At 70.4% G+C, this 55,881-nt stretch carries 55 protein-coding genes and 2 pseudogenes (1 of these 57 only partly in view); 25 read left to right on the top strand and 32 right to left on the bottom strand.

Annotated features, from left to right (window positions below):
• On the bottom strand, window positions 1-479 hold the 5' portion of the coding sequence (locus ACTJI8_RS17940) for a LysR family transcriptional regulator (protein WP_440734797.1). It extends 415 nt beyond the left edge of the window; 479 of the gene's 894 nt are visible here — the first part of the coding sequence; the start codon lies at window positions 477-479; its stop codon lies beyond the left edge, outside the window.
• 78 nt (window positions 480-557) lie between these two features.
• Between ACTJI8_RS17940 and ACTJI8_RS17935 the strand changes: the two genes are divergently transcribed.
• The gene (locus ACTJI8_RS17935) at window positions 558-2,144 is read left to right on the top strand and encodes an aminotransferase class I/II-fold pyridoxal phosphate-dependent enzyme (protein ID WP_440734796.1); all 1,587 of its coding nucleotides are present in this window, start codon (window positions 558-560) and stop codon (window positions 2,142-2,144) included.
• Between the two features lie 12 nt (window positions 2,145-2,156).
• On the opposite strand, the gene ACTJI8_RS17930 is transcribed toward ACTJI8_RS17935, so the two are convergent.
• The 9 genes from ACTJI8_RS17930 to ACTJI8_RS17890 form a co-directional block, all read right to left on the bottom strand.
• Window positions 2,157-2,855: an NADPH-dependent F420 reductase gene (locus ACTJI8_RS17930; RefSeq protein WP_440734795.1), complete on the bottom strand. Its 699-nt coding sequence runs from the start codon at window positions 2,853-2,855 to the stop codon at window positions 2,157-2,159.
• A gap of 45 nt (window positions 2,856-2,900) precedes the next feature.
• Window positions 2,901-3,782 (bottom strand): PaaX family transcriptional regulator C-terminal domain-containing protein, encoded by an 882-nt coding sequence (locus ACTJI8_RS17925; protein WP_440734794.1) that lies wholly within the window; start codon window positions 3,780-3,782, stop codon window positions 2,901-2,903.
• A gap of 117 nt (window positions 3,783-3,899) precedes the next feature.
• The gene (locus ACTJI8_RS17920) at window positions 3,900-4,106 is read right to left on the bottom strand and encodes a three-helix bundle dimerization domain-containing protein (protein ID WP_440734793.1); all 207 of its coding nucleotides are present in this window, start codon (window positions 4,104-4,106) and stop codon (window positions 3,900-3,902) included.
• Window positions 4,107-4,178: 72 nt separating this feature from the next.
• Window positions 4,179-4,706, bottom strand: coding sequence for a hypothetical protein (locus ACTJI8_RS17915; protein ID WP_440734792.1), 528 nt, complete (start codon window positions 4,704-4,706; stop codon window positions 4,179-4,181).
• Between the two features lie 122 nt (window positions 4,707-4,828).
• Window positions 4,829-5,029 (bottom strand): SDR family oxidoreductase, encoded by a 201-nt coding sequence (locus ACTJI8_RS17910; RefSeq protein ID WP_440734791.1) that lies wholly within the window; start codon window positions 5,027-5,029, stop codon window positions 4,829-4,831.
• 186 nt (window positions 5,030-5,215) lie between these two features.
• On the bottom strand, window positions 5,216-6,136 hold the full coding sequence (locus ACTJI8_RS17905; RefSeq protein WP_440734790.1) for a S1C family serine protease: 921 nt from the start codon (window positions 6,134-6,136) through the stop codon (window positions 5,216-5,218).
• A gap of 96 nt (window positions 6,137-6,232) precedes the next feature.
• Entirely contained in the window at window positions 6,233-6,490 is a 258-nt protein-coding gene (locus ACTJI8_RS17900) for a DUF6510 family protein (RefSeq protein WP_440734789.1), read from the bottom strand.
• Window positions 6,490-7,254, bottom strand: coding sequence for a ferredoxin reductase (locus ACTJI8_RS17895; RefSeq protein ID WP_440734788.1), 765 nt, complete (start codon window positions 7,252-7,254; stop codon window positions 6,490-6,492). Before ACTJI8_RS17895 ends, ACTJI8_RS17900 begins: the two co-directional genes overlap by 1 nt.
• Window positions 7,251-7,841 carry a sulfite oxidase-like oxidoreductase gene (locus tag ACTJI8_RS17890; RefSeq protein WP_440734787.1) on the bottom strand — a complete coding sequence of 197 codons (591 nt, stop codon included), beginning with the start codon at window positions 7,839-7,841 and terminating at the stop codon, window positions 7,251-7,253. Before ACTJI8_RS17890 ends, ACTJI8_RS17895 begins: the two co-directional genes overlap by 4 nt.
• Window positions 7,842-7,938: 97 nt before the next feature.
• Here ACTJI8_RS17890 and ACTJI8_RS17885 point away from each other — a divergent pair.
• Both ACTJI8_RS17885 and ACTJI8_RS17880 read left to right on the top strand, forming a co-directional pair.
• Window positions 7,939-8,568 (top strand): annotated as a pseudogene (locus tag ACTJI8_RS17885) (MFS transporter); the annotation flags it as partial.
• Window positions 8,478-9,560 (top strand): MFS transporter, encoded by a 1,083-nt coding sequence (locus ACTJI8_RS17880; protein ID WP_440734786.1) that lies wholly within the window; start codon window positions 8,478-8,480, stop codon window positions 9,558-9,560. The pseudogene ACTJI8_RS17885 and the gene ACTJI8_RS17880, both read left to right, overlap by 91 nt.
• A gap of 22 nt (window positions 9,561-9,582) precedes the next feature.
• Here the strand turns inward: ACTJI8_RS17880 and ACTJI8_RS17875 are convergent, their stop codons facing one another.
• The gene (locus ACTJI8_RS17875; protein WP_440734785.1) at window positions 9,583-10,506 is read right to left on the bottom strand and encodes a DUF5996 family protein; all 924 of its coding nucleotides are present in this window, start codon (window positions 10,504-10,506) and stop codon (window positions 9,583-9,585) included.
• 170 nt (window positions 10,507-10,676) lie between these two features.
• Between ACTJI8_RS17875 and ACTJI8_RS17870 the strand changes: the two genes are divergently transcribed.
• From ACTJI8_RS17870 to ACTJI8_RS17860, 3 genes are read left to right on the top strand one after another with little or no spacing between them, the layout of a single operon-like run.
• Window positions 10,677-11,246, top strand: a complete 570-nt coding sequence (locus ACTJI8_RS17870) for a dihydrofolate reductase family protein (protein WP_440734784.1) — start codon at window positions 10,677-10,679, stop codon at window positions 11,244-11,246.
• A 12-nt stretch (window positions 11,247-11,258) separates the two neighbouring features.
• Entirely contained in the window at window positions 11,259-11,615 is a 357-nt protein-coding gene (locus ACTJI8_RS17865) for a YciI family protein (RefSeq protein ID WP_440734783.1), read from the top strand.
• Window positions 11,616-12,890: an RNA polymerase sigma factor gene (locus ACTJI8_RS17860; protein WP_440734782.1), complete on the top strand. Its 1,275-nt coding sequence runs from the start codon at window positions 11,616-11,618 to the stop codon at window positions 12,888-12,890.
• A 3-nt stretch (window positions 12,891-12,893) separates the two neighbouring features.
• Here the strand turns inward: ACTJI8_RS17860 and nirD are convergent, their stop codons facing one another.
• Window positions 12,894-13,283 carry a nitrite reductase small subunit NirD gene (gene nirD / locus ACTJI8_RS17855; protein ID WP_440734781.1) on the bottom strand — a complete coding sequence of 130 codons (390 nt, stop codon included), beginning with the start codon at window positions 13,281-13,283 and terminating at the stop codon, window positions 12,894-12,896.
• Between the two features lie 182 nt (window positions 13,284-13,465).
• Between nirD and nirB the strand changes: the two genes are divergently transcribed.
• From nirB to ACTJI8_RS17840, 3 genes are read left to right on the top strand one after another with little or no spacing between them, the layout of a single operon-like run.
• Entirely contained in the window at window positions 13,466-16,060 is a 2,595-nt protein-coding gene (nirB, locus tag ACTJI8_RS17850) for a nitrite reductase large subunit NirB (RefSeq protein WP_440734780.1), read from the top strand.
• A complete protein-coding gene (cobA, locus tag ACTJI8_RS17845) occupies window positions 16,057-16,842 on the top strand; it encodes a uroporphyrinogen-III C-methyltransferase (RefSeq protein ID WP_440734779.1) in 786 nt (261 codons plus the stop codon). The genes nirB and cobA overlap by 4 nt, the downstream gene beginning before the upstream one ends.
• Complete coding sequence (locus ACTJI8_RS17840) at window positions 16,839-17,969, top strand: uroporphyrinogen-III synthase (protein WP_440734778.1); 1,131 nt, start codon at window positions 16,839-16,841, stop codon at window positions 17,967-17,969. The genes cobA and ACTJI8_RS17840 overlap by 4 nt, the downstream gene beginning before the upstream one ends.
• Window positions 17,970-18,051: 82 nt before the next feature.
• Here the strand turns inward: ACTJI8_RS17840 and ACTJI8_RS17835 are convergent, their stop codons facing one another.
• The 7 genes from ACTJI8_RS17835 to ACTJI8_RS17805 form a co-directional block, all read right to left on the bottom strand.
• Window positions 18,052-19,623, bottom strand: coding sequence for an FAD-dependent oxidoreductase (locus ACTJI8_RS17835; RefSeq protein WP_440734777.1), 1,572 nt, complete (start codon window positions 19,621-19,623; stop codon window positions 18,052-18,054).
• Window positions 19,620-21,836, bottom strand: a complete 2,217-nt coding sequence (locus ACTJI8_RS17830) for a molybdopterin oxidoreductase family protein (protein WP_440734776.1) — start codon at window positions 21,834-21,836, stop codon at window positions 19,620-19,622. Before ACTJI8_RS17830 ends, ACTJI8_RS17835 begins: the two co-directional genes overlap by 4 nt.
• A gap of 10 nt (window positions 21,837-21,846) precedes the next feature.
• The gene (locus ACTJI8_RS17825; RefSeq protein ID WP_440734775.1) at window positions 21,847-23,253 is read right to left on the bottom strand and encodes an MFS transporter; all 1,407 of its coding nucleotides are present in this window, start codon (window positions 23,251-23,253) and stop codon (window positions 21,847-21,849) included.
• 222 nt (window positions 23,254-23,475) lie between these two features.
• Complete coding sequence (locus ACTJI8_RS17820) at window positions 23,476-24,294, bottom strand: ornithine carbamoyltransferase (protein WP_440734774.1); 819 nt, start codon at window positions 24,292-24,294, stop codon at window positions 23,476-23,478.
• 217 nt (window positions 24,295-24,511) lie between these two features.
• Window positions 24,512-24,871 (bottom strand): hypothetical protein, encoded by a 360-nt coding sequence (locus ACTJI8_RS17815; RefSeq protein WP_440734773.1) that lies wholly within the window; start codon window positions 24,869-24,871, stop codon window positions 24,512-24,514.
• 2 nt (window positions 24,872-24,873) lie between these two features.
• Window positions 24,874-25,092, bottom strand: coding sequence for a hypothetical protein (locus ACTJI8_RS17810; protein ID WP_440734772.1), 219 nt, complete (start codon window positions 25,090-25,092; stop codon window positions 24,874-24,876).
• 213 nt (window positions 25,093-25,305) lie between these two features.
• The gene (locus tag ACTJI8_RS17805; protein WP_440734771.1) at window positions 25,306-26,619 is read right to left on the bottom strand and encodes an Nramp family divalent metal transporter; all 1,314 of its coding nucleotides are present in this window, start codon (window positions 26,617-26,619) and stop codon (window positions 25,306-25,308) included.
• Between the two features lie 321 nt (window positions 26,620-26,940).
• On the opposite strand from ACTJI8_RS17805, the gene ACTJI8_RS17800 reads away from it, so the two are divergent.
• On the top strand, window positions 26,941-28,512 hold the full coding sequence (locus ACTJI8_RS17800) for a Na+/H+ antiporter (protein ID WP_440734770.1): 1,572 nt from the start codon (window positions 26,941-26,943) through the stop codon (window positions 28,510-28,512).
• Window positions 28,513-28,562: 50 nt separating this feature from the next.
• On the opposite strand, the gene ACTJI8_RS17795 is transcribed toward ACTJI8_RS17800, so the two are convergent.
• The 5 genes from ACTJI8_RS17795 to ACTJI8_RS17775 all read right to left on the bottom strand — a co-directional run bounded on the left by ACTJI8_RS17795 (window position 28,563) and on the right by ACTJI8_RS17775 (window position 32,787).
• Window positions 28,563-29,495 carry a PfkB family carbohydrate kinase gene (locus ACTJI8_RS17795; RefSeq protein ID WP_440734769.1) on the bottom strand — a complete coding sequence of 311 codons (933 nt, stop codon included), beginning with the start codon at window positions 29,493-29,495 and terminating at the stop codon, window positions 28,563-28,565.
• The gene (locus ACTJI8_RS17790) at window positions 29,492-29,791 is read right to left on the bottom strand and encodes a putative quinol monooxygenase (RefSeq protein WP_233312118.1); all 300 of its coding nucleotides are present in this window, start codon (window positions 29,789-29,791) and stop codon (window positions 29,492-29,494) included. The genes ACTJI8_RS17795 and ACTJI8_RS17790 overlap by 4 nt, the downstream gene beginning before the upstream one ends.
• Window positions 29,788-30,570, bottom strand: a complete 783-nt coding sequence (locus ACTJI8_RS17785; RefSeq protein WP_233312119.1) for an ATP-binding cassette domain-containing protein — start codon at window positions 30,568-30,570, stop codon at window positions 29,788-29,790. The genes ACTJI8_RS17790 and ACTJI8_RS17785 overlap by 4 nt, the downstream gene beginning before the upstream one ends.
• The gene (locus ACTJI8_RS17780) at window positions 30,567-31,616 is read right to left on the bottom strand and encodes an ABC transporter permease (RefSeq protein ID WP_440734768.1); all 1,050 of its coding nucleotides are present in this window, start codon (window positions 31,614-31,616) and stop codon (window positions 30,567-30,569) included. The genes ACTJI8_RS17785 and ACTJI8_RS17780 overlap by 4 nt, the downstream gene beginning before the upstream one ends.
• Window positions 31,617-31,683: 67 nt before the next feature.
• Window positions 31,684-32,787, bottom strand: coding sequence for a substrate-binding domain-containing protein (locus tag ACTJI8_RS17775; protein WP_440734767.1), 1,104 nt, complete (start codon window positions 32,785-32,787; stop codon window positions 31,684-31,686).
• A 113-nt stretch (window positions 32,788-32,900) separates the two neighbouring features.
• Here ACTJI8_RS17775 and ACTJI8_RS17770 point away from each other — a divergent pair, with 113 nt between their 5' ends.
• From ACTJI8_RS17770 to ACTJI8_RS17755, 4 genes are all read left to right on the top strand, one after another.
• On the top strand, window positions 32,901-33,944 hold the full coding sequence (locus tag ACTJI8_RS17770; protein ID WP_440734766.1) for a LacI family DNA-binding transcriptional regulator: 1,044 nt from the start codon (window positions 32,901-32,903) through the stop codon (window positions 33,942-33,944).
• Between the two features lie 247 nt (window positions 33,945-34,191).
• A complete protein-coding gene (locus tag ACTJI8_RS17765; protein WP_440734765.1) occupies window positions 34,192-37,608 on the top strand; it encodes a GH32 C-terminal domain-containing protein in 3,417 nt (1,138 codons plus the stop codon).
• Between the two features lie 35 nt (window positions 37,609-37,643).
• Window positions 37,644-38,099 carry a hypothetical protein gene (locus ACTJI8_RS17760; protein ID WP_440734764.1) on the top strand — a complete coding sequence of 152 codons (456 nt, stop codon included), beginning with the start codon at window positions 37,644-37,646 and terminating at the stop codon, window positions 38,097-38,099.
• Window positions 38,100-38,101: 2 nt separating this feature from the next.
• Window positions 38,102-38,509, top strand: a complete 408-nt coding sequence (locus tag ACTJI8_RS17755) for a hypothetical protein (RefSeq protein ID WP_440734763.1) — start codon at window positions 38,102-38,104, stop codon at window positions 38,507-38,509.
• Between the two features lie 54 nt (window positions 38,510-38,563).
• Here the strand turns inward: ACTJI8_RS17755 and ACTJI8_RS17750 are convergent, their stop codons facing one another.
• The 4 genes from ACTJI8_RS17750 to ACTJI8_RS17735 form a co-directional block, all read right to left on the bottom strand.
• A complete protein-coding gene (locus ACTJI8_RS17750) occupies window positions 38,564-39,190 on the bottom strand; it encodes a nucleoside/nucleotide kinase family protein (RefSeq protein WP_440734762.1) in 627 nt (208 codons plus the stop codon).
• Window positions 39,191-39,324: 134 nt separating this feature from the next.
• Window positions 39,325-39,699 carry a YybH family protein gene (locus tag ACTJI8_RS17745; protein WP_440734761.1) on the bottom strand — a complete coding sequence of 125 codons (375 nt, stop codon included), beginning with the start codon at window positions 39,697-39,699 and terminating at the stop codon, window positions 39,325-39,327.
• 103 nt (window positions 39,700-39,802) lie between these two features.
• Complete coding sequence (locus ACTJI8_RS17740; RefSeq protein WP_440734760.1) at window positions 39,803-40,354, bottom strand: RNA polymerase sigma factor; 552 nt, start codon at window positions 40,352-40,354, stop codon at window positions 39,803-39,805.
• 156 nt (window positions 40,355-40,510) lie between these two features.
• A complete protein-coding gene (locus ACTJI8_RS17735) occupies window positions 40,511-42,514 on the bottom strand; it encodes a bifunctional lysylphosphatidylglycerol flippase/synthetase MprF (protein ID WP_440734759.1) in 2,004 nt (667 codons plus the stop codon).
• Window positions 42,515-42,667: 153 nt separating this feature from the next.
• Between ACTJI8_RS17735 and ACTJI8_RS17730 the strand changes: the two genes are divergently transcribed.
• From ACTJI8_RS17730 to ACTJI8_RS17710, 5 genes are all read left to right on the top strand, one after another.
• Window positions 42,668-43,330 carry a response regulator gene (locus ACTJI8_RS17730; protein WP_440734758.1) on the top strand — a complete coding sequence of 221 codons (663 nt, stop codon included), beginning with the start codon at window positions 42,668-42,670 and terminating at the stop codon, window positions 43,328-43,330.
• The gene (locus tag ACTJI8_RS17725) at window positions 43,327-44,442 is read left to right on the top strand and encodes a sensor histidine kinase (protein ID WP_440734757.1); all 1,116 of its coding nucleotides are present in this window, start codon (window positions 43,327-43,329) and stop codon (window positions 44,440-44,442) included. The genes ACTJI8_RS17730 and ACTJI8_RS17725 overlap by 4 nt, the downstream gene beginning before the upstream one ends.
• Window positions 44,443-44,571: 129 nt before the next feature.
• Window positions 44,572-45,072, top strand: a complete 501-nt coding sequence (locus ACTJI8_RS17720) for a DUF2076 family protein (protein WP_440734756.1) — start codon at window positions 44,572-44,574, stop codon at window positions 45,070-45,072.
• Window positions 45,073-45,083: 11 nt separating this feature from the next.
• Window positions 45,084-45,641: a GNAT family N-acetyltransferase gene (locus ACTJI8_RS17715; RefSeq protein WP_440734755.1), complete on the top strand. Its 558-nt coding sequence runs from the start codon at window positions 45,084-45,086 to the stop codon at window positions 45,639-45,641.
• Between the two features lie 127 nt (window positions 45,642-45,768).
• A complete protein-coding gene (locus tag ACTJI8_RS17710; RefSeq protein ID WP_440734754.1) occupies window positions 45,769-46,998 on the top strand; it encodes a cation:proton antiporter domain-containing protein in 1,230 nt (409 codons plus the stop codon).
• A 48-nt stretch (window positions 46,999-47,046) separates the two neighbouring features.
• Here ACTJI8_RS17710 and ACTJI8_RS17705 read toward each other — a convergent pair whose 3' ends face one another.
• Window positions 47,047-48,405, bottom strand: coding sequence for a hypothetical protein (locus tag ACTJI8_RS17705; protein ID WP_440734753.1), 1,359 nt, complete (start codon window positions 48,403-48,405; stop codon window positions 47,047-47,049).
• A 186-nt stretch (window positions 48,406-48,591) separates the two neighbouring features.
• Here ACTJI8_RS17705 and ACTJI8_RS17700 point away from each other — a divergent pair, with 186 nt between their 5' ends.
• The 3 genes and pseudogenes from ACTJI8_RS17700 to ACTJI8_RS17690 form a co-directional block, all read left to right on the top strand.
• Window positions 48,592-49,944 carry an alpha/beta hydrolase gene (locus ACTJI8_RS17700; protein WP_440734752.1) on the top strand — a complete coding sequence of 451 codons (1,353 nt, stop codon included), beginning with the start codon at window positions 48,592-48,594 and terminating at the stop codon, window positions 49,942-49,944.
• Between the two features lie 122 nt (window positions 49,945-50,066).
• Window positions 50,067-50,639 carry a dihydrofolate reductase family protein gene (locus ACTJI8_RS17695; protein ID WP_440734751.1) on the top strand — a complete coding sequence of 191 codons (573 nt, stop codon included), beginning with the start codon at window positions 50,067-50,069 and terminating at the stop codon, window positions 50,637-50,639.
• A 229-nt stretch (window positions 50,640-50,868) separates the two neighbouring features.
• Window positions 50,869-51,138 (top strand): annotated as a pseudogene (locus ACTJI8_RS17690) (dihydrofolate reductase family protein); the annotation flags it as partial.
• A 77-nt stretch (window positions 51,139-51,215) separates the two neighbouring features.
• Here ACTJI8_RS17690 and ACTJI8_RS17685 read toward each other — a convergent pair.
• From ACTJI8_RS17685 to ACTJI8_RS17675, 3 genes are all read right to left on the bottom strand, one after another.
• The gene (locus ACTJI8_RS17685) at window positions 51,216-52,418 is read right to left on the bottom strand and encodes a DUF418 domain-containing protein (RefSeq protein ID WP_440734750.1); all 1,203 of its coding nucleotides are present in this window, start codon (window positions 52,416-52,418) and stop codon (window positions 51,216-51,218) included.
• A 120-nt stretch (window positions 52,419-52,538) separates the two neighbouring features.
• Complete coding sequence (locus ACTJI8_RS17680; RefSeq protein WP_440734749.1) at window positions 52,539-53,579, bottom strand: NADP-dependent oxidoreductase; 1,041 nt, start codon at window positions 53,577-53,579, stop codon at window positions 52,539-52,541.
• 43 nt (window positions 53,580-53,622) lie between these two features.
• A complete protein-coding gene (locus tag ACTJI8_RS17675; RefSeq protein ID WP_440734748.1) occupies window positions 53,623-54,009 on the bottom strand; it encodes a DUF1304 domain-containing protein in 387 nt (128 codons plus the stop codon).
• A gap of 82 nt (window positions 54,010-54,091) precedes the next feature.
• On the opposite strand from ACTJI8_RS17675, the gene ACTJI8_RS17670 reads away from it, so the two are divergent.
• The 3 genes from ACTJI8_RS17670 (at window position 54,092) to ACTJI8_RS17660 (ending at window position 55,719) form a co-directional block, all read left to right on the top strand.
• Complete coding sequence (locus tag ACTJI8_RS17670) at window positions 54,092-54,694, top strand: TetR/AcrR family transcriptional regulator (RefSeq protein ID WP_440734747.1); 603 nt, start codon at window positions 54,092-54,094, stop codon at window positions 54,692-54,694.
• Between the two features lie 115 nt (window positions 54,695-54,809).
• Window positions 54,810-55,010: a hypothetical protein gene (locus ACTJI8_RS17665; protein ID WP_440734746.1), complete on the top strand. Its 201-nt coding sequence runs from the start codon at window positions 54,810-54,812 to the stop codon at window positions 55,008-55,010.
• A gap of 109 nt (window positions 55,011-55,119) precedes the next feature.
• Entirely contained in the window at window positions 55,120-55,719 is a 600-nt protein-coding gene (locus ACTJI8_RS17660; protein ID WP_440734745.1) for a hypothetical protein, read from the top strand.
• Window positions 55,720-55,881 lie beyond the last annotated feature (162 nt).

Here is a 55,881-nt window from a genome sequence, read left to right as displayed (position 1 = left end):
CGGAAGCCCGGCGGCAGGATCGTGGGCCGGCCTGGGGCGTCGTACACGATCGCGGCATCGAGGCGGAGTCCGACGACGTCCGCCATCAGCGGGTCGAGCTCGGCCTCGCTCACGTCCGGGTCGAAGCCGGCCTCCTGCAGTGCTCGCACGACCTGCGGCAGCAGCCTCGCTCCTGCGGAGGGGAACACGCCGATCGCGATGCGGCGGCGGTCTGACTCGACCAGCGCCCTGAGCTCGTCGACGGCGCGTTCGGAGCGGTCCAGGATCGCGATCGCGTGCGGCATCATCGCCTCTCCCACCGCCGTCAGCCGGGTGCCGCCGGATCCGCTCGTCACGACCGCGGCGCCGAGTACGCGCTCCAGGCCGCGGAGGTGGTGGGTCACGGTGGGCTGGCTCCACTGCAGAGCGTCCGCCGCACGCAGCACGGATCCATGCTCGGCCACGGCCTCCAGCGCCTTGAGCTGCCTCAGATCGAGCATCCGCGCTCCATAGTGAGTATTGAGGAATGAAGATATGTCGTCATTCCTCATCGTATCCCTCGCCGTCAGAATCGATCCGTGACGACATCCACGCCCTACGCCGACGCCATCCGCCGATTCGCCGCACGCGACCTGCAGCGCCTCAACGTCCCCGGGCACAGCGCCGACCCCACCGCCGCCCCGCTGCTGGCGGAGTTCTTCGGCGAGGACGTGCTGCGCTACGACGTGGAGCCGCTGCTGGACGGCATCGACAAGGGACCCGTGAACCCGCTCGCCCAGGCGCGCGAGGCCGCCGCCCGTGCGTGGGGCGCGCGGCGCACCTGGTTCCTCACCAACGGCGCCTCCGAGGCGAACCGGATGGCGGCGCTCGCGCTGGCCGCGTTCCGCGCCCCGGACGAGATCGTCGTCGCGCAGCGCAGCGCGCACTCCAGCTTCTTCGACGGCATCCTCCTCGGCGGCCTCGACCCCCGCTTCGTGCAGCCGACGATCGATGAGCACCATGGCATCAATCACGGCGTGACGCCCGCCGCGATGCGCGAGGCGCTCACGGGCGTGGACGCGAAGGCCGCCTACATCATCAGTCCGAGCTACTTCGGCGCGGTCGCCGACGTCGAGGGCATCGCCGAGGTCTGCCACGAGGCCGGCGTGCCGCTGGTCGTGGACGCCGCATGGGCCGCGCACTTCGGCTTCCACCCCGACCTTCCCGCGAACCCGATCGCGCTCGGCGCCGACCTCGTCGTCTCGTCGACGCACAAGATGGGCGGCAGCCTCACCCAGTCCGCCATGCTCCACCTCGCGGACGGCCCCTACGCGGACGAGCTCGAGCCGCTGATCGATCGCGCCTTCATGTTCACGCAGTCCACGAGCGCCAGCTCCCTGCTGCTCGCCTCCCTCGACCTCGCCCGGGCGACGCTCGAGGACGGGCACGACCGCATCGCCGCATCGCTCACCGCCGCGGCTGAGCTGCGCGACGCCGTGCGCGCGACGGGACGCTTCCCGATCGTGAGCGACGGTTTCGGCGACTTCCCTGACATCGTCGACCACGATCCGCTGCGGGTGTCGATCGATGTGGGCGCGGCCGGCCTGGACGGCCACGCCGTGCGCGAGGAGCTCCTGCGCACCGCGGGGATCATGACGGAGATCTCGACCGGATCCTGCATCGTCGCGTTCGTCGGCCCCGGCACGACGCCCGACGCCGCCCGGTTCGTGGCGGCGCTCGAGGCGCTGCAGCCGGTCGGCGACCTCGCCGCCCGCGGGGAGCTCGGCTCGATCGCATTGCCCAAGACCGGCCCCGCCGTGATGCGCCCGCGGGATGCCGCCTTCGCGCACACCGAGATCGTCCCGGCGGCGGACGCCGTGGGCCGGGTCTCGGCCGACGCGCTGGCCGCCTATCCGCCCGGGATCCCCAACGTCCTGCCCGGTGAGATCCTCACTGCCGAGACGATCGCGTTCCTGCGCGGGATCGCGGCGATGCCCGGCGGCTACGTCCGCGGTGCCGCGGACGCCCTCGTCGACGGCGTGCGCGTCGTGGTCGAGGCCGGCGCGCCGCAGGTCGCGGTTCGACCGCAGGCCGCGCGTGCCTGCATCGTTGATCCGCACCTCAGCACCGGCGCGCGGCGTGCGGCGAAGCCCTCGCCCAGGAAAGAACTCGTCGCCGCATCCTGAGCCGGTTCCGGATCAGGAGCCAGGGCCCGCGGCGCGGGCTCGCGCCACGACGATGCCGCGCTGCGAGGTCCAGAAGCGCTGCAGCATCGCGCGCAACTCGGCAGCGTCGACGTCGGCGCCGAAGGCCTCCGCGCCGGGCTCCAGCATGATGCCGGCGGCCAGGCCACCGGCGACCACCGGGTCGAACCCGAGGTCGTAGACCAGCTGGGACACCTGCGCGACGTCCTCCGGGCCATCCCCGGCGACGGCGATCGCCTTGCGTCCGGGCACGCCGGCCGGGCGGGCCTCGTCCTCGAGGTCCTGGTAGCCCATGTGGTTGAACGCCTTCACGACCCGGGATCCGGTCAGGAAGCGCTGCACGACCTCGCTCGTGGATGTGCGCGGATCGTCCAGATCGCCACGGAGCCCGTCGCCCCACCAGTAGTTCATGGCGTCGATCACGAGCTTCCCCCGCAGCGGCTCGACCGGCAGCGCCGTGTGCCGTGAGAGCGGCAGAGCGAGCAGCACGGCATCAGCCTCGCGCGCCAGCTCGGCCACATCGACCGCCGTCGCACCGAGCGCCCGGACTGCGCGCGCGATCCGGCCCGGATCCGACGAACCCGCCACCAGCACGCGGTATCCGGCGGACGCGGCCAGCCGCGCGAGCACGCCGCCGACCCGACCGGCACCGATGATGCCGAGCGTCTGGATCGGGGATGCCGCGTCCGTCACGGCTCTCCTATGCCGAGGGAAGCGGCCCGAGGCGTCGGACTGCGCTCACGCCGTCGTCCACGCCGGCGGAGCGAAGACGCAGTCGCCGGTCTCGTCCCACTGCGAGACCTCCGCCTGCAGGTAGGGCTGGATCCGCGGCGCGATCGTCGCGTTCATCGCACGCAGCGCCGGCGCGAAGCCGTCTCCCGGCCAATCCTGCGGCAGCAGCTCGCCGGGCAGCCGCGGGTCGTCCATACGGAGCACGATGATCCGGGCGTACATGCGATGCCAGATGTCGAGCAGCGCCCAGGGGTCGTGCTCGACCGTGCCGTTGACGACGAGATCGTGGCTCTGTGCCACCTCGGAGATCGCGGCCCGATAGCGGTCCGCGATCCCGTCGAGATCCCAGGCCTTGGCCGTCATCCGCACCGCCTCCTGCTCGCTCCCCGGTACGAGGCGGATGTACGAGTACCAGCTGTCCTCGGGCGCGCGGCCGACGCCCTCCGCGATCGGCTGCCAGCGGTCCTCCGGATGGATCAGGACGCCAGGGCGAAGCAACCCGAAGCCCGCGTGCTCCGCCAGCCGGCGGAAGCGATCACGGAACTCGGGATGCACTCCGGCGATGTCGAAGACCACCCCGTGGAAAGCCCCGGTCCAGTGCGGCACGGGGGTCGTGCCCTCCAGCTCCCGATACCTGACGAGCGCTGCAGGCGACAGACGGTGTGCGACGACCGGACCTTCGCCACCGCGGTCATCGATCAGCCAGCCCAGGCGCTGCATCCGCGAGATGGTGCCTCGCGCGTCGGAGTCGGTGAGCCCGAGGCTCTTCAGCACCTCGATGAGCACGGGATCCGGGATCACGGCGGCGGAGAGAGCACCGAAGACGAAGCCGACGGTGGTCGAATGGGGCGCATGCCGGGTTCGAGCGTCCGCTTCGCGTAGGTGCATGGCTCATCCCAACGCTCGAGAGGATCGTGTCCCCGAGGATGCCACGAATCACCCGAAAGGGCCACCGGCCCGCCAGGACCTCACCGGTGACGATCCTGCTCCCCCGGATCTGCTGCCTCAGCGGATCGGACGCTCGATCCGCGCGCGAGCCTCGCGCTCGACGAGGACGGGCACGAAGTCGCGCACCCTCGCCTGCTCGAACGAGCGCTGCGCGTCTCGGACCGCACCGTCGATGTCGATCTCCGCAGTCTGCGGGAACCTCGCCTGGAGACGTTCGATGACGTCGGCGATCGCCTTGTCCTCGTCGGACGATTCTCGGGTCATGGCGCCATCGTCGGCCTCGGTCCGAACCGATGTCAAGCAGGACCGGGGATGCACAGCGAGTTGGCGGCAGCGTCAGCGTCGCAGCGCGGCGGGGCGCGGCAGTCCGAGGTCCTCGACGAGATCGCCGAGGGCCCGGTCGAGCTCGGCACCGGCCTGCGTGATCTTGTTGACGCCGAAGCCGGCGAGCCGGGCGCTGGGCACCTCGAAGCTCACGGTCGTCCCCGGCGCCGTCGAGGTGTGCGCTTCGATGCGCAGCGGAGCGTAGAGCATCGTGCCGGGGTCGTGCCGGAACAGCCGCGCGGTGATCCCGTGATGCGCGATCAGCCACACCACGCTGCGGGCACCGCTGCCGGCGTGCTCCATGAGCGCATCGGGACGCGAGGTCCAGACCCGGACGAACCCGCTGGGCGCCTCCCACTGCAGCCCCCGCACGAACCCCGCCCAGTCGCCGCCGCGCACCTCGGCCAGTGCCTGCTCCTCCGGCAGCGCGGGGACCGCAGCCTCGAACGCCCCGACCAGGGCATCGAACTGCGCGTTCGTCTCGAGCCGGATCCGCCGTCCCGCATGTTCGAAGACGGTCTCGTCCGCGTCATAGCTCACGAGACCATCCTCGTGCCTGTTGAGCCTGCCCGCCTCGAGCGCGGGTCTTCTGCCAGCTGTGCGATGGCAGAGGTCATCGCCCCGATGTCCGGACGCGATGACCACAGCGCGACGGTCAGCGGCTACAGCTCAGCGGACAGCCCGCCGTCGATGACGACGTCGGCTCCCGTGATGTTGCCGGCGACGAGATCGCTCGCGAGGAACGCGACGAGAGCCGCGACCTCTTCGGGCGTGGTGAAGCGCCCTGTCGCCATCGTCGCCTCCGCGCCCGCCACGACCTGCGCGCGGTCGACGCCCGCCGCGGCGGACACGGTCGCCGCCACGCCCCGTCGCCGATCCGACCGAGCTGCAGCCGGTCTACCCCTGGTCGATCGCGTGGCGGGACGAGCCGCTCACGCCCGAGGTGCAGGGCTTCCTCGACGTCGCCGAAGAGCAGCGCGACGTCCGGGGCTGGCTGCATCCCGAGGCCGTAGGTCCGCTCTGGCGGACCGGGGTCGAGTAAGTCGTCCTCACCCCAGCCGCAGCTCCTCCGGCTCCAGGACGAGGTCGATCAGCGCGCCGTTGCGCAGCACTGTCATCTCCATCCGCCGTCCGATCGCCGCCTCCACCATGACCCGCTGCAGCCCCGTCGGGTCGAACACGGGCGTGCCGTCGATCGACAGCACGATGTCGCCGGGGCGGGCGCCCGCGAGGCCGGCAGGGCTCCCCGGAACCGTCGACATGACCTGCATCCCGGTCGCGGATCCGACCTTCGCGGCGGCCTCCGGGGTGAGCGGAGTCTTCGCCCCGGCCACGCCGAGCCAGGCGCGGCGCACCCGACCGACGGCGGCGAGGGTGTCGATGATCTCCAGCGTGGTGGCGTTGATCGGCACGGCGAGTCCGAGCCCGACGCCCGCGACGGCGGTGTTCACGCCGACGAGCCTGCCGGCACTGTCGGCCAGCGCTCCCCCGCTGTTGCCCGGGTTCAGCGCCGCGTCCGTCTGGATCACCTCGTCGATCACGCGGCCCGACGCGGTCGGCAGCGAGCGGCCGAGCGCCGACACGATGCCCGCGGTGACGCTGCCCGCGAGCCCTCGGGGGTTGCCGAGGGCGACGACGAGCTGCCCCACGCGCAGTCGCGCGGCGTCGCCGAGCGGAACCGGATCCGGCGTCCGCCCGCGGGCGCGCAGCACCGCCAGATCGCTCAGCACATCGGATCCGACCACCTCGGCCTCGACCGAGGTGCCGTCGCCGAATGCGAGGCCCACCTCTCGTGCCCCGGCGACCACATGTGCGCTCGTGAGCAGAAGCCCCTCGCGGATCACCGTGGCGCTGCCCGCGCCCGCGCCACCGGCCGTGCGCACGCTGACGGCCGCGACCGCGGGGAGCACGGTCTCGGCGACGCGCACCACGATCGTCGAGTACGCGTCGAGCGCTTCACCGTCGTCCATGGTCAGCAGTCTGCGTCCGCCGCGGACCGCCTCGGCGGACGTTCGCCGAGGGCTGACGGCGGACGACGCGGGTTCCGTCCCGGGCGGGCCCGCCGGTCAGGGCGCCGGGATCTCGATCGCACCCGTGCCTGTGAAGTTCACGAAGGTGCGGTCCCCGGTCTGCACGATCGTGAGCAGCACCTGACCGCAGGCGGGGCACCGGGCGACGGTTCCCGCGGCGCTGCGGAACACCATCGTCGTCGCGATCTCACCGACGTTGCCGCACCCGTTGCATCGCGCCCGCGCCGTGGTCGCGTCGAAGGCCAGCAGGTCCGACAGCGCTCCCGCCAGCAGATTCCCGTCGAAGTACTGCATCAGGTACCTCCGTAGCGCTCGGTGCGGATCGCACGCGGATCGTGCCCCAGGTCGACGAGCCACGTCGCGACCTGTTCGACGAAGCCCGTGGCCCCGCACACGTAGACGAGGGGCTCGCTCTCGGGGCCGAACGTCGCCGCCGCCACGCGCTCCCGGGTGATGCGTCCGACCGGTTCGTCGGCGCCCGCGGGCGCGCGTCGTGTGTAGACGTAATCCGCGACGAACGGGACGGGCCCCTTCGCCGCTGCTTCGAGCTCCTCGGCGAAGAAGACGTCATCGGGCGTGCGCACCGAGTACAGCAGGCGGAACGGCGTGGCGTCGGCGGCATCGATGTGCGCCTGCGCGATCGCGTAGAGCGGCACCACGCCGGATCCGCCGGCGATGAGCTGCACCGGACGGCCGGATCCGCCGTCGACGGGGGCATGCCAGACGAAGTAGGCGCCGAGCGGCCCGTGCACCTCCAGCCGATCCCCCGCCCTCAGCTCGTCGATGAGGAACGGGGACACCTCGCCGTCGGGAACGCGGGCGACGGCGAGGACCACCTGTGATCTGTCGCCGGAGGAGGCGATCGAGTACGACCGCGTCGCCGTGTACCCGTCGGGCGCCGTGAGGCGCACGTCGAGGTGCTGGCCCGGTAGGTTCCCCGGCCAGCCCGCCACGTCGAGGACGATGCGCGCGGCCGTCGGAGTCTCTCGTCGGACCTCGACCACCTCGGCCACGTGCCAGGCCGTGCGCGGGAGCACGCGCTCCGTCAGGTCGCTCACCAGTACCGCTCCTCCTTCCACGGATCCCCGTGGAGGTGGTACCCGTTCTGCTCCCAGAAGCCCGGCTCGTCATCGGGCAGGAGCTCGAGCCCGCGGATCCATTTCGCGCTCTTCCAGAAGTACAGGTGCGGCACGAGCAGCCGGGCGGGACCGCCGTGCTCCGGGTCGAGGGGCTCGCCCTCGAACTCGAAGGCGACCCAGGCTTTGCCGTCCCGGAGATCCTCGAGGGGAACGTTCGTGGTGTAGCCGCCGTAGCTGTGCGCCATCGCGTACTCGTCCTCGGTGTCGACGTCGGCGAGCAGCGTGTCGATCGAGACGCCGCGCCAGCGGGTGCCGAGCTTCGACCAGTGCGTCACGCAGTGGATGTCGACGTCGATGTCCTCGATCTCGAGCTGCTGGAACTCATCCCAGTTCCACCGCCGCTCGCCCGCCGCGCTGCGGATCGTGAACTCCCATTCGTCCGTGGAGACCTGCGGCGTGGGGCCTGCGGAGAGCACCGGGAAGTCGTGCACCAGGGTCTGCCCGGGCGGGAGCCGGTCGTCCTGATCCCGGCGCCGGCCGGTGAAGCCTCGGGTGATGAACGACATCGCGAACCCCTCTCCAGGGACGGCGCCTACGTGAACAGGCTCAGCCTGTCACCCGCACGCGGCCTGCGCCAGTGCGGTCCCGGTCCAGAATGGTGCCATGAATGCGCAGAGCGTCGACACGACGGCGGCAGGTGCCACGGCGGGCGGGTCGGCGTGGGCGCCGTTGCGACACCCGATGTTCCGCGCGCTCTGGCTGGCGCAGACCGGATCCAACCTCGGCGGATGGATGCAGACGGTCGCCGCGCAGTGGTTCCTCATCCAGGCCGGTTCCGGATCCGCGATCGTCGCCTGGGTGCAGGCGGCGAGCCTGCTGCCCGTGCTGTTCCTCTCGCTGTTCGCGGGCGTGCTCGCCGACCGGTTCGACCGGCGGGGCTGGCTGCTCGCGATGAACATCGTGTCGGCCGCCCTCGCCGTCGTGCTCACGGTGCTCTCCGGGATCGGCGTGCTCGGCGCCCCCTCGCTGCTGCTCATGACCTTCCTGCTCGGCTCCTCCGCCGCGCTCAGCGCTCCGGCCTGGCAGGCGATCCAGCCCGATCTCGTGCCCTGGGAGGAGATCCCCGCGGCCGCCGCACTCGGCGGGATCACGGTCAACGCCGCGCGGGCAGTCGGGCCTGCGATTGCCGGAATCCTCGTCGCGTGGACCGGCCCGACGTTCGTGTTCGCACTCAACGCCGTGTCGTTCCTCGGCGTCGTGATCGCCCTGGTGCGCTGGCCGCGCCCGGAGCGGACCGCGCGGACCTGGACGGAGCCGTTCGGCGACTCGCTCGTGGCCGGGCTCCGCTACTCGCCTCCGGTCCGATCGTGCGCCGGCTGCTGTTGCGCAGCCTGTTGTTCGCGCTCCCCGCGAGCGCCCTGTGGTCGCTGCTCCCCTCCGCGGCAGGCGGCCTTCTCGGCCTCGGAGCGACCGGCTACGGACTGCTTCTGGGGATGCTCGGCGTCGGATCCATCCTCGGCGCCGTGCTCATGCCGTTCCTCACCCGGCATCTGTCCTCCTCGGCCACGCTCGGCCTCTCGGCCGCCGTGTTCGCGGTAGGCACGGTGAGCGTCGCCTGGTGGCCGCTGCCCGTGGTCGTTCCGGTGCTGCTGATCACCGGCATCGCGTGGACCGCGACCCTCACCACGCTGAACGCGGCCATGCAGCTCAGCGCCGCCCCGTGGGTGCGCGCCCGCGCGATCTCGGCCTACCTGCTCGTGCTGCTCGGCGGACAGGGCCTGGGCGCCTTCCTGTGGGGTGCGGTGAGCGCGATGGCCGGCGTGGCGGTCACGCTGGCCGTGGCGGCGGGGCTGCTGCTGCTCGTCGCGGCGAGCGTGCTGGTGCTGCCGCTGCGCCCCGAGACCGGGCGTCTGGACCGGTCGATCCAGCCGTACTGCGCGCCCGAGCCTCGGCTCGTGTTCGACCCCGAGCCCGACGACGGCCCGGTCACCGTGACGATCGCCTACCGCGTCGCGCCCGAGCGCGAGCAGGCATTCCTCGCCGCGATGAGGCCCTTGCGCGACAGCCGCCGCAGAACGGGGGCGGCGGGCTGGATGCTGGAGCGCGCCGGGGAGGAGACGGGATCCTTCCAGGAGGTGTTCCGCGTGCGCTCGTGGGGCGAGTACACGGCCTCGCGCACCGCACGCTGGACGGGGAGCGACGCCGCCGTCCTCGACCGCGTGCTGGAGACGGCGGAGGTCGGATCGGAGTCGCACGCCTTCGCGGTGCGGCTGCCGCGGCGCTGAGGGCTGGGCCGCCCGAGGCCGCCTAGCGCGATGCCCGATCGGCGGGGATCGCGGGCGCCTGCGGCGCCGGCGGCCAGTCCGCGAGGTTTGCCGCAGCAGCCGATGTGGCCTGCAGGAACGCGCCCACGAGCGCGTCCGGATCCGGCGCCTGGCGCACCGTCTCATAGGGCAGCAGGAACTCGCCCAGGGCCGCGTCGAAGGACGCGCCCTCCGGCATCTCCGCGGCCGCGTACCCGTCCGGCGCCGGGTACGCATAGGCGTAGAACGCGCCCTCCGCGCCGCCGCCCGGCCAGAACCCCGCGCTGCTGAGTTCGTCGGAGTAGCCCTCCACCATCACGCTGTCCGGACAGTTGGGCGCGCCGCCGGGATGCACCGGCGCCGGCCGTCCCGAGAAGCGCGTCACGGCGAGATCCATCGCACCCCAGAAGTAGTGCACGGGACTGACCTTGCCGCGGAACTCGGACCGGGATCGCCGCAGCACGCGATCCGCCTGCACCAGCTGCTGCCAGAACAGCCGAGCGTGCTCGGCGACGTACGTCGCGTGCACGGTGTCATCGGGGAACGGGATGGCGTCGGCCACCTCGTTCGGCACCGGGTGGATGCGCACATCCACGTCGAGCCGGGACAGCAGTGCCATCACATCGGCGTAGAAGCGCGCGACCGAGCCGCCGAGGACGAGCGTGTCGCCCCGTCCGTCGCTGGTGCGCGCGACGAGGACGTGGTCGACGAAATCGAAGGAGAGCTCCAGGATCCGATCGCCGACCGGGATCGCGCCGGTCGTCAGTCCGCGCGAATCGACGAACAGCGTCACGTGCCACCAGTGGTTCACCGGAGCGGCGAGCACCATCTTGACCTTGCCGACGATCTGCGTGTACATGTGCAGCGTGTCCCGCGTCGGCGTCCAGTCGTCGACGGCGAGAGCGGGCCAGCCGGGGTTCGTGAGCACGACGTCCTCCTCGATCGGGGACACTCTACCGAGCCCGCCGCCGTGGTCTCGGATCACCGGATCCGGACCAGTCCACGCGAATCCTCTCCCCCGTGTCCGGATCCGCTCACCTCGTTCGACGGAACAGATGAAGGGGCCGAAAAGCGGCCCCGCACCGGAAGGAAACGCACATGCGAAAGATCGTGGCTTTCGACCACATGACGCTCGACGGATACGTGTCATCGGGCAAGGGGATGGGGTTCGAATGGACGAACCGCGCGTACGACGAGGAGCTGTCCGCCTACGCGCAGCACATCCAGGAGGACATCGACCTCCCCGTCTACGGGCGCGAGACGTATCTCGGGATGTCCGGGTACTGGAGCACGCAGCCCACCGCTGACAGCACCCCCACCGAGCGCGCGCACGCGGAGTGGGTCAACGCGGTCGACAAGATCGTGGTGTCGACGACCCTCGGATCCGCCGACTGGAACAACACGCGACTCGTCCGCGGGAACCTCGCCGAGGAGTTCGGGCGGCTGAAGGAGCAGCAGGGCGGCACGATCGCGATTTACGCGAGCCCGAAGCTCGTGCACTCCTTCCTCGACCTCGGTCTGATCGACGAGTTCCGCATCGTCGTGCATCCCGTGGTCATCGGCGGCGGCACGCCGCTGTTCCCGGCCGGCACCGACCTCGCGCTGACCCTCGAGGAGTCCCGCTCCTTCGCGGCCGGTGCGACCTACCTGCGCTACGGCGTCGCCTGAGAGGATCGGACCATGCGATACCTGCTGCTGATCCGGCCCGACATCGAGGATCTTCCCGCCGACTGGAGTCCCGACCCCCGGCTCGAGGAGGAGATGGGCCACCTACTCGAGGAGATGACGAAGGCCGGCGTGCTGCTGGACACGGCAGGGCTCCGCCCGCCCGAGGAGGGCGCCGTGCTCCGGCTCGCCGCGGGCGACGTGACCGTCGTCGACGGACCGTTCACCGAGTCGAAGGAGATGGTGGGCGGTTACTGCCTGCTGCAGACCCGCACGCGCGACGAGGCCGTCGAATGGGGCACGCGGTTCCTGCGGATCCACGGCCCGGAGTGGACGATGGCGCTCGAACTGCGCGAGCTCGACGGCGAATAGGTGACCACTGCCCCGCTCATCGACCGCGCGGTGCAGCGCGCGGTCGATGCGGCGTGGCGGATCGAGTGGCCGCAGCTGGTCGCCGTGCTGACCCGGCTCGTCGGCGACATCACGCTGGCCGAGGATCTGGCCCAGGACGCGCACCTGGCCGCTCTGGAGCAGTGGCCCCGGGACGGCGTCCCGAACAACCCGGGCGCGTGGCTGACCGTCGCGGCGAAGCGCCGGGCGATCGACCGGATCCGCCGAGACACGACCCTGGCCCGCAAGCTGCCACTGCTGGAGGGCGAGCTCCTCGTCGACGCCTCCTCGGCACCGGATCCGGCATCGGTCGTGGACGGCGAGATCTCCGACGACCTGCTGCGGATGCTCTTCACCGCCTGCCATCCGGTGCTCTCGCGCACCTCGCAGGTCGCACTGACGCTGCGCATGGTGGGCGGCCTCACGACCGAGGAGATCGCACGGGCCTACGTGACCGCGACCCCGACGATCGTGCGCCGCATCTCACGCGCGAAGAAGACCATCCGCGACGAGCGGATCCCCTACGAGGTGCCGTCCGGCGCTGAGCTCGCCGAGCGGCTCGATGCCGTACTCGAGGTGATCTACCTCGTCTTCAATGAGGGCTACGCTGCGACGGCCGGAGACGACTGGATGCGGATCGACCTCTGCACGGAGGCGCTGCGCCTCGCCCGGATCCTGACCGCGCTGATGCCCGCCGAGCCGGAGGCGCACGGGCTCGCGGCGCTGCTCGAGCTGCAGGCCTCCCGGCTGCGCTCCCGGCACGACGTCGCGGGGCGCCTCGTGCTGCTGCGCGACCAGGACCGCACCCGGTGGGACCGGCTGCTGATCCGTCGCGGCTACGCGGCCCTCGCCCGCTCGCACACCCTCGCCCGGGATCGCGGGCGGGCTCCCGGCCGCTACGCGCTGCAGGCCGCGATCGCCGCCGCGCACGCGATGGCCGCGACGCAGGCCGACACGGACTGGCGCCGGATCGCGGGCCTCTACGCCGTGCTCGCCGCGCGGTTCCCCTCGCCGATCGTCGAGCTCAACCGCGCCGTGGCGGTCGCCGAACTGCACGGCCCGGCCGCGGGACTCGAGCTGGTCGACGCGGTCGTCGCCGCGGGCGCCCTCGACGACTACCACCTGCTGCACGCCGTGCGCGGCGATCTCCTGGAGCGCCTCGGGCGCACGACCGCGGCGCGGGCGGAGTTCCGGCGGGCGGCGGACCTCACCGCGAACGCCGCCGAGCGGGCGATGCTGCTCGGCCGGGCGGACTGAGGCTCAGTCGTCGAGTTCGATCTCGATGAAGCCGCCGACGATGCGCGTGCGGAACGTCCGCAGCAGCAGGGCCGGATCCGAAAAGCACTCCCCTGTGCCGAGGTCGTAGACCTCCTTGTGCAGGGGCGACGCGACCGTGGGACGATCACCGCGGGATCCGACGATTCCGCGCGCCATCACCGGGGCGCCGTCAGCCGCGGGATCGGCGTGCGAGACGGCGTAGACCTCGCGCGGCGAGAGCAGGAACACGGCGATCTGCCTCATCCGGATGAGGACGGCCTCGCCCCAGGACGGCTCGAGGTCGTCGACGCGGCATGCGCGCTCCCACACGGTGCGCGCCGGGGCGGTGTGCGAGGAGACGACACGGGACCTGGTCTGCGTGATGGTGGTCATGCCACGACGGTAGGTCGCGCGTGTTTCAGCTGCGGTCGCGGCATGTGTCGGCCGTGTGAAAGTCCCCTCACAACCCTCCGCTCGTCGTGTGCGGGCGCTGTCATGTTACGGATACATTGCCGAAACGGTCGGGAAATCGCGCGCTCGTACGCTCGGGAACCACCGAACCGGAGGGGGCACGCATGACGTCCCGCAACACGCTCATCGTCGGAGGCGGCCCCGCCGCCCACCGGCTCGTGGAGGCCCTGCTGTCGCGCTTCGCCGATGAGCCGGCCGCCGCGCACCGCATCACCGTCGTCGCGGAAGAGCCGTATCTTCCGTACGACCGGGTGCAGCTGAGCAAGCGGCTCGCGGACGGATCCGTCGATCTCACGCTGGATCCGGCGTCGTGCTGGGAGCACGCCGCGGTCTCCCTGCGGGTCGGCGAACGGGCGCAGGCGATCGACCGCGCCGCGAAGACCGTGACGACGTCGACCGGCGACGTGCTCGGCTACGACGATCTCGTGCTGGCGACTGGATCCTCCGCCCCTGTGCCCGAGATCCCCGGTGCTGCGGCCGCCCGCGTGTACCGCACGATCGACGACGTGGACGCCCTCGTCGCCGAGGTCGCGGCACTCCGCGACGAGCTGGGCCGTTCTCCGCGCGTCGCCGTGGCCGGAGGCGGTCTTCTCGGACTGGAAGCTGCAGGAGGCGTCGCCGCACTCGGTGCCGACGCCGTGATCATCCACTCCGGCGGGTGGCTGATGTCGGCCCAGCTCGACGAGGGCGCGGGCCAGGCCCTGGGGCGGCTGATCGCGGCCCGCGGGGTCGACCTGCACCTCGGCACCCGGCCGCAGAAGATCGTGCTCGGCGCTGGCGGCCGCCCCGTCGAGGTGCTCTGCACCGACGGCCGCACCGTTCCGGCCGACATCGTCGTGTTCGCCATCGGCATCCGAGCGCGCGACGAACTCGCCACGGCGGCGGGGATCGAGACCGTGCCGCGCGGCGGCGTGATCGTGGACGAGGCCTGCCGCAGCGCTGATCCGTCGATCTGGGCCATCGGCGAGGTCGCCGCGATCGACGGCCGCACGATCGGCCTGGTCGCGCCGGCCAACGCCATGGCCGAGACTGTCGCCGACCGGCTGCTCGGCGGCGATGCGGCTTTCACCACGATCGACGACGCCACCAAGCTCAAGCTGTCGGGCGTCGACGTGGCGAGCTTCGGCGACGCGTTCGCCCGCGATCCCGGCGCCCTCGAGATCGTGTATGCGGATCCCGCGCGCGGGCTGTACCAGAAGCTCGTCGTGAGCGACGACGCCCGCACGCTGCTCGGCGGCGTCTTCGTCGGCGACGCCACGCCCTACCTCGGTCTGCGACCGCTGCTCGGTCGCACCCTCGACGCCGAGCCGGCCGCGTACCTCTCCGCCGCCGGTGCCGAGCCGCCCACGAGCGGCGCGCTGCCAGACGACGCGCTGGTGTGCTCCTGCAACAACGTCGCCGCGGGGACGGTGCGCGCCGCGGTCGGCGACGGTTGCCACGACCTCGGAGAGCTGAAGACCTGCACCCGCGCGGGCACGCAGTGCGGATCCTGCGTGCCGCTGGTGAAGAAGCTGCTCGAAGCGGAGCTCACCGCCGCCGGCGCCACGGTCTCGCACGCGCTGTGCGAGCACTTCGACCTGTCCCGGCAGGAGCTGTTCGAGTCCGTCCGTGTTCTGGGGCTGACGAGCTGGGACGAGACGATCACCCGCCTCGGTCGCGGGCGCGGCTGCGACATCTGCAAGCCCGCGGTCGGATCGATCCTCGCCACCCAGCACGGCCAATATCTGCTTGACGGCGGTCGCGGCCCGCTGCAGGACACGAACGACCGCGCCCTCGCCAACATGCAGAAGGACGGCACGTACTCGGTCGTGCCGCGCATCCCCGGCGGCGAGATCACCCCCGAGAAACTCGGCGTGATCGCCCGCGTCGCGCAGGACTTCGGCCTGTACACGAAGATCACCGGCGGACAGCGGATCGACCTCTTCGGCGCACGGCTGGACCAGCTGCCGGACATCTGGCGCCGGCTGGTGGACGCCGGCTTCGAGTCGGGGCAGGCGTACGGCAAGGCGCTGCGGAACGTGAAGAGCTGTGTCGGATCCACCTGGTGCCGGTACGGCGTGCAGGACTCGGTGGGGATGGCGATCGCCCTGGAGCTGCGCTACCGCGGCCTGCGCAGCCCGCACAAGCTCAAGTTCGGCGTCTCCGGCTGTGCCCGCGAATGCGCCGAGGCGCGCGGCAAGGACGTGGGCGTGATCGCGACCGATCTGGGCTGGAACCTGTACGTCGGCGGCAACGGCGGATTCCAGCCCGCCCATGCGCAGCTGCTCGCGTCGGACCTGGACGATGAGACGCTGGTGCGCTACATCGACCGATACCTCATGTACTACATCCGCACCGCCGACCGGCTGCAGCGCACGGCGCGCTGGATGGAGGATCTGGACGGAGGCCTCGACCACGTCCGCGACGTGGTGGTGAACGACTCGCTGGGCCTCGCCGCCGAGCTGGAGGCCGCGGTCGCCCTGCACGTCGACACCTACGCGGACGAATGGGCGGCTACCCTCGACGACCCCGAGCGGCTGCGCCGGTTCCGCTCCTTCGTGAACGAGCCGGGCGTCGCGGATCCGTCCATCGCACGCGTCGCCGAGCGCGGGCAGCTCCGCCCCGCGACCGCCGAGGAGCGCGCGGCCGGCATCGTGCCGATCGCCGGCACGAGCATCCCCCTGCGCGCCGACACGGTGCCCGCCGAGGAGCTGTCGTGACGGCCGCTGTCGGATCGGTCACTCTCGTCGGCGGCGGCCCGGGCGACCCGGACCTGCTCACGGTCGGCGCAGTCCGTGCGCTGCGGGACGCCGACGTGGTGCTGTACGACCGCCTCGCGCCTTACGCGCTGCTCGCGGAGTTGGCGCCGCAGGCGGAGTTGGTCGATGTCGGGAAGCGCCCCGGCCATCATGCGATCCCGCAGGAGGAGATCGAACGCCTCCTGCTCGACCACGCGCTCGCGGGTGCCAAGGTCGTGCGTTTCAAGGGCGGAGATCCGTTCGTGTTCGGCCGCGGCGGCGAGGAGGCGGCCGCCTGCCGCGCGGCCGGTGTGCCGGTGCGCGTCATCCCCGGGGTGACGAGCGCGATCGCGGTGCCCGCGTCCGCCGGCATTCCGGTCACGCATCGCGGGGTCGCCCGGCTGTTCACCGTGATCTCCGGGCACGCACCGCTCACAGAGTCGGAGGCCGAGCATCTTGCCGGCCTCGGCGGTACCATCGTCGTGCTCATGGGTGTCTCGAATCTGCCGTCGATCAGTGCCGGGCTGGTGCGCCACGGCATGGATCCCGGCACCCCCGTCGCGATCATCGAGCGCGGTTTCACCCCCGGCCAGCGCACGACCGTCTCGGACCTCGCGGGCATCCGCGACGCTGCGGAGGATGCGGGGGTCCGCTCCCCCGCCGTGATCGTCGTGGGCGACGTCGTCCGACTCGCCGGACACGGTGATCGGGAGGCCGTCGCGCTGCTCAGTGACGCCGTCGCACTCGCGGGGGACGCCCCATGACGCCCTTCGAGCGCATCGATCCGGTGACCGGGTTCGGTCCGGATCAGCTCGCCGGCTTCCGGATCGGCGTGACCAGCGATCGCCGCTCCGCCGATCTCATCGACGCGTTCGAGCGCCGCGGCGCGTTCGTGCTGCACGCCCCGACGGTGCGGATGCGGCACGCGGACGACGACGGGCCGGTCATCGCCGACACCCGCGACATCCTCGCCGCACGCCCCGATCTCCTGCTCGCCACGACCAGCTACGGCATGCGGCGCTGGTTCGAGGTCGCCGATGCGGCGGGGCTCGGCGCCGCGCTGCAGGACGCGCTGTCCGCGGCGACGATCCTGGTGCGCGGTCCGAAGGCGCGGGGCGCGGTGCGCGCCGCGGGGCTCGACGACGAGGGCATGAGCGACGAGGAGACGACGGCGTCTCTCGTGGACAGAGTCGTCGCCGAGTTCGGAGCGGGAACCACGGTCGCCGTGCAGCTGCACGGTCAGACCGATCATGCGCAGCTCGCACGGCTCGCGCAGGCGGGGATGCGCGTACTCACGGTCGCGCCCTACACCTGGTCGAACGTCGAAGACGAGGACGAACGGACCACCCGCCTCGTCGACGCCGTCGCGGCCCGGCAGCTGGACTGCGTCACCTTCACGAGCGCCCCCGCGGTGGACGGCCTGTTCATCGCGGCCCTGGCCCGCGGTCGCCACGACGAGGTCGTCGACGCGCTGCGGCAGGACGTGGTGGCCGCGAGCGTGGGCCCGGTGACCTCCGCGCCTCTGATCGCCGCGGGCATCCGGGTACTGCAGCCGGATCGCTTCCGGATGGGCGCACTCATCCGGCTGGTCTGCGAGCACCTCGAGGACCGGGCGACCCTGCGCGTGCGCACCCGGCACGGCGAGGTGCAGCTGCGCGGCAGCGTCGCCGTCGTCGACGGCACGCCGGTGCGCCTCACCCCCACCTCCGTGACGCTGTTCCGCGCGCTGGTCGCCGCCCGCGGCGCGGTGGTCTCGCGCCGGGCGCTCTCCGGATCCGTGGACGGCGACGAGCACACCATGGAGGTCTCGCTCAGCCGATTGCGGCAGAGCCTCGCGACCCCCGGCCTCGTCGCCACGGTCGTGAAGCGCGGATACCGCCTCGACGTCTGAGCCCCCAGTCGCTGAGCCTGTCGAAGCGCCCCAATCTCGTCCGGGCCCTTCGACGAGCTCAGGGACCGGATCGCCCCGGCTCTCACACCGCCGGCACCGCCGCCAGCAGCGCGGCGATCCGTCCCTTGCAGCCCCCGCACCCGGTGCCGGCGCGCGTGCAGCGGCCGACCTCCTCGACGGTGCCGCACCCGTCGGCCACCGCGTCGGCGATGCGGCCCGCCGTCACGCCGTTGCACCAGCACACGGTCGCGTCGGGCCCGAGCGGGTCGTCGGCGGTCACGGCCGAGCCGGCGTCGGCCGCGTCGAGCCGCAGCAGCGCCGCCGGATCCGCGACGAGGCCCGCCCCTCGCTCGTAGCGCAGGGTGAGCTCAGCGCCGGCCTGGGGCAGGCCGACCGAGACGAACCCCGCGAGCACGCCGTCGCGGACGACGGTCTTCAGATACGCGCCCCGCGCGGCGTCCACCCACACGCTGACCTCGGCGTCGGCGTCCCACGGCTCGGCCGCATACGACCCGCCCGACACCACGTCGATCCCGGTCGCCTTGAGCATGAGCGCCGTCGGGCGCTCGTGCCGCGCGACGGTCGCCTGCGCGCCGGCCGCGAATCCGGTCGACTCGGCGTGCAGCCGGCTCGCGACGGCGGCGGCCTGCCGCCATCCGGGTCCGATCAGACCGCTCGGCGCCCCCGGCACGCGCCCCGTGGCGTCGGCCTCGTCTGGATCCGCGATCTGCGCGCAGTCGCCGATCGCGAACACGTCCGGATCCGTCCAACTGCGCAGATCCGCGTCGACCAGCACGCCCGTCGAACAGGCAAGGCCGGCGGCGAGCGCGAGCTCGACCCGTGGAGCGACACCGCAGGACAGCACGAGAAGATCCCCGCGCAGATAGGTGCCGTCGGCGCACACGATGCCATCGAACACCGGCCCCGCCGGGGAGTCCCTGAGCTCGACGGTCTCGGCGCGCGCATGCGCCGCCATCCGCAAGCCCGCCGCGCGGGCGGCACGCGCGAGCATCCGCCCGCCGGTCTCGTCGAGGTTGCGCGCCATGGGGGCCGTGCCGTGGTGCACCACAGTGACCCGCGCCCCGTGCTCGGCGGCGAGCAGCGCGAACTCCATGCCGAGCACGCCGGCGCCGAGCACGACGACCGCTCCACCCCCGGCGACCACCGGCGCGACCGCCTCGGCGTCGGCCACGTCGCGCAGCGCGAGCACGCCCGCGGGCAGCGCCCGGCGTCCGCCGTCCCGGCCGGGCACCGGCGCAGCGCCGCGCTCGTGCCTGGTGTGCTCCAGGCCGGCCAGGGTCGGCACGTTGGCACGCGCGCCCGTGGCGAGCACGAGCCGGTCCCAGGCGAGCTCGTCGCCCGCCGAAGTCCGCACCCGGCGTGCAGCACGGTCGATGGCGATCGCGGTCTCGTCGAGCCTGATCCGCACCCCGGCCGTGCGCGCCGCCGCGGTGTCCGCGATTTCGAGGCGCTCCCGTGAGGTGGCGCCCACCGCGTACTCGGCCAGCAGCACGCGGTTGTACGCGTCCTCGGCCTCCGCACCCAGCACGGTGAGCGACACCCGCCCCGCCGTCACCGCGGGCAGCAGCTCCTCGACGAAGCGGGCGCCGACCGGTCCGTAGCCGATCAGCACGATCCGCATCGGGCCGCTCATGCCGGCACCTGTTCGGCGTTCACGGATGCGACTCCGTTCTCCCCGACCGCGGGGGTGACGACGACCATCGTGCGCTTGAACTCCGGCATGCCCGAGATCGGATCCGTGACCGCGGCGGTCAGCCGGTTCGCGCATTCCGCATCCGCGAAGTGGAACGGCAGGAACACCGTGTCGAGCCGGATCCGCTCGGTCAGCAGAGCGTCCGCCATGACGCGTCCTCGGCGATTTCGGACCACGATCGGATCCCCGCCCGTGATTCCGAGCCGGGCGGCCGTCGCGGGGTGCAGCTCGGCGCGGGCGCGCGGGTGAGCATCGCTCAGCTCGGCGATCCGCCGGGTCTGTGCCCCGGACTGATAGTGCTCGAGCAGGCGCCCGGTGATGAGTGTGAGCAGCGCGGAACCGGACCGCTCGCCTGCCGCCCCGCCGTCGAGCGGCTCCTCGTCGGGCGCCTCCGGATCGCGCTCCTGCGGCTGCACCGGCACGAGCCGCGCCCGGCCGTCCGGGTGGGCGAACCGCTCGGCGAACAGCCGCGGCGTGCCGTCCGAGCCGGCGGGATACGGCCAGTGCGCGGCGACGCCTGCGGCGAGCTGTGCGTCGAGGAGCGCGTGGCTGAGCCCCGAGTAGTCCGCGATCCCGCCGGCGGAGGCGCGGGCGAGCTCCGCGAACACGATCGCCGGCTCCGTCGGCCACTCCGACGGAGCCTCCAGCCGGGCGGCGAGATCGGCGAGGATCTCCAGCTCGCTGCGCACCCCGGGCGGAGGGGTCAGGGCGCGACGACGGCGGATGACCCGTCCCTCGAGCGTCGTGAGGGTGCCTTCCTCCTCGGCCCACTGCGTCACCGGGAGGACGACATCGGCGAGCGCGGCGGTCTCCGAGAGCACGAAGTCGCACACGACGAGCAGGTCGAGCGCACGGAGGCCCGCGGCGATCGCTCCCGCGTCGGGGGCGGAGATCATCGGGTTCGCGCCGTGCACGAGCAGGGCGCGCACGCCGCCGGGTTCGCCGAGCATCCCCAGCAGCTGCACGGCCGGAACGCCCGGCCCGGGCAGACTGTCCGGATCCACGCCCCAGACCGCGGCCACAGCCGCCCGGTCCGCGGGATCGGCGATCTTGCGGTACCCCGGCAGCTGGTCGCTCTTCTGCCCGTGCTCGCGGCCGCCCTGGCCGTTGCCCTGGCCGGTGAGTGTGCCGTATCCCGAGTCCGATCGGCCGGGCAGCCCGAGCACGAGCGCGAGGTTGATCGCCGCCGTAGCCGTGTCGGTGCCGTCGACGTGCTGCTCGATGCCCCGCCCGGTGAGGATGTACGTGCCGCGGCCGCGTGCGAGCCGGTGCGCGGTCGCGCGCAGCACCGCGACCGGGATCCCCGTCGTCGCCTGCACCCGCTCGGGCCACCATCGTGCGACGCTGCGGCGCAGCGCGTCGAGACCGGTCGTGCGCTGCTCCAGATAGGCGCGGTCGGCGAGCCCGTCCGCCAGCACGAGGTGGATGAGGCCGAGCAGCAGCGCGAGGTCGGTGCCGGGCGCGGGCTGCAGGTGCGAGCCCGCACCGTCCGCGGTGAGCTCGGCGGTCTGCGAGCGGCGCGGATCCACGACGATCAGGCCACCGGCGGCGCGGGCGCCCGCGAGGTGCGAGAGCAGGGGTGGCATGGTCGCGGCGACGTTCGAGCCGAGCAGCAGGATCGTGTCGGCGTCGTCGAGGTCGGAGACGGGAAAGGGCAGGCCGCGGTCGATCCCGAACGCCCGGTTGCCCGCCGCCGCGGCGGACGACATGCAGAACCGGCCGTTGTAGTCGATGCGCGAGGTGCCCAGCGCCACCCGGGCGAACTTGCCGAGCAGGTACGCCTTCTCGTTCGTGAGCCCGCCGCCCCCGAACACTGCCACTGCGTCGGGTCCGTCAGCCGCGCGGATCGCGCGCAACGACGACGCGATCCGCGCCAGCGCCTCGTCCCAGCTCGCCGGGCGCAGAACACCGGCATCGCGGATCAGCGGTGTGGTGAGCCGCTCTGGGGACGCGAGCAGGGCGGCTGAGGTCCACCCCTTCTTGCACAGCCCGCCTCGGTTGGTCGGGAACGTGCGCCCCTCCACCCGCACCGGGGCTGAACCGGCCGGATCCGGGGTGAGCGTCATGGCGCACTGCAGCGCGCAGTACGGGCAGTGCGTGTCCGCCGCGGCAGAAGAGGCGGGAGCCGTCGGGGGCGGGGATCCGGTTGCCATCGCGGCCGACTCAGATCCGCGCCCCGCGGCGGCGTCCGCGCAGCAGCACGGCGGTCGTGATCCCGCACAGCACGACGTAGGCGACCACGAACCAGCCGAGGCCGGCCGCGTATCCTCCGGTCGCCGCCTTGGACAGCCCGAGCGCCTGCGGGATGAGGAAGCCGCCGTAGGCGCCGATCGCGGAGACGATCCCCAGCGCAGCGGCCGCGGCGCGCTGAGTGGCGACGTCGCCCGATGAGGAGTGCCCGTCAGCCCCGGACCGCAGCGCGAACAGCGTCGGGATCATCCGGTACGTCGCGCCGTTGCCCGCGCCGCTCGCGACGAACAGCAGCAGGAAGAAGCCGAGGAACAGCCAGAAGGAGTGCAGCGGCAGCGTGAGCACCACGGCGAGGGCGCCGAGCGCCATGACTGCGAAGGCGGCGATCGTCACGGCGCTGCCGCCGAACCGGTCGGCCAGCCGTCCGCCGAAGGGACGTGCGAGCGACCCGACCAGCGCCCCGACGAACGCGAGCGACAGCATCGCGCCTCCGACGGGGAAGGCGGTGAACGCGGGGAACTGATCGGCGATGAGCTTGGGGAACACGGCAGAGAAGCCGATGAACGATCCGAACGTGCCGATGTACAGCAGCGCCATGAGCCACAGTTCGGGATAGCGCAGCGCGGCCAGAGACGCCGAGATGTCGGCACGGGCGCTCGTGAGGTTGTCCATCCGGCGCCAGGCGCCGAAGGCCGCGATCAGGATGAGCGGCACCCAGATGAGACCCGCGAGCGGCAGATGCAAGGTCGCGCCGGCTCCCAGTGTGATCACGATCGGCACGACGAACTGGGCGACGGCGGCACCGAGGTTCCCGCCGGCGGCGTTGAGCCCGAGGGCCCAGCCCTTCTGCCGCTGCGGGTAGAAGGAGGTGATGTTCGCCATCGAGCTCGCGAAGTTGCCTCCGCCGAGGCCGGCGAGCGCCGCGACGGTGAGCATCACCGGGAACGGGGTACCGGGGTTCGACACGCACAGCGCGAGCCCGAGCGCGGGGACCAGCAGCAGCAGCGCCGACACCACCGTCCAGTTGCGTCCACCGAAGCGCGGCACCATGAACGTGTACGGGAAGCGCAGGGTCGCTCCGACCAGGCTCGGGATCGAGATCAGCCAGAACGTCTCGGAGACGGTGAAGTGGAATCCTGCCGCCGGCAGCGCCACGACCACGATCGACCAGAGCTGCCAGACGACGAAGCCGAGGAACTCGGCGAAGATCGACCAGCGCAGGTTGCGCCGCGCGATCGCAGAGCCCGCGGTGCGCCACTGATCGTGGTCCTCGGCGTTCCATCCGGAGATCCAGCGTCCCGGCAGGAAGCCGAGCGCGGAGCCGGTCGCGGGCCTCTCCGCGGTGGGCGTGGTGGTGCTGTTCGTGGCGATGCCGGTCATGCGGACCTCCCAGGAGTGCGTGTGCGATCACGCTAGGAAGTCCGTGTTTCCGGCTGTCGTGTGCGCCGTAACGTCTGCGTGTCGAACTCCTCTCCGCAGCAACCAGGCTCTGTGAGATGTCGCGATGCGCTCCCGGTGCCGCCCCGGGGATGAACGTCGCGAGCGGGGTGGAGTAGGACGAGACGGCAGACCAGTCAGGCGGGTGATCCGGAAGCGGCCGGCTCACGTCTCGAGCGCCCGGGACATCACCGCCTGCTGCACCGTCGTGAGATGGCGTTTGAACCTGTATCCGACGAAGGATGGATGATCAACGGCGTCCTCGGAGACTTCGCGTCCTCGGATGAAAGGCGGACAAGGAGCGAACCGGACATTGTCCGGCGCAGTATCCAGAAGCTCCCCCGTCACGCGATAGGGTGCGAGCGCATCCGCATCGCGACGGGGCCCGTCCGTGATTACGACGTCTGCTCCGCGCATGGCGTCGCGAAGATCCTCGTTCCAAGGCATCCCCGGCACCCGAAGCTCTGCGGGACAGCTCTGCTCGATATCGATGCCGAAAGCGACTCCTGCCTCCCACCACGCACGGGCAATATTCCCGTCAGCGCCTACGAACAGGAACTTGAGCCCGAACGGATCAGCGTCCTGAGCCAGCGCATAAAGGTCTGAGAGCACCTCGCACGGATGGTTCACGTTCGTCATCGCATTGATCACCGGGAGCGTCTCCGCCCCTGCCAGACCGCGCAGCACTTCGATATCAGGGTGACGCACGACGAGGAGATCCACCCACGAGGCGAGGTAGCCGACGACATCGATCGGGTCCTCGTCCTTATCGAGTGTCTCCGGCGGGAACACAATCGGCTGCAGTCCCATCTCGGCGGCACCACGCTCGAAGGAAACGCGCGTTCGCAAGCTTGATGCGGGAAAGAAGAGGGCGGCAGCTCCATCCATGATGGGGCCTCTCCCGCCTTCGAAGGACTTGGCGCGTGCGAATATGTCGCTCAGGTCGTGCCGGCTGAGGCCTGACAAGGAAAGTAGATGTCGCACTCATCTAGTATCCAGAAGATCCACGGACGGGCGGGCCCCACGGAGGAACACACCCAGATGCCGGCCGGAGCCCGACGTAGCGCCACTCGCCAATGCTGCCGGCCGACAGAGTGAGCTCGCGAGCTCCTCCCGTCACAGGGAGTGTGTGCCCCTCAGGATTCGGATTTCCCGAAGGGCTTACACCTCCGTTGCGGTCGTCTCGCGCGGGCGACGACGTTCAGCTGCGTTTCGCTGTCATCACACCGACGATGAATCCGATGACGGCCGCGCCTGCGGCCACCAGCAGAACAGTGCGCGTCGGATGGTGCTTCACGTGGGCGACCGCATCACCGCCCATCCCCGCCACGAAGTCCGCGGCCTGTCTGGCTCCCGCGATGACCTCCTCGCGTCGGGCGTCAATCGCATCCGTGACCGCACCTGCCACCGCGCCCACCGCATGCGACGCCGTGTCGGATGCCTTGGAGATCACATCCGACGCCGCGCCCGCAGCCTTGTCCACGCGTTCCTCGACGGCACCGGCAGCCGCGTCGCTGATCCTGCGCACGCGATCCTCCGGCTCGCTCCCTGTCTCGGCCATGCTCATCTCCTGACCTTCTTGGCTTGCTTCACGGCAGCCTGTGCGGCCGCTTCTGCGCGTTTGAGGGCCTCTTTGCGCGCCTTCTTCACCTTGGGGTCGTTCCATACGGCATCGAGGCTCGCTCGAATGTCTCGGTACCGGCCCCGACCCGCCTTCGCACCATAGAAGTAGGCCACCATCGCGACAACCCCGACGCCGAACCAGAAGAAGTACTTTCGCATTTTGCTCTCTCTTCCCTCACCACGTCCGCAGTCCCGTCGATCTCCGCACAGAGTGCGTGGTCGCCGGGCATGCCTGCACGATCACGCTGCATCGGCCAGAAAGCCAGATCATTGACAGATGCCGCTCGCGCTCGCTATAGGCCACGAATACTCCGTGGCGATCATGCGACGTCGCCTCGCCCGCGGTTCACGGGTTTGCGCCGAGAGTTGCACTCACCTACCGGCGACGGTGTACCAGATGCCATAAGCGCCGGCGACGCACATGAGCACGGTGGTGGCCCATCCCAGCGTTGCTGCCAGTTTCCCGTTTCGGTGTCTACCCATGATGGTGCGGTCGCGGGAGATCAGCATCATGATGATCAGGAACGGACCGGCGGCGATGCCGTTGACGATCGCACTGAGCACGAGCAGCCCGATCGGGTCGGTGGAGACGACGGCGAGGATGGTGCCGCCGATCATGCCGATGCCGAGCAGAACATAGAAGAGCGGCGCCCGGCGTGGGTTCTTGTCCAGACCCCAGTTCTTGTTCAGCAGAGCCGAGAGGCCCGCAGCTCCCGCGGCTGCGAGGACAGGTACGGCGAGCATGCCGGATCCGATGAACCCGAGGGCGAAGAGGATGCTCGCGAAATCGCCTGCAATGGGCTCAAGGGCCTTGGCCGCTTCCGCAGCACTGGAGACCGTCTTGTGGTGCGCACCCAGGGTCGCTGCGGATGACGCGATGATCGCGAACATGATGAGGACGCTGAAGGCCATACCGGTGAAGACATCGATTCGTCCGTTGCGCAACCGGCGGTGCGCCTCGCGTGCGGGACGTTCGTCGAGAGCGGGCGCATCGTCTCCACCTCGTTTCTCTTCGCGCATCTCCTCGACTCGCTGCGCCGACTGCCAGAAGAACATGTACGGGGACACGGTCGTCCCGAGCACGCCGACGGCGAGACCCAGGTAAGCCGGCGAAAGCTGGAATTGGAAGCCTGCGAGGCCGGCCGCGACGCTGCCCCAGTTCACATGTGTCGCGAAGAGGACGCCGAGGTAGACGAGCAGCACAAGGCACAACCACTTGAAGATCCTGCCGATCAGCTCGAACGAGCCGAGCATGACCGTCACGAGGATCGCGACGCCGGCGACGATGCTCCAGATCCATGCAGGTCCAGCGTGCAGAAGCTGCATGCCCTGCCCGATCGCGTTGAGGTCTGCGGCGAGGTTCAGACAGTTCGCCGCGATCAGCGCAACGATCAGAACACCGATCGATGCACCGATGCCCCGGCGGAACTTGCGGCGAATCAACGCGCCGAGGCTGTCGCCAGTCGCGAGGGCCATGCGATCGCAGATCTCCTGCACCGCCATCATGAGCGGCAGCGAGAGCGGAACGGTCCATAGCAGCCCGTTCCCGAACGTGGCCCCCGCCTGCGAATACGTGGCGACGCCTGAGGGGTCATCGTCCGCGGCGCCTGTGACGAGACCGGGACCCAGCACGCGCAGGAAGCGCATAACCGGATTGCTCTTCGGTTTCTCCTCTTCGCCGCTCATGGGACTCCTCGCTGTCACGGCGCCGCGGCCGCGCAGCGGCGCGGCCCTGTGTCTGTCGAGTTCGCAGGCTATGCGCTCCGTCACAGGCGCGAAACGGGGTTGCAAGGCGCCCGAGAGATGGACTACGCGTCCTGTCACGGTGCGGATCCGATCCCCTCACCGGAAGACCTCGGAGGACGACGCGAAACCGCTCCCGCCCCTGCCCGCAACGGGCTGGAAACACGGGGGTGCGACCCTGGGCATGGCGAAGCTCCTCGAGTCGGCGTCGCGATGGCGGGATCCTGTTTCGCCGCATCGTCCCGTCTCCCGAGAGGACTGCTCATGGATCCGCTCATCACCTTCGTCCTGGTCGGCTCCCTCGTGGTGGCGGCGTCCTGGGCCGCGCCGCGGCTTCGCGTTCCCGCGCCGCTGCTCCAGCTGCTCCTCGGGCTGCTCGTCGGGTTCATCCCGGCGGTGCGCGACATCCATCTCCCGTCCGATGCGGTACTGGTGCTGTTCCTGCCGGCGCTGCTGTTCTGGGAGGCGCTGATGACGCCGCTGCGCGAAGTCCGCCGCGATCTGCGGGTCATCCTGCTGCTGAGCACGCTGCTGGTGGTCGCGACGACGTTCGGAGCGGCGGGCATCGGCGTCGCCTTCGGCTGGGGATGGCTGCCCGCGCTCGTCCTCGGCGCCGCGCTCGCGCCCACCGACGCCACCGCCGTGGGAGCCCTCGCCCGCGCGCTCCCGCACCGCAACATCGTCCAGCTGCGGGCCGAGAGCCTGGTCAACGACGGCACCGCGCTGGTCATCTACACGATCATGATCGGGATGGCCGCGAGCGGCGCACCCTACTCCGCAGGGGAGATCGCGACCCTCGTCGGTGTGGCGTACGGCGGCGGGGCCGTCGTCGGCCTCCTCGGCGGTCTTCTGGGGACCGTCGTGCTCCGGCGCCTGCACGATCCGCTCCTGCACAACGCGGCCCTCGTGCTGGTGCCGTTCGCCGCGTTCCTCGCCGCCGAGCAGATCCACGCCTCCGGTGTCATCGCCGTGGTCGTCGCGGGGCTGTATCTGAGTCGCACCGGTCCGCGCGCCGGCACCCCGCAGTCCCGGCAGCAGCGGGACGGTTTCTGGACGCTGGCGACCACGACGCTGAACGGCGCGCTGTTCGTCCTGATCGGGATCGAAGCGCAGTCGGCGATGCGCGCGGTCCCCCTGCAGAGCATCCCGATGCTGGTCCTGCTGTGCGTGCTGATCTGGGTCGCGATCCTGCTGATCCGCTTCGCGTTCCAGATGATCACAACCTGGGGGATCCGGCTCGTGGACCGCAGCCCCGCCCAGCGCAGGAAGCGGATGACGCATCGCGCCAGGGTCGTGTCGACCGTCGCGGGGTTCCGCGGTGCGATCTCCCTGGCCGTCGCACTCGCCGTGCCTGCCGCGATGCCCGGTCGCGCCGAGATCATCTTCGTCGCGACTGGGGTCGTGGTCCTCACGATCCTCGCGCAGGGCATGCTCCTGCCGGCCGTGATCCGCTGGGCGCGCCTCGAGCCCGACACGATGGTGTCCGCCGAGTTCACCCGCGCGCACCGCACCGCGCTGCGCTCGGCGATCGAGGCGACGCCTTCCCTCGCCGAGGGGATCGAAGCGCCCGATCACGTGCGCGAACGAGTCGTCAACGAGTACCGGGAACGGCTCGAGCGGATCGACGCCTCACCGGAACCCGGACGCAGCACCCGGCGCGACCTGGACCACGACTACGCCGCGCTGAGCCTCGCCCTCGTCGACCACACCCGGGACGTCGTGATCCGCCTCCGCAACGACGGCGCGATCAGCGACGCCACACTCCACCGGCTGCAGACCCGGCTCGACCGCGACGCGCTGCACTTCACGCCGGCGTCGGCAGATCGGCACGACTGACCGCCTGGTGTCCTCCGCGACGCACCGGATCGGCGCGCCGCGGAGGAGGATCAGGCAGCCGTCAGCGCGCTCGCGAGTTCCACGGCGGTCGGCGGCATCGCGCCGGCTCGGGCCACGGTGAGACTCGAGGAGGAGGAGGCGATGCGGCCGATCTCGGCGAGCTGTTGGACCGTCAGCGTGCCCGAAAGGGCGGCGTCGATGCCGACGCGCTCGACGATCGCGGCGATCAGGCCGGACATATACGAGTCCCCGGCGCCGATCGTGTCCACGGCGTTCGTCGCCCGCACGGGCACCCCGACCCGGTGGGTCGCGGTGTGCAGCTCGCTCCCGGCGGCGCCGTGGGTGACTGCGACGAGCCGCGCGCCGGCCGCCAGCAGCCGCCGAGCCGCGGTCCCGGCCTCACCCGGGTACAGCCATTCGGCGTCCTCGTCGCTGAGCTTGACCACGGCGGCGCGCGCGGCGTAGCGCTCCACGAGCGCCCGACTCTCGGCCTGCGGCGGCATGAGTGCGGGACGCACGTTGGGGTCGAACGTCACCAGCACGCCTTCGTCCAGCGACTCCACAAGGGCGAGCACGCCCTCCGCTCCGGGCGCGCGGAGGGCGCCGATCGACCCGACGTGCACCACGGACGCGTCGCCGACGGTCGGCGGGTGTCGCAGGGTCCAGTCGATGTCGAAGTCGTACACGGCGGATCCGTCGGCCTGGATCCGCGCCCGCGCGGTCGCCGTGCGCCGGGCACCGCCGGCTGTGCGGACCACGGCGACCCCGGCGTCGGCGAGATGCGCCGTGATCGCCGCGCCGTCCGCGTCGTCGCCGTACTCGGTCGCGAACACCGTCGGGATGCCGAGCCTGCCGAGACCGAAAGCGACGTTGAGCGGACTTCCGCCGACGTGGCGAAGAGGCCCGGATCCGTCCCCGCGATCCACGATGTCTATCAGCGCCTCGCCGATCACGAGCGCGGGCGAGCGCGGGCTCTCACTCATGCGGGGATCGTCTCCAGCCAGGTGAGGGCCGAGCCGCCGCCGACGACGAGTGGGGCGAGCGCCTCGTTGAACGCCGCGCAGTACGCCGCAGTGACATGCGCCTGGAAAGACGCCTCGTCCACGTACTCCTCGTACACGAAGAAGCGGTCGCGGTCCTCCCGCAGTCGGTGCGCGTCGAAGCGCAGGTTACCCGGCTCGGCCGCCACGCTCCGACGGTACCCGGCGACGAGGGTCGCGACCGCGTCCCCTGCTCCGGGCACCGCCTGGAACTCGGCGTAGAGATGTGTCGAGGTCACAGCGTCTGCGCACCCGTCATGATGGCCACGGCTTCGCCCATGGTGTGCGACTGCGGCGTGATGGTGCCGGCGCGCTTGCCGAGGCGCTGGATGTGGATCCGGTCCGCGACCTCGAACACGTGCGGCATGTTGTGGCTGATCAGGATCACCGGCACGCCGGTGTCGCGCAGGCGCTTGATGAGCTCGAGCACCTGGTTGCCCTCGCGCACGCCCAGCGCCGCGGTCGGCTCGTCGAGGACCACGACCTTGGACCCGAAGGCCGCGGCGCGCGCCACGGCGACGGCCTGACGCTGACCGCCGGAGAGGTTCTCGATCGGCACCGTCACGTCCTGCAGCGTGGAGATTCCCAGTCGCGTGAGCTCGTCACGGGCGTTCTTGCGCATCGCCTTGGTGTCGAGCATGCGCAGCGTGGATCCGAGGAAGCCCGGGCGGCGCAGCTCCCGGCCGAGATACATGTTGCTGGCGACGTCGAGTGCCGGCGAGACAGCGAGCGACTGGTACACCGTCTCGATCCCCGAGTCGCGGGCGTCCTGCGGGCGGCGGAAGTGCACCGGCTTGCCGTCGAGCAGGAGCTCGCCGCCGTCCGGGATCTCCGCGCCGGTCAGGCACTTGATGAGTGTGGTCTTGCCGGCGCCGTTGTCACCGATGATGGCGAGCACCTCACCGGCGTACAGGTCGAGGCTGACGCCGTCGAGGCCGACGACATGACCATACGTCTTGACGAGCCGCTTCGCCGACAGCACCGGCGTGCGGGTTTCCGTGGTGGCTGCGGCGTTCACTTGCGCACCTTCCGAATCCACTGATCGATGGAGACCGCGACGATCACGAGGATGCCGACGGCGAGGGTCTGGTAGAGCACATCGAGACCGGCGAGGGCGAGACCGTTGCGGAACACGCCGACGATGAGCGCCCCAAGCAGGGTGCCCCACACGTTGCCGCGACCGCCGAACAGGCTGGTCCCGCCGATGACGACGGCGGTGATGGCGTTCAGGTTGGCGTCGACGGCGGCGTTCGGGCTGGACCCGAAGTCGCGGCCGATCTGGATCCAGGCGGCGAGCGCCACGATCGCTCCCGCGACCACGTACACGCTCAGCAGCACGCGGTTCACCCGGATGCCGCTGAGTCGGGCGGCCTCGGGGTCGTCGCCGACCGCGTAGACGTGGCGCCCCCAGGCGGTGCGGCCAAGTGCGAAGGCGACGACGACGTAGAGCAGGATCATCATGAGCACGCCGTAGGTAACATCGACGCCGAGGTGGAAGGTGGACCCGGTCCACGTGATGATGTCGGGCAGCTTGTTGCCCTGCACGGTCGCGCCGTTCGAGAGCAGCAGCGTGATTGCGGTGAAGATGCTCAGCGTGCCGAGCGTGACGATGAACGGCGGCAGGTTGAGGCGGGTGACCAGGAAGCCGTTGACGACGCCGGTGAGCACACCGGCGATCAGACCGATGACGAGGGCCAGGATCCCGGGCAGTCCCAGTCCTGCGGCGGCGTTGCCGATCACGACCGAGCTGAGCACCATGGCCGCGCCGACCGAGAGGTCGATGCCTGCGGTGAGGATGACGAGCGTCTGCGCGACGCCGAGGGTGCCGATGACGGCGACCTGCTGGGTGACCAGGGACAGGTTGTTCGGGGCCAGGAACCGCGGGTTGATCACACCGAAGATGATGATCGTCACGACGAGCACGATGGCGGGGCTGATGGCCGGGTAGCGATAGAGGATCGCGCGGATCCGCTGCACCGGCGTCTGGCGGGCGAGGAACTCGTCGGCGAGATGCAGCGCCGAGGTCGGCGGCCCCGCCTCGGGCGTGGTGGTGGTGTCTGACATGGTGGCTTTCCCGTTCGGAGAGGAGGTGGGGAGAGGGCGCCGGCGACTCCGCCGGCGCCCCGGGAGATCACTTGCCCCAGCAGGTGCTGCCGGCGTCGGCGGAGGTCAGGCTCTCCAGACCGGTCTGGGCCTGGTCGGTGACGAGCTTCTGACCGGTGCTGAAGAAGTCCAGGCCGTCCGTGGTCTTCGGCTTCTCGCCGCCACGGGCGATCTTCGCGATGGCCTCCATGCCGAGCGAGGCCATCTTGGACGGGTACTGCTGCGCCGTCGCGCCGATGATGCCGTCCTTCACGTAGCCGACGCCGGTGCAGCCGCCGTCGATCGACACGATCGTGACGTCCTTCTCCTTGCCCGCGGCCTTGAGCGCCTGGTACGCGCCGTAGGCGGCCGGCTCGTTGATCGTGTAGACGACGTTGATGTCGGGGTTCTTGGAGAGCAGGGTCTCCATCGCGGAGCGACCGCCGTCCTCGGCACCCTGGGTGGCCTGGTGACCGACGATCGTGTACTCGCCGCCCTTGCCGCCGGTGTAGGAGCCGCTCTTGGCCTCGGATCCGTTCTTGCTCTTGTCCGGCACCTCGATGCCGAGCCCCTTCAGGAAGCCCTGGTCGCGGTTGGTGTCGACCGAGACGATCTGATCGCTGAACAGGTCGAGCATCGCGATGGTGGCCTTCTTGCCGTCGAGCTTCGCGGCGGTCCACTTGCCGATCAGCTCGCCGGCCGCGAAGTTGTCGGTCGCGAACGTGATGTCGACGGAATCGGCCGGGTCCGGAACCGTGTCGAGGGCGATCACGTACAGGCCCGCCTTGCGCGCCTTCGCGATCTCGTTGTTGACCGCGGAGCCGTTCGGCGTGATCAGGATCCCCTTGTCGCCACGGGAGATCGCATTCTCGATCGCCTGGATCTGGCTGTCGGTGTCGCCGTCCTTCTTGCCCGCCGCGAGGGTGAGCTTGACGTTGGCCTTCTTCGCGTCGGCCTGAGCGGCGTCCTCCATCGAGACGAAGTACGGGTTCGTCGTGGTCTTGACGATCAGGGTCACGCCGACCTCGTCATTCGGACCGGCGGTCGCACCGGCCCCGCCGGTCGACGAGCACGCGCTGAGGGAGAGAGCGGCGATGGTGGCGAACGAGGCTGCGACGGCGAGCTTCGCGCAGCGGGTCATGTGGATTGGCATCTTTGCTGTCCTAACAGGATTCGGGGCGACACCCCTGACAACGGTGTCAGAGGTATGTTTAATGCATCGGTTCGCGCAGCGCAACCGAAACGTCAAGGAAACACAACGGGTATATGACATCGTTATCAGCGCCGAAACCACCACGGGTCACCATCCGCGAGGTGGCGCGGCACGCGGGAGTCGGCATCAAGACCGTCTCCCGGGTGGTCAACGACGAGCCCAACGTCGCACCCGCCACCGCCACCCGTGTCCGTGCATCGATCGAGGCACTGCACTGGGAGCCGGACGCGCACGCAGCGAACCTACGCCGCACCACGACGCGGACGCGCTCGGTCGGACTGCTGCTCGGCAGCGTGTCCAACCCGTTCGCGGCGACCATGCACCGCGCGATCGAAGACGTCGCGGCGCACCGCGATGTCGCCGTGTTCGCCTCCAGCCTCGACGACGATCCGGAGCGCGAGGTCGCCGCCGTCGAGGCGTTCGTGCGGCGCAAGGTCGACGGCCTGATCCTCACCTGCGTCGCCGAGAGCCAGGACTACCTCGCCGAGCTCGTCCCCCCGGAGATGCCGGTGGTCTTCGTCGACCGAGAGCCGAGCGGGTACGCCGCCGACAGCGTCCACTCGGACAACCTCGCGGGGGCCGGCGTGGCCGCGCGGCATCTGCTCAGCTTCGGACATCGCCGCCTGGCTCTGCTCATCGATCGCCGTTCCATCTGGACGGCCCGGGAGCGAGAGCGCGGGTTCCTCGCCGCGCTGGCCGACTTCGGCGTGCCGGCCGACTCGGCGACGATCGTTGCCGACCTGTCCGATCAGGATGCCGCCGAGCGCGCAGTGATGACGCTGCTGGGCGCTCCCGATGCGCCGACCGCGATCGTCAGCGGCCAGAACCTGATCACGATCGGCGCCGTGCACGCGCTGCGCAAGCTCGGGCGGCATCGCGACGTGGCCCTGGTCGGCTTCGATGATGTCGAGCTCGCCGATCTGCTCGAGCCGGGCCTGACCGTGGTCGCGCAGCGCCCGCGGGAGATGGGGCGCGCTGCCGCGGAACGCCTGTTCACCTCCCTCGACGCCGGCCAGCGTCTGGCCGCCGAACGCATCGTCATCCCGGTGGATCTGATCCCACGGGGCTCCGGCGAGATCCGGCCGCCGCGGGCCTGAGCAGGCAGCGGCGCGAACGCCGGGACGTCGGAGGACTGACGAGCCGACCACGTCGCTCGCGCCCAGCGCCGAGCCCTGCCCGACAACGGTGTCGCGAATGAAGGCGAGAGGAGTCGCTTCGCGAGGAACACTTGCGCAATCGCACGGTTCTCACTATTGTCGGCGCGGGTGACATCGTTGTCAGCCACTTCACAGGAAGGCAACTCTCATCGTGAGAAGGCAAAGAAGCCGCAGGTCCTCCACGCTCATGACGGGCATCGCAGCGTGTGCGCTGCTGCTCAGCACCTCGGTCGCCGTGTCCGCTCAGGCTGCCGACGCTCCGCCGCCGGCGTCGCAGCAGTATCGGCCGCTGGTGCACTACACGCCGACGACCAACTGGATGAACGATCCCAACGGTCTCGTCTATGTCGACGGCACCTATCACCTCTTCTATCAGCACAACCCGTCCGGCACACGCTGGGGCAACATGAGCTGGGGCCACGCCACGTCCGATGACCTGGTGCACTGGGTCGAGCAGCCGCTGGCCATCCCGCAGACCCTCAACGATCAGGGCCAGTCCGTCGAGGACATCTTCTCCGGATCCGTCGTCGCCGACGTGGACAACACCTCCGGATTCGGCGCCCCCGGTGGGCCGACCCCGCTCGTGGCGATCTACACCTCGGCGTACACGGACAAGAATCCGACCTATGCGGGAATCCAGGCGCAGTCCCTGGCCTACAGCCTCGATCACGGGCAGACCTGGACCAAGTACGGCGGGAACCCGGTGCTGAATCGGAACTCGGCGAACTTCCGCGACCCCAAGGTGTCCTGGTACGACGGGCCCGCGGGCAAGTACTGGGTGATGGTCGCCGTCGAGGCCACCGATCACAAAGTGGTGATCTCCAAGAGCACCGACCTCAAGACCTGGACGCATCTGTCGGACTTCGGGCCCGCGAACGCCGTCGGCGGCCAGTGGGAATGCCCGGATCTGTTCCCGCTTCCGGTCGACGGCGACCCCACCCGCACCAAATGGGTCATGGTCGTCAACCTGAACCCCGGAGGCCCCAACCAGGGCAGCGCGGGACAGTACTTCGTGGGCGACTTCGACGGCACGACATTCACCAGCGAGACGACGGACGGCCCCGGCGCCCTACCCGCGGGGACGACCTTCGCCGATTTCGAGAACGGCAGCTATGACGGCTGGACCGTGAACAACGAACCCGGTAACCGGTTCAACGGCCCGTGGGGATCCGCCCCCGCCACCGGCGCGCTGGACGGACAGAGCCCGGTGACCGGCTTCGTCGGATCGGGGCTGGTGAACAGCTTCATGGATCACGATTGGGCCGTCGGCACGCTGCAGTCCCCCACGTTCACCATTACCGACGACTACGTCAACTTCCTCGTCAGCGGGGGCAAGCACCCGCACGTTCCCGACTCGCAGCTGACCAACAACCCGCCCGCCGGCCGGACCCTGTTCGACTTCGAACTGCCGGACGGCCAGAACCTCGCCGGCTCGGGATGGACCCTCACGGGAGACTTCGCGACGGATCCGAACCGCAACCCGTCCACAGCCGGCGGCGACTACTACCTCGGTGCGAAGCGCATCAACACCTTCGAAGGAGGCCCCAGAGGCGACGACAACACCGGCGACATGACCTCCCCCGCCTTCACTCTCGACGGCTCGTACGTCTCGTTCCTGATCGGCGGCGGACACCGCGACGACGGCAGCCTCGAAGCCGAGCTCATCGTGGACGGGGCCGTGGTCAGGACGGCGATGGGCAAGGACGACGGCGCCCTCAACTGGGCCTCGTGGCATGTGCAGGACTATGCCGGCAAGCAGGCGCAGATCCGGATCCACGATGGCGCGACGGGCGGATGGGGGCACCTCACCTTCGACAATGTGGTGATCGGTGACGAGCCGGCGCAGGTGCGCTCCGACGAGACGGCGGTGAATCTCATCGTCGACGGAAAGGTCGTCCGCACCGCCACCGGGGCGAACAGTGAGAACCTCGACTGGGCGTCGTGGAACGTCCGTCAGTTCCGGGGCAAGCAGGCGAGCATCCAGGTCGTCGACAACAACCGGTTCGGCTGGGGTCACATCCTGCTGGATCAGGTGATGTTCGGCGACACGTCGGCCGCGTCGGCGCTCGACGGCTACGACTGGCTCGACCACGGGCGCGACTACTACGCGGGCATCTCCTACGGGGGCACTCCGGCCAACGGAACGCGCATCATGCAGGCCTGGATGAACGACTGGGACTACGCCGAGAACATCCCGACATCGACGTGGCGCAGCTCGATGGCGCTGCCGCGCGAGGTGAACCTGGTGAGCACTCCCGACGGTCCGCGGCTGAGTCAGCGCGTGGCGCCCCAGGTCGATGCCCTGCTCGATCAGCCGAATGCCCAGACGCGTTCCGCGGTCGCCGTGAACGGAGCGACGGACCTCGGCCTGTCCGGCGAGGTCGCCAAGGTTCACGTCGTGCTGAATCCCGGAGCGGCGACGAGAGCCGGTATCACGGTCTTCGGCGACGGCGGCAGCGGCAGCGGCAGCGGGACGAAGATCGGCTACGACACCACCCAAGGCCGCCTGTTCCTGGACCGCACGAACTCGGGCAACGTGGGCTTCGACAGCAGGTTCCCCTCGGTTGACGGCGCCCCCGTCTCGTTGCAGAGCGACGGGAAAATCGCGCTCGACCTGTATCTCGACCGGGCCTCCGTGGAGCTGTTCACCGCGGACGGGCGCACGAGCCTGACCGATCAGGTGTTTCCGAACGCGGGAGCCACCGCGATCAGCGCCTGGTCGGAGGGCGGAACGGCGACGATCGACAGCATCACGGTCACGCCTCTGACGCAGAGCATGTTCGTGAACCATCCCGCGCCACGGGCCTTCGCGACGGTGGACCGACGCACGGTGTCACTGACCGCCACCGCGACGGACACCCGGATCGCTCGGATCGAGTACTCCGTGAACAACGGCGCGTGGCAGCAGTACTCGGCCCCGTTCGCCGTGGACGGCGATCAGTCGGTCCCGGTCGCGTTCCGGGCGACGGACCTTCGCGGAGCGACGAGTTCACCGGTCGCCGTGACCGTCGCCGCCACGCGCGTCGGAGCCGATGCCGTGCTCAAGCCGTTCGGCGCGACGAAGACGATCCTGACGGGGCAGGCGACCAACGGGTTCGCGGCGCAGATCGTCGACGGCAACGGCGGCGGCGTTCTGGGCACCGACATCACCTTCACCCTCACCGGCGGGACGTTCGCCCACGGTGCGACGACGGCCGTGGCCACGACGAACGCGGCCGGCATCGCGATCGCCCCGGCAGCATCCTCTTCGACCCCGGGGACCATGTCGGTCACCGCCGTCGGGGCGGGTCAGTCGATGACACTGCCGACGGTCGCCGTCGTCGCGCCGGTGCCCACGCTCAGCGCGGAGAGCACGGCCGAGTCGAAGATCGTGTCGGGCAAAGTGTCGGTCCAGGTCACGGCCAGGAACACGGGCGCGAATCCCGTGACGATCAAGCTCTTGACGAAGTACGGCTCCAAGACCTTCACAGCCGTGGCACCGGGGGCGTCCGTGACGAACGAGTTCAAGACCTATCTCGCCTCGATCCCGGCGGGAGAGGCCACGATCTCGCTCAGTGACGCATCCGGCACCGCGATCACCACCACCCCCTACGCATCCCGATGACATCCCGGACAACGGTTCACCCGCGGAGAGAAGACATGCCTGAACACGATTCCCCCACCGCGCCTGAGGGCTTGACGCGACGTGCCGCGCTCGTGGCGGGCGCCTGGTCGGTGCCCGTCATCGCCGCGGCGGTGGCAGCTCCCCTGGCCGCCGCCTCGACACCCCTCCTCGACGCGACAGCGTTGAACGGAGCGGGGCGGGCGTTCGACTTCGATGGAGTCTCCCCCGGGGACTCCATCGCGCTGATCATCCAGGTCAGCGACAACGGCACTCCGTACTCGGGCAGCGCATCCGCCGTTCTCGCCGGCGCCTCCGGGATCGCCACCTGGGACGGTGACGTCCTCGACGTCGGCGCCGATCCGAACAGCGCCTCCGCTCCCGTCGACGGCGGCGAACTGTCGCTGCCGATCGTGGTCGGAGCGCTTGGGTCCTTCTCGGTGACGGTGCTGATCGCAAGCAGCACCTGGACCTTCTCGGTCACGCTGAGCTGACGATGCGCACGCGCCCACTCACCGCGGTCCTGTCCGTGCTCGCGGTCGCCGTGCTCGTGTCCGGCTGCACCGCGCCGTCGGACACGAGCCGCGTCGCGACGCCGACGCCGACGCCGACGGCCACACACGGCATCAGACTCGTTTCGCCGGACGGCCCTGTCACGCTCCGCGACGAGGTTCGCATCATCGTCGAGGTGACGAACGGCCGGGCACCCGTCGCCGGTGCGCATGTCACCTTCGACGTCCTCTCGGGACCCGGGATCTACCCGGACGGATTCGAGACGGACACCACCGACGAGGCCGGTGTGGCGACCTCTCTGCAGCTCCATGCCGATTCGCCCGGCACCATCGCCGTGCGCGTCGCCGCGGATGCGCAGTCGAAGGAGATCGACATCACGGTCGCGCCGTGACCGTGACCGTGCCTGCTCGACGGGCGCCGGTGCCCGGCCGGTCGCCGACGGCGGTCAGTCGGCGACGATGAGGTCCGCGACGCCCCGGCGCGCGCGGATCCGCTCGGCGTTGGGCTCGTCGACGGCCGCGACCCAGGCCTCGGCCTCGGCGGGCGTCTTCCCGAACGCGACGTGCCGGGCGACGAGTCGCTCCCGGCGCAGGTCCTGGGGCGTCTCGGCGAACCAGACCTCGGCGAGCAGACCGCGCGCGACCGCCCACGGCTCCTCCGCGTCGAGCAGGTAGTTGCCCTCGGTCACGATCAGGGCGGGTCCGGCGGCGATGCGCCGGTCCGCGGCGATCGGCTGCTCCAGAGTCCTTTCGAATCCGGGGACGTAGACCGCGTGGTCCACCTCGGTGAGCGCCCGGCGCAACGTCGCCGCGTACCCCCATCCGTCGAAGGTCTCGATCGCCCCTTTGCGGTCGACCAGCCCCAGAGACCGGAGGCTGCCGTCGCCGAGATGGAACCCGTCCATCGGGAGCCACGCGACCGCGACCCCTCGTTCCTCCAGCGCCGCGATCAGGGCCAGGGTCAGCGTCGTCTTGCCGGATCCCGGCTCCCCTACGATGCCGAGCGCCACACGGTCCGCGCGCCCCGCAAGACGTTCGGCACGGTCGATGAGGGCAGGGGCGACGGTCGGCACCCGGGAATGGTACCGGATCAGGCCTTGCCGGACCGGTGCCCGCCGTCCGCCCGGCCTCGGGAACCGCCCGGGCGGACGGCCAGGATCCCGCCGCGTCCCGGCCGTCGCGCGGCTGGATCGCCGGCGCCCGCGGTTCAGGCGGTGCCGAAGGGGTTGTCGATGACGTAGCGCCATCCGTGCCGCTCGTCGTGAACGGCCACGTCCGCCGTCGTGCCGGCGAGGTGGATCTCGGACCCGTCGGGGCCGGTGCCGCTGATCGTCCAGTCGGCGATCGCCAGACCGGTGCTCCCCGTCTGGAACACGTGGCGCACGGTCATGGTGATGGGCAGGTTCAGCCCGAGGAACTGCTCCAGCGCGCCGCGCACGGCGTCCTGGCCGGTGACGGGGGTGCCCGGCGCGGGCACGAACACGACTTCCTCGGTGTTGAGCGCCATCAGTCCCTCGAGATCGCGTGCGTTGAAGCGGTCCGCGAAGGCGAGGTTGAGCTGGTCGAGAGCGGTCACGGTCATGAGGTTTCCCTTCTTCCGAGACCCGCACGGTGCGGGCCTTCAGAGAGGAAGACGCCCCTGACGCAGAAGTGTGACAAAGCCGACGAGGTGGCAGCAGCCCGGGTCAGGCCCCGACCCGCGAGGCGTGTTCGGACATGCCGGAACGCCGGCAGCTGTTCAGCGCCTTGCGCGCACGAGCGATCCGCTGCCGCGCCGTCACCGGAGTGATGTCCAGCCGCTCGGCGATCTCCGCGGCCGAGAGCTGATCCACGACGTTCAGCAGCAGCGGCTCGCGCAGCGCCTCGGGCAACCCGTGCAGCGCCTCGAGTGCCCCGTCGAGGATCACCCGCATCTCGACCTCACCGCTCACGTCTTGCTCGTCGCGCACGTCCTCCGGAAGCATCGACTCCGGCCGCCGGTGCCGCAGACGCGCGAGATCGATCGCGGCGTTGCGCGCGATCGCGTCGAGCCAGGAGCACATCTGCCCCGGCTCCGGCGCATGCAGCTGTTCGATCGATCGCCACGCCCGAAGCAGCGCGTTCTGCGCGACGTCGTCCGCGTCGTCGACCGGGACGCCCAGAGAGATGCTGCGGCGGCGCAGCCGCTGCGGATCCGCTTCGATCATCGCCGTCAACGACGCCCGACGCGCGTCATCCGCCTCGCGCTCCCCTGCCATAGAACTCCCGTGATCCGACTGCCGTGATGCGCTGCCGTACGGCTCGCGCGCGTCTGAGGAGACCGTAGCGCACGGAGATCATTTCGATCTCAGGGCCCGTTCGCTCGAATCTCCGCCACAAGCCTCCGACGCAGATCCAGCCGTCGCAGAATCATGTCACCGGCTGGCACTCGCAAGACCCTGAGCACGAACGCGCAGAGCAGACGTGACGACCTGAGTGAATCTCAGGGTGGGCACATACGTGCGCAGCAGCGCCGGACCGATCCGCGGAAGATGGAGCGGCTGCGGGTAGCTCATCCAGAGCGGCTCGTGTCGGGCGCCGAACTTGGCCTTGAAGCGTTCGAGTGAGGCGAAGCCGTAGCTGGGCTCCAGCAGCCGGGACATCCGACGGGACAGCCAGCCGACCGAGTGGCCTTCGTGCGCCGCGAGCGGGGTGCCGGACAGACCCACGATCGGGAGCCCTTCTTCCGCCGCTCGCCGCACGGTGGAGACGATCGTGAACTCCATCGCACCTGGCATCGCGTCACGATCGCGGCGCATGACGTCGAGGGTCCACCCGATGAGCTCACCGTCCCGATGGCGCGGAAGCCAGCTCGTCACGACCTGGACGCGTCCATCGGCGCCGATCGCCAGCATCAGACGGACCTCGGGATCGGTCAGCTCGGCGAGCCCGCCGAGCGTGAACCCCATCTCCGGCAGGACCTTCTCGTCGGCCCAGCCTGCGCAGAGCGCGTCCACTTGGGCGCGCACCGCAGCGCTGCTGTCCGCATAGGTGGTCCACACGGCGGAGAGTCCTTCGCGGTCCGCGCGATTGACGGCGGTGCGAAGGTCCTGCCGGCGGCGGCCGCTGAGGGAGAAGTCCGGCACGTCGATCACGGCGTCCGTACCGACCGGGGTGCGCGCCCAGCCGTCCTCGTGGAGTGCCGACGCGGCCTCGTCGTGGATGCTGTAGAAGACCGGGGTCCAGCCCCGCGTTTCGCAGAACTCGGCGAATGCCCGCAGTGCGGGTCGCGGGTCGTCCGAGATCGGATCCCCGACGGTGAAGGCGACGCCGTCGCGGACACGGTAGGCGATCGCCGAGCCGTCCTCGCCGAACCACAGCGAGTTCCCCGCCCAGGTCGCCATGTGCGCGAAGGTCGCATCCCCCGACGCCTTGAGCACGTCCTGCAGCCGTCTCCGATCCACCGGCGTCGCCACGGGAGCCGGTCGGCGGATGACCTTGCGCGCCCCCAGTGCCAGCAGCAGGGCGGCCATTGCCGGCAGACCCCCTGAGAGCAGCAGCACGATCTGCCACTCGGTCTCGGCGCCGGTGAGCCCCTGCCAGACGATGCCCCCCTCGAGAATGGGACGCACGACCAACTCGATCATGGAGACCACCGCGACCGCGGCGAGCGCGGCGCCCCCCAGGAGGATGCCGGTGAGCCGGCCCCGCATGACGAGCACCGCACTCACGATCAACAGCGCCGAAGCGATGGGGGCGACGACCGGGTCGAAGACGGCGCCCGTCCAGGCCAGAACCCCGGTGGCGTTTGGCATGACGGTTCCCAGAGCCAAGGCGCTGGCGACGACCACCAGCACCGATGCCAGGACGCTGCGCCAGCGGGTCTGCACGGTGGGTCGCCAGTCGGCGCCGGGAACAGCGGAGCGACCGACCGTCGCGACCAGCCCGGCCGCCAGCACCGCGAAGACGCGCGCCACATCCGATGCATGTCCGGTCATGAGCAGCAGCACGATCACAGCGGTCCCGACGCCCCAACGCAGCGTCCGGCCGGTCGCCAGCCGGAGCCTGCTGGACACGGCCATGAGCAGTGCGGCACTGGTCACGGACGGTGTCCATGCCTGAAAGCGCAGTGCCTCCTGAGACAGCGGCTCCCCGAAGGCCGCCGCCGCCGACAACACGCCCCACGCAGCCACGACACCGGCCGCCGTCGCGGCGGCCGCGACGCTGAACGCCCATCTGCTGCTCACCCGCCGCTCGGCGACCGCGACCGCGACGACGAGAAGGATCCAGGACAGGACGCTGAAATGCGCACCGTCGAGTTCCACCTCGCCGGCCCAGGTGAGCCTGGCGAGACCCGCGCCCAGCGCGGCGGCGGCGAGGGTCGACGACAGCGGATACCGCGGGGAGCTCCGGGCGAGACGAGACAGTACGAGGCGCATGAGGACAGTCCATCGGTTCGCCGCCGCGGAGTCGTCAGCCGATCGGGGTATCCGCATCCGTCGATCGGCGGGGATCAGGTCCACCTGGCGGCGGTGATCGGGCATCCGCGCGCTTGTGTGCCCTAGCGTTCTCTGGGAGGAGAAGAGGAACCCATGATCCGTGTCGTGATCGTCGACGACGAGGCCCTGGTGCGTTCAGGATTCACCATGATCCTGAACGCCACCGACGACATCCGCGTCGTCGGCACCGCATCCGGCATCGAAGCACTCGATGTGATCAAAGCCGAGAAGCCTCACGTGCTCCTGCTCGACATCAGAATGCCGCAGGTGGACGGGCTCACGTTGCTGGGCATCATCTCGACGCTGCCCGAGCGCCCCGCGGTGGCGATGCTCACGACCTTCGACGCCGACGAGTACATCATGACCGCGCTGGGCTCGGGTGCGTCCGGATTCCTGCTGAAGGACACCGAGCCGGAACAGCTCGGCCAATACGTGCGCGCCCTGGCGGCGGGCGGGGTCGTGCTGTCTCCGCGAGCATCCCGCACTCTGCTGGACACGCACCCGGGTCTGGGCGCTGTGCTCGACGAGGAGGCCGAACGCGTCGGCACGCTGACCGACCGCGAGCGCCAGGTGCTGGCGCTCGTCGCCGAGGGCCTCTCGAACGCCGACATCGGCGGGCGCCTCTACCTCGGCGCCGGCACAGTCAAGGACCATGTCAGCGCCATCCTCGCCAAGCTGGGCGTCGCCAGCCGGGTGCAGGCGGCGCTCGCGGCGCAGCGCGCGGGGCTGCTCGATGAGCGGCCTTCCGGACAGTGAGCGGTCTCCTCGCGATCTGGCGGCGCACGCCTCCCTGGACGACAGACCTCCTCGCCGTCGCCATCGCCGTCGCCGACGCGTACCTCACCTACACCGACGACGGCGCGCTCAGCATCGGCACCAGCGCGCTCGCCTGCGCGGCCCTGCTGATCCGCCGCCGTTGGCCGCTGCTCGCCTTCGCACTGACTCTGCCCGCTGCCCTCATAGCGAACATCCTGGCCGCACCGATCATCGCCCTGCTCGCGCTCTCGAGCCGCACCCGTCGGCGCTGGCTGCTCTTCGTCTGCGGGGCGCTGTTCGCCGCGGCCGAAGCCGTCGGCTGGCCCCTCACGAGCCAGCTCACGACCGACCAGAACTGGACGGCCGTCACCTTCGTCTACCAGCTCGCCACGGCCGCGGCCCCGATCCTGCTCGGACAGCTGACCCAGGCCGCATCGGATCTGCGGGGCAGGATCGCCGAGATCGAGGCGACCAAACAGCACGAACGCGAGCTGTACGCGCAGAGCGTCCTCACCCAGGAGCACAACCAGCTCGCCCGGGAGATGCACGACGTGGTCTCGCACCAGGTGAGCCTGATCTCGGTGCAGGCGGGCGCACTGCAGGTGACCGCCACAGACGCGGACGTGCGCAGTGCCGCCAGCTCCATCCGCACGATGGCCGCCACGACGCTCAGCGAACTGCGCTCGATGGTGATGCTGCTGCGGGCGGCCGGCACGCGGAGCCCTGGCCTGGCCCCGCAGCCCACCATCGCCGACCTGGCCGACCTCATCGCGGCGAGTGGGCTGCCTGTGGCCACCACGGGAAAGCTCCCGCGCGATCTCCCGTCCGCCGCGCAACGAGCCGTGTACCGCACGGTGCAAGAGGCGCTGACGAACGTCCGCAAGCACGCCCCCGGATCCGCGATCCGCGTGCAGCTGTGGGCGGACGACAAGTCCTACGGCGTCGTCATCCGTAACTCGCGGCCCTCCGAGCCGCCGTTGAACCTCCCGAGTGCGCAACTCGGGCTCCTGGGTCTCAGAGAACGCGCGGAGCTGCTCGGCGGGACTCTCGTCGCCGGGCCCGACGGCGAAGGGTTCGGTGTGCGCCTCTCCCTTCCCCGCTCCTCCGCCTGACCCGCCGACCGGGAGCGGGCTTCCCGCCACACGGCGGATCCGCTGCCTCGCCGCGACGAACAGCATGGGTATGTCAACACCGATCGACGTCGATGAACACCTCCATCGCCGTGAGAGAAGGGAACCCTCATGCAGACCTCCGATGCGCGCCTGATCATCGATCTCGCGGACTCCGTGCGCAACGCCGCTCCGATCCAGAAGGATGCCGAGGCCGCGCAGCTGATCTCCCAGCTGATCGGCTCTCAGCCCGATGCGCTCTACTTCCTGGTGCAGACCGTGCTCCTGCAGAAGGAGGCGCTCGCGGCGCAGCAGACCGGCTCGGGCCCCGCGGCCGGCGCCTCGTACGCCGCCCCCGCCGCTGCGTCGGCTCCCGCGCCGCCCCAGGCCGAGGAGCAGCGCGGACGATGGGGCGGGCTGTTCGGTGCGCGTCGCCCGTCCGGCCCGGCCGAGGCCGGCTCGAGCGGAGGCAGCTTCCTCAAGACAGCCGCAGCGGGAGCCGCCGGCGTCGCCGGAGGCGTGCTGCTCGCGCAGGGGATCTCGGGCCTCATGTCCGCTCCGCACGACCAGCACCACGCGGAGGCCGATCACGACGACTCGGACTGGGATGACGATGGCTGGGACTCGTTCTGATGATGCGAACGATGAACGACGCTCTTTCGATCACGCTCGTCCCCGCCACCGCGGAGGAGCTCCCTGATCTCGTCCCGCGGATCCAAACGGCCTTCGCCGTCGCGGTCGTCGAGAACTCCGGAGAAGAACTGACCGAGCCGATCCCCTCCGATGAAGAGGTGTGGGAGGCCTTCGACGACCCCCGCGCGGAGATCCTGCACATCGTGGCCGAGGGCCGCAGAGTAGGCGGTGCGGTGATCAGCATCCATACCGAGACGCAGCACAACAGCCTCGACTTCTTCTTCGTCGATCCCGAGTTCCACGGTCACGGACACGGGCGGAGAGCGTGGCAGGCGGTCGAACAGCGCTACCCCCAGACCCGGGTCTGGGAGACCATGACCCCCCACTTCGAGACGCGCAACATCCACTTCTACGTGAACGTGTGCGGCTTCCACATCGTCGAGTTCTTCCATCCGCGTCACCCGGATCCGCATGAGCCGCCGCCCCGGACGCAGGAGGCGGATCCCACCGGGCGGACAGATGACGACCTCATGTTCCGGTTCGAGAAGACGCTGCCGCCGAACGACTGAGAGGAGCTCACGGCGCCGCAGGGACCATCCCGGCGGCGCCGTGTCCGTTCCAGTAGAGTGCAGGACGCCGACGAAAGACTGACCGTCGATCGGCGGATTCCTCGACGCGAGTAGGACCTCGATCCGCATGCTGATGATCTCACTGCTGGTGGCGGGCCTCGGGCTGCTGGTCTGGGCCCTGTGGAGCCGCACCTTCCGACGTGCCACAGTCAACGGCCCGGTGGTCATGACGGCGCTCGGCGCCGTCGCGGGAGCGCTCCTGCCCTCGCAGGAGCCGCTGTTCATGGAGTCCAAGACGACGCTGTTCCTCGCAGAGATCGTCCTCGCCTTCCTCCTGTTCGTCGACGCCCTGGACGTGCGCGGATCGCTGAGCTCGCAGTTCCGCGGGGTTCCCCTGCGTGTGCTCGGGCTCGGCCTGCCGCTCTCCCTGTTGCTCGTCTTCGCCGTCGGACTGGTGCTGCCGCTCGGCCTCTCCCTGGCCGTGATCCTGGCGATCGCATGCATCTCCGTCCCGGCCGACTTCTCACCGGAGACCTCTCTCGTCCGCGACGAGCGGATCCCCGCGCGGGTGCGCCGCTGGCTGAGCATCGAGAGCGGCTACAACGACGGCCTGGTCTCGCCGCTCCTGCTCGGCGCCCTCGCCTTCGCCAGCGCGGGCAGCACGAGCGACGCGGGCCGCGCACTCGCCGTCGCCGCGCCTGCCGGCCTGATCGCCCTCGTCGTCGGCGGTGCGCTCGGCGCCGCGATCGGAGGCGCCACGCGATTCGCGGACTTCCGCGGGTGGACAGAGCCGCAGAGCATGCGCATCGCCTTCATCGCCGCGCCGGTCCTCGTCTTCGCGGCCACGGTGCTGCTGCACGGCAACGGCTTCGTCGCCGTGTTCGTCGCCGGGGTGGTCATCCGCGTCGCCCGCGGCAAGCGCGGCATCGAACACACCGAACTGGCCCTCGTCGAAGACCTGTCCTGGCTCGCGAATCTCCTGCTGTGGCTCGCGTTCGGATTCGCCTCCACACTCCTGCTCAGCCAGACGTACGACTGGTGGCCCGCCATCGTCCTCGCCCTGGTCGCGCTCACCGTCGGCCGGCTGGTGCCCGTCAGCATCGCCCTCATCGGCAGCGAGGCCACGCGGGCAGAGCGGTTCTTCATGGCGGCGATGGGACCGCGAGGCGCGGCATCCATCGTGTTCGGCCTGATCGCAGCGAATGCTCTCCCCGGCGAGGAGGGCTTCATGATCCTCGCTGCCACCTGCATGGTCGTCCTCGGCAGCGTCGTGATCCACGGCATCGGTGGCCCGCTCCTCGTCCGCAGGCTCTGGCCGGCACCCTCGACCGCGACGGAATCTTCCGCCCCGCGATGAGCCGGCCCCGCGGCCGGCGAAGCCGCGAAGCAGCGGCCCAGGGATCGTCTAAGGGCGGGCGACGAACCGGTCGCAGGGCACCCTGACCTCCCAGCCGAGGGTCTGCGCCAGGGCGACATCGCCACGACCGAGCGCCTGCGCGCAGTGCTGCCGTGCCGCCGCGACCTGCGGGCCCCACGCCGGCCCCTGGGATCGCCGCGTGTCCCACGGCACGAAGTGCAGCACCAATGACACGGCGAGCCCCGCGATGGCGACCCGGGCGAGCACGGTCTGCAGGCGTGCCGCGCTGCGCCCGCTCCGATGCCGGGCCCGCACGGCGCCGTCTGCCGCCACCACGATCGCAGCCGCGATGAGCATCGAGGGCAGGACGCCGTATCGCGGAAGCCAGATCGAGCGCAACTGTTGCGCCGTGTGCCGCGCGTAGTCGTAGTAGTCCTCGGGGTTGGCGTACACGCTGCCGCAGTAGATCACCAGGGCTCCCGCCAGCAGCCCGGCGACGAGGATCCGCTGCGACCATGACGACGACCGCAGCAGCACGGCCAGCAGGATGACAATCATGGCCACCGCACCGAGCACGACGATGAGGCTGCGTCCCGCGAGCACCGGCCCGATCTGCTGCTGTGGAAGGGCGAACGGCAGCACCGCGTTCACGATGAGCCCCTTGGCGTACGACAACGGCTCGACGTGACCGAAAGCGGTCTGCCGACGCGGGCTCAGCAGCGAAGCCGCCAACTGCGCGGCCAGGCCGGCGAACAGGCCTACGGCCACGATGCGGCGCATCGGATCACGCACCCGCCACAAGGCCACCGGGATCAGCAGCAACGCCTGGATCTCGGTCAGAGCGGCGAGCGCGGCCACGATCGCCGAGGCGACCGCGAGAACCGGGCGGCGAGGCGTGACCAGGACCAGCCACAGGAGCGTCCACATCATCAGCGTGTGCAGGTTGGCCGTGTTGCCGAGCACTTCGCGCGCGGCCAGCGGCGCGAGGACGGTGAGCGCGGCGACGACGGCCGCGTGAGCCGGGAGGAGGATCCGGCGCGCGCACAGCCAGACGATCGCCGTGCAGGCGCCTGCGACCAGACAGCTGCCCGCCGTCATGGCGACCGCCATGGACTCGACCGGCAGCGCGGCGGCGAACCCCGCGATGATTCGGGGGATCACGTGCAGATAGCCCCCGTAGGGCACGAACACCTCGCCGAACCCGGAGTCGATCGCGCCCTGCAGGAAGTCCCGCCCGTCTTCGGCCCAAAGAGTGTCCCGCGCCATCGGCGGCAGCCGCAGCCAGGCGGCTGCCGCGCCCGCCGCGCCGATCAGCACGGCCACCGCGAGCACGATGACGCCGTGCGGCGGCATCGTGATGCGGCCGTCGCGACGCTGGTCGACACGAATCGCTTGCGTCGCCGTCATCGTGCGGCTGCCTTGACTGTCATGGGAATCCCTGGATGCGGGTCGTGGTCGTCGTCAGTCCTTCCAGCGTCTCCGCGCACCGCGATGGGCGGATCCCCTGACCGGGGGTGCACGTGCCGCCGGTCAGGGGGAAGAAGCGGAGGCTCTCCGGGTTCCCCTGGCCTCGTTCCTCGCGAGGATCGGAACGTGACCGACTTCTTCTCCGCGCTCTGGCGCGGGTTCCTGCACGTCCCGATCGTCGACGGCATCGTTCCTGTGCTCGTGTACCTGCTCGCCGCCGCCGGCGTCGTCGCGACGCTCCTCTGGGGGGCGACGAGGCGCTGGATCCTGACCGCGGCGCTGGCCGCGCTCGGAGGCGGTGTCGTCGCGGTCGGCCTCTGGCTGGTCTGCGTCCGATGGCTCGACCTCTTCGGCGGAGGGCTGGGGATGCCCGCCTATCTGTGGCTGGCCGCCACCCTCTCCGCGATCGGCGTCGCCACGGCGTCCCTGTTCCGGCGAGGCGCCTGGCGACGCACCGTCGCGATCATCGCCATCCTCTCTTCCGCCGCTGCCGGCACACTCGGCATCAATGCCGCGTTCGGCCTGAATCGCACCATCGGGAACCTGCTCAACGTCGTCGCGGAGAATCCGCTCCGGCTCCCCGCCCCGACGGCCACTCCCCAGAACTCCGCTTCCGCCGCCCCGGCGCGGCCTCTCTGGCAGACCTGGACACCGCCTTCCGGCATGCCCGGCAAGGGCAGCACAGGCACCGTCTCCATTCCGAGCACCCACAGCGGCTTCAACGCTCGCAGTGCCGGCGTGTACCTTCCGCCCGCCGCCCTGACGGCGGCCCCTCCACGTCTGCCCGTCGTGCTCATGCTCATGGGCCACCCCGGCAACCCCGACCCCCTGCCCATCTCCCAGGTCCTGGACGCGTACGCCGCCGGCAACCACGGTCTCGCTCCGATCGTTCTCGTGGCCGACCAGGTCGGGGTGGAGGTGAAGGACACCGGATGCGTGGACTCCGCCATCGGCAAAGCCCGCACGTATCTCCTGCAGGACGTCATCCCGTGGATGCGCGCCAACCTCAACGTGTCCCCGGATCCGCGGCTCTGGACCATCGCCGGCTACTCCAACGGCGGCCAGTGCGCGATCTCGCTCGGCGCCGAGCACCCCGAGATGTTCGGAACGGTGATCAGCGTCTCCGGAGAGGAGTTCCCCGGGGCCACCAACCCCGCGGACGCCGTCAAACGGCTTTTCGACGGCGACCCCCAGCGCTACGAGCAGGCGAGGCCTCTCACCCTTCTGGCGCAGCGCCGCTACTCCGGGACGACGGCCGTCTTCACCGCTGCCAAGGACGACCCCCACTACCTCTCGGTCGCGCAGAAGTTCACGGCCGCGGCTCAGGCGGCCGGCATGAACGCCCAGCTTCGCGAGCTCGCGCACGGCGGACATGGTGCGGCGGCGCTCACCGGCGGGCTGCAGGCGGCGTTCGCCATCGCCTATCCGGCGCTGGAGCTCTCACGGCCCGGCCGAGAGGCGACGTCGAACGGCCCCTGACGAAGCTTCCTCGCGGGCCGATCCGCGCGCCTTCGGCAATGGTCCGCATCACCGTTGACCCCGTACTTGGACTGTGCTTGATTGGCGGAGCGCTGAGGTTATCCTTCGAAGGAGAAGTGGCGATGGCGACGGTTCTGTACATGTCCGTATCCCTGGACGGATACATCTCGAAAGAGGACGACTTCCTGGGCGGCGACGACGGCAACCGCCTTCACGAGTGGTACGCGCCGGGGGGCGATCCCGGAGCTCTCGTCGGCGAGGCGAAGGACCTTGCGGCCGAGCTCGACCGGATCGGTGCCGTTGTAACGGGCCGGCGCACGGCCGAGCTCATGGACCATTGGGGCGGCGATGTGCACAACGGCGTCCCGATCTTCATCCCGAGCCATCGACCGCCGGGCCCAGCGGCTCGGTGGGGCTACCCGAACGTGCACTATGTGCAGGATGGGATCTCTCGCGCGATGGAGGAGGCAGTAGCCGCGGCGGGCGAGCGGGATGTCTACGTGCAGGGCGGCTACACCGCGCGGAAGGCGCTGGAGACGGGGGTTCTGGACGAGATCCAGGTGCACCTGATCCCGGTCCTCCTCGGCAGCGGGCATCGGCTGTTCGACTCTCTTCCCGCGGAGATCGAGCTGGAGGTCGTCAAGGTCATCGACACTCCGCATGCGACGCACATCCGGTATCGCGTGCGGCGCTGAGCTCCCGGGCTCACCGGATCAGATGCGCGGCGACCGCGATGAGAGGAGCCGGCCGGTGGCGAACCGGCCGGCTCTTCGGAGTACCACGGCTTGGCGAATGACCAGAAGTCTGGAGACCTCGCCCGCACAACGCGATCCTCGTCATGCAGCCCACGGAGGCGCGCGTGAACCGCTTCCACCACCGCCGTCAACTCGCTGCTGGAGCGGGACGAGCGTTCTATCGTGATGTGTGGGAAGGTTCCACAGCACCGCCCTTGCCGCAGACGGAGATCCTCGGAGCACGGTACATCGCTCCGCCACAGCAGCCATCGATGCTTTGGACGGCAAGGGCCACCGGCGCATCTATGTCGACGGAGGCGAGACCGTTCGGTGGTTTCCTGCCACGGGACTCGTCGACGAACTCACGCTCACCCAGGTGCCCGTGCTCATCGGCGAGGGGCCCTCCCTGTTTGGGCCGCTCCGTGGAGACGTGAACCTTGAGCATGTCCGCACTGTCGTCCTCGGCAGCAGGCCCTGCCTGGGCGCAATTACTCATCGCCGGGCTGATCCTGCAAGGAATCGGCCTCGTGTGCGACCTCACCGCAGTCGCGACGCCGGCATCGTGGCGACGTGGAGCAGGTACTCGAGCGGGCCTCGGCGGAAGAACCGCGACCAGATCGCCGCGAACACGATCGTTCCGAGGATGAACAAGATCACCGGCACCCAGGACTGCTGCGGCTCCTCACCTGCAGGGCTCAGCAGGAGCGGCTGAAGGACGAAGGGCCCCACGTACGCCGTCAGGGACATCGCTCCGACGGCGATGACCGGCGCAGCGAGGCGGCGCAGCCAGGTCAGCCGCTCCACGAGTTCCGTGGCCGCCACGATGACGAGCATCGCGACTCCGGTGCTGCCGACGATGTCGAACGTCGTGCCGCTGTGCGGGCCGGCGAGCAGCAGGGATCCGGCACCGTCCGGCATCTCTCCGCCTTCTGCGAGGCTCGCCAGCGCGTTCTTCCCGGCCAGCAGCAGCGAGGCTCCGTAGGCGACGACGGTGACGGCGGAGCCGACGATCGCGACGCGCAGCCGCACGACTCCGGATCGGAGGTCCAGTCGCCCGAGGGCCATGCCTGCAAGGACGAACGGCATCCAGGTGATCGCGGGATAGAACCCGTTCAGCAGCAGTTCGACGATCCCGACCTCGCTGAGCTGCTTCAGAGGATCGACCGCGCTGATGCCGTCCAGCACTGCAGGGGGCAGCAGCGCATTCAGTGCGAAGGCCAGTTGCGGCCCGACGACCGCCGTCGCCGCGGCGAGGATCCCGACCGTCTTCGCGCTCATCCGCACGAGGGGAAGCGCAAGGAGGAAGTAGACGCCGTAGAAGCCGAGGATGATCACACCGCCGAACTGCATCGCCAGCACCGTTCCCAGGCCGAGGAGCACGACGGCGCGGATGGCGATGCGGAGCGTGGCCTGTCGCCCCGCCAGTCCCTCCTTCGGGTGTCGTCCGCCCGAGAGCAGCGCAAGGGAGGATCCGGCGAGGGTCGCGAACAGCACGGACGAATGACCGTCCGCGAGATACCGGATCCCGCTCCCCACGCCGTCCGTGGCCGACAGCGGAGGGCCGATGTGAACGATGAACATCCCGAACACGGCGAGCGCCCGGGCGAGGTCAATGCCGAGCAGGCGCCCCGTGCCGCCGGCTGGGGCGTCACCGATGCTGCGGCCGATAGGACGGGACTCAGCCTGAGATCCCTCCTGGATGGCAGCGGGCTTGTCATCGAGAGGCATCGAGGAGGTCATTCCCTCAGGCTCGCAACCCCACGGAATCCGCACACCCGCCGGGTATCCGCGACCACCCCGCCGCGTGGCGGACATTCGGGCGGTGGTGCCGGGCGCAGGCCCGACTCCACCGCCGCGCGCTCAGGCGAGCTCCGCCGCGGCTTCCGCGGGGGCGACGCGCACGAGCATCTTGCCCGTGTTGGCGCCGCGCATCATGTCGAGGAACGCGTCGACAGTGTTCTCGATGCCGTCGACGATCGTCTCGTCGTAGGCGATCTTCCCCTCGGCGAACCAGGCCGCCATCTTCTCCTGGAACTCCGGCGCCAGGCCGAGGTATGCCGCGAGCGTGAAGCCCTTCAGCGTCAGAGCGCGGGTGATGATGTTGGCCAGGTTGTCCGGCCCCGGCGTGCGGTCGGTCGTGTTGTAGCCGGCGATCGCGCCGCACAGCGCCGCGCGGCCGCCGTCGTTGAACGCGTCGAGTGCCGCCTCCAGGTGATCCCCGCCCACATTGTCGAAGAACACGTCGATGCCCTCCGGTGCTGCGGCCGCGAGCTGGGCGCGCACGTCGCCGTCCTTGTAGTTGAAGGCGACGTCGTAGCCGTATTTCTCCGTCAGCAGTGCCACCTTCTCGGGCGTACCCGCAGAGCCGATGACCCGCCCGGCGCCGAGCAGCTTGGCGATCTGGCCGACCGCGGTGCCGACCGCGCCGGCCGCACCGGAGACGAACACGGTGTCGCCCGGCTTCAGCCCGGCGATCGCGGTGAGCCCGACGTACGCGGTGAGGCCGGTCATGCCGAGGATGTGCAGGCGCAGCGAGGATGAGAGGCCGGGAACCTCGGGCACGGCGCGGAACGTCGATGCCTCGGCCTGCACCACGTCGGCCCAGCCGTGCTGGTGCAGCACGAGGGTGCCGACCGGGAGCTCGGGGGCCTCCGAGGCGACCACACGCCCGATCGCACCTCCGGTGATGGTCTCTCCGAGCGCGAAGGGCGGGACGTAGCTGCGGACGTCGTTCATGCGCCCGCGCATGTACGGGTCGACGGAGACGAACTCGTTGCGCACGCGCACCTCGCCGGTGGCGGGAGCCTCGTAGACCACCTCCGCGGTCTGGAAGTCGTCCGGCGTCGGCCAGCCGACCGGACGCTTCGCGAGCTGGATCTGGGTGCTCAGGGCAGTGGACATGGAACTCCTTCGTGAGGGGATGGGTGTGCGGGACAGGGGGCGATCAGAGCGTGATGCCGAGGGCCAGAATGACGACCGCGATCGCGGGGATCACGCCCTGCTTCAGCGCCGCAGCCCGCTTGTCGGGGCTGGACAGCAGCAGCACCAGCGCCGCAGCGGCCATCGATCCTGCTCCGACGAACACGAGGGTCGCGCCGACGGCCGGCGCCCCGATCGCGAAGACGACGATGCCCACGACGACGGCGATCGCGAGGAAGAGGTTGTAGAACCCCTGGTTGAACGCCATCGACTTCGTCGCGAGCGCTTCCTCCTCGCTCGTGCCGAACGTCGCGCGCACACGGGGCGTAGTCCACGCCAGCGACTCCATGACGAAGATGTAGACGTGCACGAGCGCCGCGACTCCGGCGAAGATCAGACCTGCGACAACCACGATGGGACTCCTCTGGGTGAACCTTTTCTGTAACGACCTGTCCAATATATACTAGACCGACCGTTACACTAAAGGAGCGCCCATGGCACGCACGCAGAGCTTCGACCGCGACACGGTCGCGCGCGCGGCACGCACGCTGTTCTGGTCGGTCGGCTATGAGAGCGCCTCGATCCCCGAGCTCGAGTCCGCGACAGGCCTCAGCCGCTCCAGCATCTACAACGCGTTCGGCTCGAAGCGCGGACTGTTCGACGCCGCCGTGCAGAGCTACCTCGACGAGGTCGTCCGCCCGCGACTGCGGCCCCTGTCCGGCGAGAGCGTCGAACCCGACGCGATCATCGTCTACCTGCAGGGCCTGCACGACGCGTTCGGCACCCTGACCTCGATGCCGGCGACGCACGGCTGCCTCCTGGTGAACGCCGCCGGCGCCCCGATCGCGCAGGATCCGAAGGTCGCCCGCGTGATCGCCGACTATCGCGAGGAGCTCCATGACGCCTTCGCCCGGGGAGTGGAGGCGCACGACCCTCGCCTCGATGCGGACGATCGCGAACGGCTCGTCACCGCGATCACGAGCAGCGTCGTCGCGGCGTTCGCCCTGGCGCGGATCGACGCCGCCGAAGCGGCACGCGGCGTGGCGTCGGCGATCGAGCTCCTCACGCTCCGCACGCGAGCCGCAGCCGGATCCTGATCGTCTCGGCTGCACCTGGAGTCTTGTGATCGGGTGGGCCGTCCTCCCGAGGCCGGCATCATCGCGACGTGATTGGATGTCAGCAGCCGGCCGGCCAACGCAGCGGAGGGAACGCATGAGCTTTTTCAGTGGCTTCGATCTACCAGGGAGCCCCGGCTACCGACGGCGCGAGGAGTTCCGCACGCATGAGGAATTCGTTCGCGCGAACTGGCGGCGACCAGGTGTCGTGGCAGACGGCGTCACACTGGTGGATCTCTACGACCGCATTGCCGCCCTGGAGGCCCGGATCCGCGAGCTGGAGCAGCGCGCGAAATAGCCGCGAGTTCTGCGGGATCCCGGATCCCGTGAACCTACGACGTCGTTCTCTCGTGGTTCGCACGGGGGCCTCCGTCCCCTGTGCGCGCCGAGCGATGGAGATGAAGACGATGAACGCGACTGCCGACCGATCGACCGACACCCCTGCTGCGGAGACGGCGAGCCCGCTCCGCGCGCCCTCCGACGAGACCGCATCGCCCCTCCGCGTGGTGTGGCCCGTCCTGCGGATCACGATGGCGCTGGTGTTCCTGTGGGCCTTCCTCGACAAGACGTTCGCCCTCGGATTCAGCACGGGCCGAGACCCCAAGACCGGAGCCGTCGACCTCTTCGGCGCCGCCGCATGGATCCACGGCGCATCACCCACGACCGGATTCCTGCAGTTCGGGACCCAAGGCCCGCTGTCCCCCCTGTTCCACGGGCTGGCGGGCAACGTCGTGATCGACTGGCTGTTCATGCTCGGCATGGGCGGCGTCGGCATCGCACTCCTCTTCGGGATCGCCACCCGGATCGCGACGCTCTCTGGCGTGGCCCTCATGGTGCTGCTGCGGCTCGCGGTGTGGCAGAGCGCGACCAACCCGATCATCGACGAGCACCTGGTCTACGCCCTGGTCCTGATCGGGCTCGCCATCACGCCCGCCGCACGCACGGCGAGCCTCGACGCGTCCTGGCAGCGCCTGCCGGTCGTGCGGCGGGTTCCGATCCTGCGCTGACCTGTTCGATCTCACGGAAGTTGTCAGAACGTGAGACAGGAGATCGACATGGTCCCGCGGTTCGGCGGTGGATCCTTGTTCGCAACTTGTCTCATGACAGGTGTCAGTGTCGGCGATGGTTGAAAACGAGGCCATAGTGACGGGCGAAAGCGAGGCCACCCA

The organism is Microbacterium sp. 22303, assembly GCF_052045265.1.
Taxonomy (GTDB): Bacteria; Actinomycetota; Actinomycetes; order Actinomycetales; family Microbacteriaceae; genus Microbacterium.
Note: the sequence above shows the minus strand (reverse complement) of the source record. Positions and strands in the feature narration are given on the sequence as shown.

Excerpts from the sequence above, each read along its gene's own strand:
- ACTJI8_RS17925 (WP_440734794.1), bottom strand. The coding sequence starts at position 3,782 with ATGCACCTACGCGAAGCGGACGCTCGAACCCGGCATGCGCCCCATTCG.
- ACTJI8_RS17920 (WP_440734793.1), bottom strand. The coding sequence starts at position 4,106 with ATGACCCGAGAATCGTCCGACGAGGACAAGGCGATCGCCGACGTCATC.
- ACTJI8_RS17905 (WP_440734790.1), bottom strand. The coding sequence starts at position 6,136 with ATGGACGACGGTGAAGCGCTCGACGCGTACTCGACGATCGTGGTGCGC.
- ACTJI8_RS17900 (WP_440734789.1), bottom strand. The coding sequence starts at position 6,490 with ATGCAGTACTTCGACGGGAATCTGCTGGCGGGAGCGCTGTCGGACCTG.
- ACTJI8_RS17890 (WP_440734787.1), bottom strand. The coding sequence starts at position 7,841 with ATGTCGTTCATCACCCGAGGCTTCACCGGCCGGCGCCGGGATCAGGAC.
- ACTJI8_RS17870 (WP_440734784.1), top strand. The coding sequence starts at position 10,677 with ATGCGAAAGATCGTGGCTTTCGACCACATGACGCTCGACGGATACGTG.
- ACTJI8_RS17865 (WP_440734783.1), top strand. The coding sequence starts at position 11,259 with ATGCGATACCTGCTGCTGATCCGGCCCGACATCGAGGATCTTCCCGCC.
- nirD (WP_440734781.1), bottom strand. The coding sequence starts at position 13,283 with ATGACCACCATCACGCAGACCAGGTCCCGTGTCGTCTCCTCGCACACC.
- nirB (WP_440734780.1), top strand. The coding sequence starts at position 13,466 with ATGACGTCCCGCAACACGCTCATCGTCGGAGGCGGCCCCGCCGCCCAC.
- ACTJI8_RS17840 (WP_440734778.1), top strand. The coding sequence starts at position 16,839 with ATGACGCCCTTCGAGCGCATCGATCCGGTGACCGGGTTCGGTCCGGAT.
- ACTJI8_RS17835 (WP_440734777.1), bottom strand. The coding sequence starts at position 19,623 with ATGAGCGGCCCGATGCGGATCGTGCTGATCGGCTACGGACCGGTCGGC.
- ACTJI8_RS17830 (WP_440734776.1), bottom strand. The coding sequence starts at position 21,836 with ATGGCAACCGGATCCCCGCCCCCGACGGCTCCCGCCTCTTCTGCCGCG.
- ACTJI8_RS17825 (WP_440734775.1), bottom strand. The coding sequence starts at position 23,253 with ATGACCGGCATCGCCACGAACAGCACCACCACGCCCACCGCGGAGAGG.
- ACTJI8_RS17815 (WP_440734773.1), bottom strand. The coding sequence starts at position 24,871 with ATGGCCGAGACAGGGAGCGAGCCGGAGGATCGCGTGCGCAGGATCAGC.
- ACTJI8_RS17810 (WP_440734772.1), bottom strand. The coding sequence starts at position 25,092 with ATGCGAAAGTACTTCTTCTGGTTCGGCGTCGGGGTTGTCGCGATGGTG.
- ACTJI8_RS17805 (WP_440734771.1), bottom strand. The coding sequence starts at position 26,619 with ATGAGCGGCGAAGAGGAGAAACCGAAGAGCAATCCGGTTATGCGCTTC.
- ACTJI8_RS17800 (WP_440734770.1), top strand. The coding sequence starts at position 26,941 with ATGGATCCGCTCATCACCTTCGTCCTGGTCGGCTCCCTCGTGGTGGCG.
- ACTJI8_RS17795 (WP_440734769.1), bottom strand. The coding sequence starts at position 29,495 with ATGAGTGAGAGCCCGCGCTCGCCCGCGCTCGTGATCGGCGAGGCGCTG.
- ACTJI8_RS17780 (WP_440734768.1), bottom strand. The coding sequence starts at position 31,616 with ATGTCAGACACCACCACCACGCCCGAGGCGGGGCCGCCGACCTCGGCG.
- ACTJI8_RS17775 (WP_440734767.1), bottom strand. The coding sequence starts at position 32,787 with ATGCCAATCCACATGACCCGCTGCGCGAAGCTCGCCGTCGCAGCCTCG.
- ACTJI8_RS17770 (WP_440734766.1), top strand. The coding sequence starts at position 32,901 with ATGACATCGTTATCAGCGCCGAAACCACCACGGGTCACCATCCGCGAG.
- ACTJI8_RS17765 (WP_440734765.1), top strand. The coding sequence starts at position 34,192 with ATGACGGGCATCGCAGCGTGTGCGCTGCTGCTCAGCACCTCGGTCGCC.
- ACTJI8_RS17760 (WP_440734764.1), top strand. The coding sequence starts at position 37,644 with ATGCCTGAACACGATTCCCCCACCGCGCCTGAGGGCTTGACGCGACGT.
- ACTJI8_RS17755 (WP_440734763.1), top strand. The coding sequence starts at position 38,102 with ATGCGCACGCGCCCACTCACCGCGGTCCTGTCCGTGCTCGCGGTCGCC.
- ACTJI8_RS17745 (WP_440734761.1), bottom strand. The coding sequence starts at position 39,699 with ATGACCGTGACCGCTCTCGACCAGCTCAACCTCGCCTTCGCGGACCGC.
- ACTJI8_RS17740 (WP_440734760.1), bottom strand. The coding sequence starts at position 40,354 with ATGGCAGGGGAGCGCGAGGCGGATGACGCGCGTCGGGCGTCGTTGACG.
- ACTJI8_RS17735 (WP_440734759.1), bottom strand. The coding sequence starts at position 42,514 with ATGCGCCTCGTACTGTCTCGTCTCGCCCGGAGCTCCCCGCGGTATCCG.
- ACTJI8_RS17730 (WP_440734758.1), top strand. The coding sequence starts at position 42,668 with ATGATCCGTGTCGTGATCGTCGACGACGAGGCCCTGGTGCGTTCAGGA.
- ACTJI8_RS17720 (WP_440734756.1), top strand. The coding sequence starts at position 44,572 with ATGCAGACCTCCGATGCGCGCCTGATCATCGATCTCGCGGACTCCGTG.
- ACTJI8_RS17715 (WP_440734755.1), top strand. The coding sequence starts at position 45,084 with ATGAACGACGCTCTTTCGATCACGCTCGTCCCCGCCACCGCGGAGGAG.
- ACTJI8_RS17710 (WP_440734754.1), top strand. The coding sequence starts at position 45,769 with ATGCTGATGATCTCACTGCTGGTGGCGGGCCTCGGGCTGCTGGTCTGG.
- ACTJI8_RS17705 (WP_440734753.1), bottom strand. The coding sequence starts at position 48,405 with ATGACGGCGACGCAAGCGATTCGTGTCGACCAGCGTCGCGACGGCCGC.
- ACTJI8_RS17695 (WP_440734751.1), top strand. The coding sequence starts at position 50,067 with ATGGCGACGGTTCTGTACATGTCCGTATCCCTGGACGGATACATCTCG.
- ACTJI8_RS17685 (WP_440734750.1), bottom strand. The coding sequence starts at position 52,418 with ATGACCTCCTCGATGCCTCTCGATGACAAGCCCGCTGCCATCCAGGAG.
- ACTJI8_RS17680 (WP_440734749.1), bottom strand. The coding sequence starts at position 53,579 with ATGTCCACTGCCCTGAGCACCCAGATCCAGCTCGCGAAGCGTCCGGTC.
- ACTJI8_RS17670 (WP_440734747.1), top strand. The coding sequence starts at position 54,092 with ATGGCACGCACGCAGAGCTTCGACCGCGACACGGTCGCGCGCGCGGCA.
- ACTJI8_RS17665 (WP_440734746.1), top strand. The coding sequence starts at position 54,810 with ATGAGCTTTTTCAGTGGCTTCGATCTACCAGGGAGCCCCGGCTACCGA.
- ACTJI8_RS17660 (WP_440734745.1), top strand. The coding sequence starts at position 55,120 with ATGAACGCGACTGCCGACCGATCGACCGACACCCCTGCTGCGGAGACG.